The sequence below is a fragment of the Franconibacter helveticus LMG 23732 genome (assembly GCF_000463115.2).
GTDB lineage: Bacteria > Pseudomonadota > Gammaproteobacteria > Enterobacterales > Enterobacteriaceae > Franconibacter > Franconibacter helveticus.
Genome location: NZ_AWFX01000024.1, coordinates 228,524 through 286,194, shown reverse-complemented (window position 1 = coordinate 286,194; position 57,671 = coordinate 228,524). Strand labels below are relative to the sequence as shown.

Here is a 57,671-nt window from a genome sequence, read left to right as displayed (position 1 = left end):
GCTGGGGCTTATCTGGTTCGCCCGACCGCCGTTTGGCGCAGGCGGCGGCGGTGGCGGCGCCCACTAAGTAAAAAACCCGCTTACGGCCTGGCCGGGCGGGTTTTTCTTTTAGCTTTACTCACCCATTTTTTCTATTTGCCCTTTCAGATCCGCAAGCGGCATCGGGCGGCTTATCAGGTAGCCCTGCGATTCGTCGCACTGGAACATTTTAAGCTGCTCAAGTTGCTCGGGCGTCTCTACGCCTTCGGCGGTAATGCTGAGCGAAAACGCTTTGCCCAGGCCAATGATGTTCTCGACAATGTTATTGGCGTTCTCGGAATGCGGCATGCCCGCGACAAAAGATTTATCCAGCTTAATGCCATCGAACGGGAAGTTGCGCAGGTAGCTTAACGAGGAGTAGCCGGTGCCGAAGTCATCTATCAGCAGCCGCACGCCCAGCGCTTTCAGCCCGTTCATGATCTCAAGGCTGCTCTGCGGGTTCCACAGCGTGGCGTTTTCGGTTACCTCCAGCGCCAGGCGCGCCGGGTCGAGCTTCGATGTGTGTAATGCTTCACGCACCCGGGCCACCAGCCCGCTGGTCTGAAACTCCACGGCGGAAATATTGACCGATACCGCCATACCCGGCAGCTCGTTTTGCGCGTCGTGACAGGCGGTGTTCAACACCCAGTCGCTTAGCGGAATAATCAGCCCGGTCTCCTCTGCAAGGGGAATAAACTGGTCCGGCATCAGCAGGCCATGCGCGGGATGGTGCCAGCGCAGCAGCGCTTCCACCGCCACCACGCGACCTGCCTTCATGTCGTAACGCGGCTGATAAACCAGGCGGAACTGCTCCTCTTTCAGCGCTTCGCGCAGGCTCTTTTCCATTTCGCGCCGCTGGACAATTTGCTCTTCCATATCGGCGCTGTAAAACACCCAACCGTTACGCCCGGCGCTTTTCGCTTTATACAAAGCGATATCCGAGTAGCGCAGCAAGTCGGTCGCGTTCACCGCATCCTGCGGCGCGAGGGCGATGCCCATGCTGGCGCCGATAAATATCTCGTGGTCCTGGATGTAGAGCGGGCGGCGGATTTCCCGGACGATGCGCTCGCAGAGGTGGACAATATCCTGTTTCTGTTCGATATCGGGAATAATAAGGATAAATTCATCGCCGCCCTGACGCGCCACCAGATCGACATCGCGCAGGCAGGCGCGCAGCCTTTCAGAAATCTGATGCAGCACTTCATCCCCTGCTCCGTGGCCGAACAGATCGTTAACGGGTTTAAATTTATCCAGGTCGAGACTGATCATCGCCAGCGGGTGCTCACGGGTGGGCATCGACCGCAGCTTTCCTTCAAGGAACTCTTTCATGCGCACCCGGTTTGGCAGGCCGGTGAGTTCGTCATGGTGCGAAAGATATTGCACCCTTTCCTGCGCCTCTACTTCCAGCGTGACGTCGGTAGCGGTGCCGCGATAGCTCAGCGCGCCTTCCGGCGTTGTGGTGGGCTTCGCCACCAGGTTGCAATACCGCTGATGCCCCTGAGCGGAAAAATAGCGGCAGTGCGTCAGCCCGCGGTGCGCGGTCTGCCCCGGCTGCAACAGCCAGTCGCCGAGCGCGATTTGCTCGCATTCAATAAACTGCGTGATGGGTCGCCCGAGCCAGGCGTCGATGCGATGGCCGGTGATCACCGGAAAACGCTCGGAAAGCCAGGTGAAACGCAGCTGGTCGTCGGTCTCCCAGATCCAGTCGGTGGTGGCTTCCACCACGTCGCGAAAGCGCCTTTCGCTCGCCGCCAACGCCTGGCGGCTCTGTTCCAGCAAAAAATGGTTCTCGTCATTAAGCCGGGCTTTATTCAGCGCGCTGCGCATCAGCCAGGCGGCCAGTAGCGCCGTCAACAGCGAGATAAAAACCATCAGCGGCAACATTACCAGCAGCAAGCTGCGGCCCGGGTTTTCGCTGCGCCATTCCAGCACCACCGAGGCGTTATGAAGCGCAAGCGGCAAAGCAACCTGCCGGTAATCAGCCTGGCGGGACGCCGCCGTCTGCACATGGAGATCGCGGATACCGTACTCTTCGCCAAGCTCACGTAGCTCCTGCGGCCCGAGCTGGTCGATAAACATCAGCATGGAAGGCGGCCCGGGAACCGGCTGAACATCCTCATCGTCCCCCGTGGTTATCCAGGCGGCGGCCAGCAATGCAGGCTGGCCGTTGATGGAAAGCGCGAGCGAGACAGGTTCCTGAGGATTTTTCGCCAGCGCCGCATTCAGCGCCGCCAGGGGCTGATTGCCGGACCATTGCGCTAACGTCAGGTTGGCGCGCTTGCCTTCGATAACGCTATAGCGCGTGTCGCCCTGCGGGCCAATCACGAAAATGCCTTCGTAGTTGAAATCGTCAAAAAGAGAAGCGCCGAGATTCTGTTTTTGCCAGGCCCAGTCGGTATCCAGCGTTTTGTGCAGATGGGTATAAGATTCGCCCCAGGCGGCGTAATCCCGGGCGTGGCCTTTAAGAGTGGTTTGCTGGTTTTGTAGCGCTTTTTGCAGCAATGTTTTGCTCTGCTCATCAGCCCGGTTATTGATATCGCAGGCAATACGCAGCAGCGCCAGAATAGCAATCAGGAAAAAAAGTCCCAGCAGGGAAAGCATAAACAGCAGCGAGCGTTTCACGACAGATGCCGTGCTTCCCGTCGAAGGCGAAAATAAGCGTTTATTCTCTTTTATTGCCAGCCATCTCATCATTGGTCTTCCGTATTTCCGGCTTAATGCATCTGTTTATTATTGTTCCCCGCCCTGGTTTTTGCCGCCGGGAAAAGCGCTTATTGCCAGCCGCCTGGGTTATTACACCCGGCGTTTAGCGTCGCTTTTGCCCGCCTGACGGGCCGGATACGCCCGTGCGCCGGGCGGCCAGAAAGAATAATCGGTGACTCATATAAGCGAAACAGAAACTGCCGATAAAAAGAAAATAAAAATTTTTACGCCAGGGTAATAACGCCTGAGAATAACCTCACTCAACAAGGTGTTAATTATCGCTTCACAGGTCATGCATGATTTGTGTCGTTGCATGCTGATAATGCTGTTACGTTTCTTTTTTAAAAAAGCCTCTGGTGTTTTAAATAAAAAAGGAGACGCCAGGGTCTCCTTTTTTAATTTCGCAGAACGCGACTAGATATGCAGTTCCTGCAATTTTTCTTTTGGCAGCGCCAGCTCTTCATTGCTGTTTACGCGTACATCGCGCTCCAGAATATGGCGGGCGATCTCCTGCGCTTCCTGCAACGAGTGCATCTGGTAAGTTCCGCACTGGTAAACGTTCAGTTCCGGGATCTGGTTCTGCTCTTTTACCTTCAGCACATCTTCCATTGCCGCTTTCCAGGCCTGCGCGACGCGTTGCTCATCCGGCACGCCGATCAGGCTCATGTAAAAGCCGGTACGACAGCCCATCGGGGAGATATCGATGATTTCCACACCGTTGCCGTTCAGATGGTCACGCATGAAGCCTGCGAACAGGTGCTCAAGCGTGTGAATGCCTTTTTCCGGCATCACTTCTTTGTTTGGCACGCAAAAGCGCAGATCAAAAACGGTGATGGTATCTCCGTGCGGCGTATGCATGGTTTTGGCTACGCGGACTGCTGGCGCTTCCATACGGGTATGGTCGACAGTGAAGCTATCTAACAACGGCATCTGGTCACCTCCGATAGTGATTTTTTTTAAATTAAACTGAACTCTTGGTTCCGGGGCGAGTCTGAACATATGAAAGACGCGCATTTGTTATCATCATCCCTGTTCTCAGAGATGAAAATTTGGCCACAGTGATGTGGCCTTTTTCTTTTTCAGGCCTGCTTCGCCAGCCACTCATCGAACGGCTCGCGATCGCTCTCTTCTATTTCACGCTGGCGCTGCCACGAAGCGTCATGCTCTTTCTCGAAATCGGCTTCGGTAAACACCTCCAGCGGCTCTTCGCGCAGCATTGCGCGGTATTGCTCGGCCAGCGCAAGGCCGGTGCCGCCAATGCCGTTATCAATCATAGAACGAAGGATACGAGCGGAATAGGTTAATTCCGGGTCATCAAAGCAGGCAACGAGTTGATCGCAGACCTGTTGATACTCATGATTCCCCGCGATGGCATCGAGCGTGACGGCCACGCGACGCAAATCTTTAAAGAGATCTTTACCCACTTCGCTCAGCGGATGCTGGGCGGTTTCACAGCCCATGCCGAGCGTCAGGCCAGGCTTGCGTCCTTCCAGAATCACGCGATTCCAGTTTTTGCGCGTACAGAGCAGTTCATCGCTGCTCATTTCAGGCGCATCCGCCAACACGCACCAGACCATAAAGAGATCGAGGAAGCGCACCTGCTGCTCATCCACGCCAATCGGCGAGAAGGGGTTAATATCCAGCGAGCGCACTTCAATGTACTCAATGCCGCCGCGCAGCAGCGCATCAGAGGGCGATTCGCCTTCGCGGGTGACGCGTTTAGGACGAATCGGCGCATAAAGCTCATTCTCAATCTGCAAAATATTGGTGTTGATTTGCAGATGCTTGCCGTCCTTCATCAGCCCCATGCGAGCGTACTCTTCAGAAGGGGTTTTAATCGCGCGCTTTAATCCTGCCACATAAGTCTGCAAATCGTTAAACGTAATACCGAGATTGCTTTGCGATTTATTGGTATAGCCGAGATCGCTTAAGCGCAGCGAAGTGGCGTACGGCAAGTAATACATGCCGCCTTCGGTTTTCTCAAACGGCAGCGTGGTCGGTTTTCCCTGCAAAAATGAGGGGCAAATCGCGGGCGAGGCGCCAAACAGATACGGGATCACCCAGCCAAAGCGGTAATAGTTGCGGATTAAACGGAAATAGCCGGCGGAGATCGCCTCCTTGCCGCTTTGCGCATCCTGTACGCCGCATTTCGCCTGCCAGAAAGCCAGGGGCAGCGAGAAATTGTAGTGCACGCCGGAAATCGTCTGCATCAGCGCGCCGTAGCGGTTTTTCAGCCCTTCGCGATAAAGCGTCTTAAAGCGCCCAACGTTGGAGGTGCCGTACTGAGCAAGTTCAATATCCTGCCCCTCTTTCACATAGCAAGGCATGCTGAGCGGCCACATTCGTTCTTCGCCCAGCGCGCGCGCCGTTACGCGGTGAATATCGCGCATAACGGTCAGCATATGATCAATATCGCCATCAACGGGCGTGATAAATTCAAGAAGGGCTTCGGCGAAGTCCGTCGTGATCCACTTATGAGTCAGGGCTGAGCCCAGGCTTTCCGGATGACCGGTTGTCGCCAGCTGGCCTTCGGGCGTGACGCGCAGCGTCTCACGCTCCAGACCGCGGCGAATGCCCTGCAATGCCTGAGGATGTTTTTCCAGCCAGGCCAGCGCCTGTGATACGTCCGGGATCAATTTGACCTCCCGCCTGTCGAAATCATTTTTATTAAGCATAATTGTAATGGTTGACGATTAAAGGTCACTCAAACAATTCAATTGTGCCACCACGTCATCCCTTGTAACGTCGCCGCCGCCACCACCAGGTAGCGCAGCGCCTTGCCAAGGCACAAAAATAAGATAACCGGCCCCCATGAAAGCCGCAGCCACCCTGCCAGAAGGCAGAGCAGATCGCCCACGACAGGTAACCAGCTTAGCAGCAGCGCCGCCGGGCCAAAACGTTGCAGCCAGGCGAGCGCGTTTCGCTGCCAGCGCGACGATACGCGCTGCGGCAAAAGCCGCCCAAGAATAACGTTAGTCAGCCCTCCGAGGCTATTACCCATTGTTGCTATTAAAATTAACAGCCAGGGCTGACTTTTTTCGGCGAGCAGCAACCCTACCAGCAACACTTCTGAACTGCCGGGCAGAAGCGTGGCGCTGAGAAAACTACTCGCGAACAGGGAAGCGAGCGACAGTAAGTCGCTCACAATAAGCGAACGTCCACCGCATCCATCCCGGCAAGACGCGCAGCCTGAAGGCCGAAATCGGCATCTTCAAACACCACGCATTTTTCCGGCGCCACGCCCATTAATTTAGCGCAGAGCAGGAAGGTGTCGGGGGCGGGTTTGTGATTTTGTACATGATCGGCTGCGACGACCGCAGTGAAATATTTCCGCAGCCCAAGATGATTAAGCAGCGCTTCAGCAATATCGCTTTCGCTGCCGGTGCCCACGGAAAGCGGACGACGGCCGTACCAGGATTTCACTACCTCGACAAGCGGCAGGGGTTGAACGGTATCAAGCAGCATCGTTCTTACCGCCGCCGTTTTTTCCTGCGCCAGGGTGTGGGGATCCAGTTCGGCCTGATTGAGTTCGATGATAGTCTGGGCGATACGCCATGTGGGCGAGCCGTTAAGCATCACCAACGCCTTTTCATCATAATGCATGCCATAACGTCCCAGTACTTGACGCCAGGCCTTACGGTGAGTCGGCTCGGTATCCAGGATAGTGCCATCCATATCGAAAATCAGCCCGTCGTAACGATCGTACATCATGCCCTCATTCGCTAAAGGTAAGGCGGTTACTTTAGCGTAAAGCGTAAGGATTGTCGCTTTTTAGGAGGATATGCAGAGGTTACAGGCTGACAAAATGCAGCGTACAGAAAGCGAGATGAGAGATGAGAAACGACAAAAAGGAGAACCGTTTATTGTCGAGCAGAAAGGGGGCACCCGGGAGGATTATTCGCATCCTGACGGGCCGCTTTAAATAGCGGTATTCTGTCTGGTGACCGCAGCTGTTGCCGCTTACCATGCCATACTGTTTTGGGTGACAATACAGGGGAAGATGGTGCATCCGGGAGGATTCGAACCTCCGACCGCTCGGTTCGTAGCCGAGTACTCTATCCAGCTGAGCTACGGATGCATCGGGATTACTGCTTTGCTTCTGGTTTCGCCTTGTTCACTGTGGAACAACACGAAGAAGATGGTGCATGGGGGAGGATTATTCGGCTTCGCCTTACCCTAACGGGCCGCTGCTGAAGCAGCGTTATCCTTCCTGGTGCTTGCGGCTGTTGCCGCTTACCATGCCGTACTGTCTTCGCTGACAATACAGAGGAGTATGGTGCATCCGGGAGGATTCGAACCTCCGACCGCTCGGTTCGTAGCCGAGTACTCTATCCAGCTGAGCTACGGATGCATCGGGATTACTGCTTACTTCTGATTTCGCCTTGTCCCTGCGGAACAACACGAAGAAGATGGTGCATCCGGGAGGATTCGAACCTCCGACCGCTCGGTTCGTAGCCGAGTACTCTATCCAGCTGAGCTACGGATGCAAAATGGCGGTGAGGCGGGGATTCGAACCCCGGATGCAGCTTTTGACCGCATACTCCCTTAGCAGGGGAGCGCCTTCAGCCTCTCGGCCACCTCACCACACGCCTCTTGCGAGTGCTTCGAAGAACTTGTTGAAAGCTCATCGTCGCTGCGTGGCGCACATATTACTTTCTGAGACTTATAAGTCAAACAATTTTTCCCGCCCTACAATCGTTTGCACATTTCACAAACAATCCGCCTGCTTTACCAACAAAACGGGGGATTTATCAACGCAAAACAGCGTGACGAATGGGAACGAGGCAAAGGAAAGCAACAAAAGAAGTGAAGGCAGGAAAGAAAAAAGAGCGTGAAGAGGAGGCGCCTCGCCAACGCTCAGCGAGACGCGATAACTCAGTAACTGGACTGTTGCGATTTTTCAGCCTGGATACGCTGGTAGATCTCTTCACGGTGTACAGAAACTTCTTTCGGGGCGTTCACACCGATACGTACCTGGTTTCCTTTTACTCCAAGCACGGTCACGGTCACCTCATCCCCAATCATGAGTGTCTCACCAACTCGACGAGTCAGAATCAGCATTCTTTGCTCCTTGAAAGATTAAAAGAGTCGGGTCTCTCTGTATCCCGGCATTATCCATCATATAACGCCAAAAAGTAAGCAATGACAAACACATGGAGTGTAAGCAGTCATGGCATTACATTCTGTTAAACCTAAGTTTAGCCGATCCAGAAAAATTCAACCCGACTTTATCGTTATAGATAGCGTAGCGACAAAAGCGCCATAACCACAAATCCGTTATGACGCCCCGCTCACGCTTCACTATTATTACAGCTTCGCTGTTACCCAGCCTTCAACGCTTGCCAGTGCCGCAGGCAGCGCCTGCGCATCGGTGCCGCCAGCCTGCGCCATATCAGGACGTCCGCCGCCTTTACCGCCAACCTGCTGAGCAACCATACCCACCAGCTCGCCAGCTTTAACGCGATCCGTCACATCTTTCGACACGCCTGCGATAAGCGAAACCTTACCTTCAGAGACAGTCGCCAGCACAATAACCGCCGTGCCTAATTGATTTTTCAGGTCGTCGACCATAGTGCGCAGCATTTTCGGCTCTACACCGCTAAGCTCGCTGACCAACAGCTTAACGCCTTTAATATCCTGCGCTTTGCTGCTGAGCGAAGCGCTTTCCTGCGCGGCCTGCTGTGCTTTAAGCTGTTGCAGTTCCTTCTCCAGCTGACGGGTGCGATCCAGCACGGCGCGCACTTTGTCATTCAGGTTCTGGCTATCGCCTTTCAGCAGTTGGGCAATATCATGCAATTGTTCATTCTGCGCATGCACCATCGCCAGCGCGCCTTCGCCCGTAACCGCTTCGATACGGCGAACGCCTGCTGCGGTGCCGGATTCAGAAACAATACGGAACAGGCCGATATCGCCAGTACGGCTGGCATGCGTACCGCCGCACAGCTCGGTAGAGAAATCGCCCATGCTCAGCACGCGTACGCGCTCATCATATTTTTCGCCAAACAGCGCCATTGCGCCTTTCGCTTTCGCCGCTTCGAGCTCCATGATGTTGGTCTCGATTGGCAGATTGCGACGGATCTGCGCGTTGACAATATCTTCTACTGCCCGAATCTCTTCCGGCTTCATCGCTTCAAAATGCGAGAAATCGAAGCGCAACCCTTTGTCGTTGACCAGCGAGCCTTTCTGCGCCACATGCGTGCCCAGAACCTGGCGGAGCGCCGCGTGCATCAGGTGGGTAGCGGAGTGGTTAAGACGAATGCGCTCGCGACGCGCTTCATCCACTTCCGCTTTTACGCCATCGCCGACTTTCAACGCGCCTTGCGCCAGCTTGCCGATATGGCCGATCGCCTGGCCATATTTCTGCGTATCATTCACAGCGAAGACAAAGCCGTTGCCTTTCAGCTCGCCTTTGTCGCCAACCTGGCCGCCGGACTCGCCATAGAAAGGCGTTTCATCCAGTACGACAACAGCGTCCTGACCCGCATTAATTTGCTCAACAGCCTTGCCGTCAACAAACAGCGCAGTGACTTTCGCCGTAAGCTCAGTCTGGTCATAGCCTTTAAATTCAGAAGCGGAGTCAACGCGGATCATGGCGTTGTAGTCTGCGCCAAAGCCGCTGGACTCACGCGCGCGGCGACGCTGCTCTTCCATTGCCGCTTCAAAGCCCGCTTCATCCACTTTGATATTACGCTCACGGCAAACGTCTGCGGTCAGGTCAACCGGGAAGCCATACGTGTCGTACAGGCGGAAAGCCGTTTCGCCGTCCAGCGTGTCGCCTTTCAGGTTAGCCAGTTCTTCGTCGAGCAACGCCAGGCCACGCTCAAGCGTACGGGCAAACTGCTCTTCTTCCGTTTTCAGCACCTGCTCGACCTGCGCCTGCTGGCGTTTGAGATCTTCACCCGCAGGGCCCATCACCTCGATAAGCGGAGCAACCAGCTTATAGAAGAACGTCTCTTTCGCACCCAGCATGTTGCCGTGACGAACTGCGCGGCGAATAATACGGCGCAGCACGTAGCCACGGTTCTCGTTCGACGGCATCACCCCGTCGGCAATCAGGAAGGCGCAAGAGCGGATGTGGTCCGCAATGACGCGTAGCGATTTATTGGAAAGATCCGCAGCGCCGGTCACTTTCGCGACTGCTTCAATCAACTTGCTGAAGAGATCGATTTCATAGTTGGAGTTAACGTGTTGCAGTACCGCCGCGATACGCTCCAGACCCATGCCGGTGTCCACGGACGGCTTCGGCAGCGGCTCCATGGTGCCGTCAGCCTGACGGTTGAACTGCATGAATACGATATTCCAGATTTCGATATAGCGGTCGCCATCTTCTTCCGGGCTGCCCGGCGGTCCACCCCAGATGTGGTCGCCGTGATCGTAAAAAATCTCGGTGCAGGGGCCGCACGGACCGGTATCGCCCATCTGCCAGAAGTTGTCGGAGGCGTAAGGTCCGCCTTTGTTATCGCCGATGCGAATAATGCGCTCGCGCGGGATGCCAACCTCTTTTTCCCAGATTTCGTAGGCTTCGTCGTCAGTTTCGTAAACGGTAACCCACAGGCGATCTTTCGGCAGATTGAACCACTGCTCGCCGGTCAGCAATTCCCAGGCATACTGGATGGCGTCATGTTTGAAATAGTCGCCAAAGCTGAAGTTGCCCAGCATTTCAAAAAAGGTATGGTGACGCGCGGTGTAACCGACGTTTTCCAGATCGTTGTGCTTACCGCCTGCGCGCACGCAGCGCTGCGCTGTTGTAGCGCGGGAATAATTACGCTTGTCGAGCCCAAGAAAAACATCCTTGAACTGGTTCATCCCAGCGTTGGTAAACAGCAAAGTCGGGTCGTTGTTAGGTACAAGGGAGCTGCTTGCAACTACCTGATGGCCTTTACTATGGAAAAAATCGAGAAACGCCTGACGGATCTCAGCGGTGCTCTTGCTCATAATTATCCTGAAATCAAGCTAACGAAATGTCGTCGCCCGGCATCACGCATGACGTATGCGTACGTGCCGGGTTTAACGGAAAAAAGTGGGAATAAGATAAGTTTTCTTCACAGGGAAGTAAAATCCCGTATGGCTTCAGGAGGCAAAATTTCGGTATATGTCTTGAATATCTTCCATGTAATAGCCGCGATAAAGTAAAAAACGCTGAACCTTAGCTTTTTCCGGATACTGTTTCGGTAAAGGCGAGCCAAATTTCCGCTCCGCCTGTTCACGCGCAAGCGACGCCCAGTCAATATCGCATTCCGCTAATGCGGATTCGCATTGCGCCCGGGCAATGCCTTTTTGTTGTAGCTCCTGGCGAATTCGCTGAGGGCCGTAACCTTTGCGGCTACGGCTAGCAACAAACTGCGCAGCGAAGCGTTCATCATCGAGCCAGCGGTGTTCATAACACCAGGCGATAACCTGATCGATTTCTTCAGCGGTAGGTTCGGGAACTGGCTCAGCGGCCAGTCGGGTTTCGTGCTGACGGGTCTTAACCGGCGATGGCGCAGCCAGTTTGCGGCGCAGCTCCTGTTCGCTGTGGTCACGCATAGCAAGGATGCGCGTAGCGCGATCGAGAAGGCGGGCATAAGCCGTGCGGCGGGGAGTAGCGTCGGTCATAAGCAATCAGGAAAACAATAAAAGAAAAGGGCTGCATTCGCAGCCCTTATAGCATTAAAACTCTTCGTTTGTCTCTGCGGCGTCGTCGTCGCTCTCTTCGGCGGCGAAGGCCGGAATAGCGTCATGATTGTTAAGCAGCAGCTCGCGCAGCTTTTTCTCAATCTCTTCCGCCATCGGCTTATTCTCTTTGAGGAAATTGGTCGCGTTCGCTTTACCCTGGCCAATTTTCTCGCCGTTGTAGCTATACCACGCACCCGCTTTTTCAATCAGCTTGTGCTTCACGCCCAGGTCAACCAGTTCGCCGTAGAAGTTGATGCCTTCACCATAAAGGATCTGGAATTCAGCCTGTTTGAACGGCGCAGCCACTTTGTTTTTGACAACTTTAACGCGGGTTTCGCTACCTACAACGTCATCACCCTCTTTCACCGCACCGATGCGGCGAATGTCCAGACGAACAGACGCATAGAACTTCAGCGCGTTACCACCGGTAGTGGTTTCCGGGTTACCAAACATCACGCCAATCTTCATTCGGATCTGGTTAATGAAGATAAGCAGCGTGTTGGAGTTTTTCAGGTTACCTGCCAGTTTACGCATCGCCTGGCTCATCATACGCGCCGCAAGGCCCATGTGAGAGTCGCCGATCTCGCCTTCGATTTCCGCTTTCGGCGTCAGCGCCGCAACGGAGTCGACAACCAGTACGTCAACTGCGCCGGAGCGCGCCAGCGCGTCACAGATTTCCAGCGCCTGCTCGCCGGTATCCGGCTGAGAACAGAGCAGATTGTCAATATCTACGCCCAGTTTACGCGCGTAAACCGGATCGAGCGCGTGTTCCGCATCGATAAAGGCGCAAGTCTTACCGGCACGCTGGGCAGCGGCGATAACTTGCAGCGTCAGCGTAGTTTTACCAGACGATTCCGGACCGTAGATTTCCACGATACGACCCATCGGCAAACCACCGGCGCCCAGTGCGATATCCAGAGAGAGTGAACCGGTAGAGATGGTTTCCACATCCATAGTGCGGTCTTCACCCAGACGCATGATGGAGCCTTTACCGAATTGTTTTTCAATCTGGCCAAGTGCTGCCGCTAACGCCTTTTGCTTGTTTTCGTCGATAGCCATTTTTACTCCTGTCATGCAGGGTGAAGCACTATGCGCCACGCTGCCTTTGTTTCTGTTGCAGCCATTATACTGTATGGCTATACAGTATCAAGCTTTTTGTCGAATGTTTTGCCACAGTATTTCTAAGGCGAAAACCGTGGCCTGGCGCCGCACCGCTTCACGATCGCCAGAGAAATTTTGCAGGTAGGCTCGCACCTCGCCCTGACTGTTTGCAACGCCAAACCAGACGGTGCCGACAGGCTTTTGCGCGCTGCCGCCATCCGGCCCGGCGATACCGCTGACAGACACCGCCCAGGTGGCGGCGGCGGCATTCAATGCGCCCTGCGCCATTTGCCGAACAACCGGCTCGCTCACCGCGCCATGCGCTTCAAGCGTAGCGCCATCAACGCCGATCATCTGCTGTTTGGCTTCATTACTGTAGGTGACAAACCCGCGTTCAAACCAGGCGGAGCTGCCGGCGATATCGGTTATGGCCTTTGCTATCCATCCGCCCGTGCAGGATTCCGCTGTCGTCACCGTTGCGCCGAGCTGACGTAACGTTTCGCCTAGTTGCTGACTTAACTGCATCATTTCGCGGTCATTCATGTCGGCTCCGATTGTAAACATATCCTCTGTTTCACCATAGCACTTCCCCCCAGTTGCAGAGGATTACATTGCGTTTTTCGAGATAAATTCAAGGTGTGAGGATAAAAGAAGAGAATCCCGCGCCGAAGCGCGGGAGGGGTTATTACTGAACGCGAGCCAGCGAGACCGCCTGACCCAGTTGCCAGACCGCCATCGCATAATGCGTACTGTGATTGTAGCGGGTGATCGCGTAAAAATTTGGCAGCCCGTACCAGTATTGATAGCCGGTGCCGATATCCAGACGCAGCAGGCTGGCTTCCTGATGATTGCCTATCGGCTGCTGCGGCGTCAGCCCCGCTACCGCCAGCTGACTGACGCTATATTTGGTTTTAAAACCGTTCTCAAGACCCGGCGCCTGGCCGTTTGCCGGAACGGCGACCACGTCGCCTTTCACCCAGCCGTGTTCTTTAAAGTAATTCGCCACGCTGCCGATGGCGTCGACCGGATCCCAGAGGTTGATATGGCCATCGCCGTTAAAGTCCACAGCATATTCTTTATAAGAAGACGGCATAAACTGGCCATACCCCATAGCGCCGGCAAAGGAGCCTTTCAGCGCAAGCGGGTCGTCGCCCTCATCACGCGCCATCAGCAGGAACGTTTCCAGCTCGCCGGCAAAATAGTCCGCGCGACGCGGATATTCAAAGGCAAGCGTGGCAAGCGCATCCAGAATACGGGTTTTCCCCATAACCCTTCCCCAACGGGTTTCCACGCCGATAATGCCGACGATAATCTCCGGCGGCACGCCGTAAACCTGCCAGGCGCGGTTTAGCGCATCCTGATACTGGTTCCAGAACACCACGCCGTTTTGCACGTTATCTGGCGTAATGAACTTGCTGCGATAACGCAGCCAGGCGCCGTTCGGCCCGGTCGGCGGTTGCGTGGTCGGCGCCTGTTGGTTCATCAGGCGCAGGACATAGTCCAGTCTTTTCGCCTGCGAGAGAATTTCGTGCAGTTGCTGACGATCGAAACCATGCTTGCTCACCATTTTATCAATGAACTGCTGGGCGGCGGCGTTATTCGCAAAATCGCCGCCCGGCATAAGCATATCGTGCTGCGGCTGCAACAGGAATCCGCCAGAAGGCGCCGCGGCGGCAGGCGCGCCGGTTGTCGCGGCGGCGGCTTCCGTTTTTGGCTTGCTGCTGCAAGCGGAAAGCAGAACAAGTGTCGATAATAAGGCGGCGTAGCGACGCGTAAACATGAAATATCCCTATGGTATTCGAAGACAAGTGGCACTAATGGTAGATCATCTTAAGCCAGGCGAGAAAGCGCATTCCCCTTCTGTGAAGAGGCTTTACCGGGCAGTTGAATGCCGGGAAGAAAAAGTCATTTGATCTTGCAGGCTTTATCCGTGTTTTGAAGCGCAGGCAGAATGCGATTGCGCTCGCAGAAAAAGGCCAGCGGACGTTACTGTGCTCTTAATGTTTGCGAGATGTCTCGTGGCGCTCACATTTTCCTCTCCCCTTTTCTTCACAGTACCGCTAATGTCGCCCGCATTCAGGGTGGGCAAGATGGCCCTCTTCACGGATGAAAGCGGGGGATTAACAATGGTAAGATGGCGCATTCCACAAGGCATTACAGGCCGTACCTCGCTTCAAGAAATGAGCAAAATCAAATGACTGAGTCTGTTGATAAGGACCTATCCGATCACACCCCAATGATGCAGCAGTATCTGAAGCTTAAAGCGCAGCACCCGGATATTTTGCTGTTTTACCGTATGGGCGATTTCTATGAGCTCTTTTACGACGACGCGAAACGCGCCTCTCAGCTTATGGACATTTCCCTGACGAAACGCGGCGCGTCGGCCGGTGAACCCATTCCGATGGCGGGCGTACCGCATCATGCGGTGGAAAACTATCTGGCGAAGCTTGTCAGCCTTGGCGAGTCAGTCGCCATCTGTGAACAAATCGGCGACCCGGCGACCAGTAAAGGCCCCGTAGAACGCAAGGTTGTGCGTATTGTTACGCCAGGCACCATCAGCGATGAAGCGTTGTTACAGGAGCGTCAGGACAACTTGCTGGCGGCTATCTGGCAGGACAGCCGTGGCTTTGGCTACGCAACGCTTGATATCAGCTCCGGCCGTTTTCGCTTAACAGAGCCGCAAGATAAAGAAACCATGGCGGCGGAGCTGCAACGCACCAACCCCGCAGAGCTGCTTTACGCAGAAGATTTCGCAGAGATGGCGCTTATTGAGGGCCGTCGCGGCCTGCGTCGTCGTCCGTTATGGGAATTTGAAATCGATACGGCTCGCCAGCAGCTGAATTTGCAGTTCGGCACACGGGACCTGGTAGGGTTTGGCGTGGAAAACGCCGTACGGGGCCTTTGCGCCGCCGGCTGTCTTTTGCAGTACGTGAAAGATACACAGCGCACCTCCCTGCCTCATATCCGTTCTATCACGATGGAACGTCAGCAGGATGGCATCATTATGGATGCCGCCACGCGTCGTAACCTGGAGATAACCCAGAATCTGGCAGGCGGTATTGAAAACACCCTCGCCTCGGTGCTCGATTGCACCGTAACGCCCATGGGCAGCCGTATGCTTAAGCGCTGGCTGCATATGCCGGTTCGTGATGTCACCGTACTGGCGCACCGTCAGCAAGCCATCAGCGCGTTAATGGATCTGGCTGGAGACTTACAGCCGGTACTGCGCCAGGTAGGCGACCTTGAGCGCGTCCTGGCGCGCCTGGCGCTGCGCACCGCCCGTCCCCGCGACCTGGCGCGTATGCGCCATGCCTTTCAGCAATTGCCCGCGCTAAGAGAGCTCCTCACCGGAAGCGACGCCAGCTACGTACAAACCCTGCGTGACAACATGGGCGAGTTCAGCGAGCTTCGCGAGCTGCTGGAGCGGGCTATTATCGAAACGCCGCCCGTGCTGGTGCGCGATGGCGGCGTCATCGCGCCGGGCTACAATGCAGAGCTGGACGAGTGGCGCGCGCTGGCGGATGGGGCGACGGATTATCTCGACAGGCTGGAAATTCGCGAACGCGAAAAGCTGGGCCTTGATACGCTAAAAGTCGGCTTCAACGCCGTACACGGTTATTACATTCAGGTCAGCCGCGGGCAGAGCCATCTGGTGCCGATCCACTACGTTCGCCGCCAGACGCTAAAAAACGCCGAACGCTATATTATTCCTGAGCTTAAAGAGTACGAAGACAAGGTTCTTACGTCCAAAGGCAAAGCGCTCGGCCTTGAAAAACAGCTGTACGACGAGTTGTTCGATCTTCTGCTTCCACATTTGCCGGAACTGCAAAAAAGCGCCGCAGCGCTGGCGGAGCTGGATGTTTTAGCCAACCTTGCCGAGCGGGCTGCCACGCTGAACTATACCTGCCCGATATTTACAGATAAGCCAGGCATTCGTCTTGTTGAAGCACGCCACCCTGTAGTGGAACGCGTATTGAATGAACCGTTTATCGCTAATCCGCTGAATCTGTCCCCGCAGCGACGCATGCTCATTATTACCGGTCCGAACATGGGCGGTAAGAGTACCTATATGCGCCAGACAGCCCTGATAACCCTGATGGCTTATATCGGCAGCTTTGTTCCGGCGCAGCAGGCGGAAATCGGTCCAGTTGACCGCATTTTTACCCGCGTAGGCGCAGCGGACGATCTCGCCTCCGGGCGCTCTACCTTCATGGTAGAGATGACCGAAACGGCAAACATTCTGCATAACGCTACGGAACACAGCCTGGTGCTGATGGACGAGATCGGACGCGGCACCTCGACTTACGATGGGCTTTCGCTCGCCTGGGCCTGCGCGGAAAGCCTGGCGAACCGTATTAAGGCGCTGACGCTTTTCGCCACGCATTACTTCGAGCTCACCCAGCTGCCGGAAAAAATGGAAGGCGTCGCGAACGTGCATCTGGATGCGATTGAGCACGGCGACACCATCGCGTTTATGCACAGCGTGCAGGATGGCGCGGCCAGCAAAAGCTACGGCCTGGCCGTGGCGGCGCTGGCGGGTGTGCCGAAAGAGGTGATTAAACGCGCGCGACAGAAATTGCGGGAACTGGAAAGCCTTTCCGGCAATGCCGCTGCTACGCAGATTGACGGTACGCAGATGTCGCTGCTGGCGCCTGCTGAAGAGACGTCGCCTGCGGTGGAAGCGCTGGAAAATCTTGACCCGGATAGCCTGACGCCGCGCCAGGCGCTGGAGTGGATCTACCGGTTAAAAAATCTGCTGTAGTAAAAATCCGCCTTCATAGAAGGCGGCATTGATTACGCCCTGGAAGGGCGTACCAAAACCCTTAAAAAGAAGTCTCTGCCAGTTCTGTGAGATTTAAATCCAAAGACAATAAGGCAGAACCAAAACCAGTTGATGACCACGCCCACAGGACGTGGTTTTCAGTTGGCAATAAAAAGGCGGGTGGCGCTTTGCTCACCCGCTTTCCCCGCCTTCCCCGATTTCTCCACCTTTTCCGCCTTCTCCGCCTTCTCCGCTTCCCCCGCCTTCTCCGCCTTCTCCGCTTCCCCCGCCTTCTCCGCCTTCTCCGCCTTCTCCGCTCTGCAATGCGGTTTGCATGATGCGCAGCACGCTTTTGCGCTGGCTAAAAAAGAAAAGACGGGCCGCACATTGTGCCCGTCTTAGTGCCCGTCTTTTTATAACGCCTCATTTAGCGCGCTTTTAACGCTTTGATTCCGCCAGCAATGGAGGCACGCTCGGGACTTCCGGCGCCTCATCAATATCTTTCTGCGTCATGCGAAATGCCTCAGGATAATGTTCACGGCTGGTACGGCGCAGCGGCTCCGTATCTCGCCAGGTGTAGAGACAATGCTGGCACTGGTAGACCGTCCAGACCCCCTTTACGGGTGAGGTCGCCATTATTTCAATCTGTTCGTCAGCGCAACGTGGGCAAATCATTTCCCTCTCCTTATTTACGGTTAGCGAGCATAGCGGTGAGTTTTTCCACCCACTGCGCGGTTTCCGGCAAATCTTTCACCGGCTGGCTGTAATGGCCACGGTTATCCGGCGCAACCGGCGTCGTGGCGTCGATGATGAGCTTATCGGTGATCCCCGCCGGGCTTGAGCCAGGATCAAGCTCCAGCACCGACATATTCGGCAATTGCACCAGGTCACCTGCCGGGTTCACTTTAGAAGAGAGCGCCCACATCACCTGCGGCAGATCGAACGGATCGACATCTTCATCCACCATAATCACCATCTTCACATAGCCAAGCCCGTGCGGCGTGGTCATGGCGCGAAGCCCTACGGCGCGGGCAAAACCCCCGTAGCGTTTTTTGGTGGATATGATGGCAAGCAGGCCGTGGGTGTACATCGCGTTCACAGCCTGCACTTCAGGAAATTCCGCTTTGAGCTGCTGATAGAGCGGCACGCAGGTAGCCGGGCCCATCAGGTAGTCGATTTCAGTCCACGGCATGCCGAGGTAGAGCGATTCGAAAATCGGCTTCGTGCGGTACGACACCTTATCTATGCGCACAACCGTCATGTTGCGTCCGCCCGAGTAGTGGCCGGTAAACTCACCGAACGGCCCTTCAATTTCACGTTTGCGCCCTTCAATTACCCCTTCCAGGATCACTTCAGAACCCCAGGGTACATCGAAGCCCGTCAGCGGCGCAGTGGCGATGGGATAGGGGCTTTCCCGCAGCGCCCCGGCCATTTCATATTCCGACTGATCGTATTTAAGCGGCGTTGCGCCCATCAGGGTAATAACAGGATCGTTGCCAAGCGTAATGGCAACAGGTAGATCCTCGCCCCGCTCTTCGGCCTTATGCAGATGCAGCGCGATATCATGCATCGGCACCGGTTGCAGGCCGAGCTTGCGTTTGCCTTTTACCTCCATGCGGTAAATGCCCACGTTTTGCTTGCCGAAATGGTTGGGATCGAGCGGATCGCGGGACACCACGCAGGCTTTATCGAGATAAAAACCGCCGTCGCCGTCGTTCAGGCGGAACAGAGGCAGAATGTCGAACAGGTTGATGGCATCGCCGTCGACGCTGTTTTCTGCCCACGGCGGATTGTCGCGGCGCTCCGGCGTAACCGGAAATTTATCCCAGCGACGAATAAATTCAGCAATCTGCTGCTTTACCGGCGTCGTAGGCGCAAGCCCGAGTGAAATGGCGTGGTTTTGCCACGAGCCGATGGTGTTCATGACCACCCGCGCATCGGTAAAACCGCGAATGTTATCAAACCAGAGCGCGGGCGCGCCTTCGCCAATCCGGCCGGTGGCGTTGGCCGCGGCGGCCAGATCCGGCTCTGCCTGTACTTCTTCGCTTATTTTCAGCAGCTGTTTTTGCTCATCCAGCGCATTTAAGAAGCTGCGTAAATCGTCAAAAGCCATAGGTAAATCCCCTGTTATGCGTTATCTGTACTCACCGCGCCGCGTAAACCTTCCCAGCGACGCGCCTGTGGATCGTTAAGCCCAAACTGATCCAACACCCGTGCAACGATATGGCGGGTAATGTCTTCGATAGTTTTCGGGTGGTTATAAAAGGCGGGCATGGGCGGCACCATGGCGACCCCCATGCGCGAGAGCGCCAGCATATTTTCCAGATGGATCGTGCTGAGCGGCATTTCGCGCGGCACTAGTACCAGCTTGCGTCCCTCTTTCAGCACCACGTCAGCGGCGCGTCCAACCAGCCCTTCGGCGTAGCCGGCGCGAATACCCGCCAGCGTTTTCATGCTGCACGGAATAACGATCATGCCGTCGGTGCGAAACGATCCTGAGGAGATGGTCGCTGCCTGGTCCGCCGGGCTATGCGCCACATCCGCCAGCGCAGCGACTTCACGGGCGCTATAAGGCGTTTCCAGCTCTATGGTGGTTCTCGCCCACTTCGACATCACCAGATGCGTCTCTACTTCCGGCATTTCCCGAAGTGTTTTTAATAGCGCCACGCCAAGCGGCGCGCCGGTGGCGCCTGTCATGCCAATAATCAGTCTCATCTTCACCTCAAACATTGTTCGTATACGAACATTTATAATGAGGCTACCTTCTCTTTTTGCCGGTAACAAGCCCGGAGGGGAAAAAACCGCACGATTGGCACATTAAGACAAAGGTTATAACACGCAAGGTAAGGGGCTATGATAGGGAAAGCGACGATAAGAACAGGAGCCACCATGCATCTTAGTGAAGAGGCTTTTCACCTGCTGCGCCAGTTATTTCAAAAACATACTGCACGCTGGCAAAGTGAACTGCCGGAATTGACCAAGCCGCAATATGCGGTGATGCGCGCTATTCATGAACATCCTGGTATTGAACAGGTGGCGTTGACGGATGCCGCCGTCAGCACCAAGGCAACGCTTGCAGAGATGTTAAGCCGCATGGAAAGCCGCGGCCTGTTGTGGCGTGAAAGCGACCCTGCGGATAAACGGCGGCGGTTTATTTACCTGACGACAGAAGGCGAAGCGTTATTAAACGCCGCCATTCCAAAGGGGAATGCAGTGGACGCCGCCTTTCTTGGCAAGCTGAATGCCGATGAACAGGCTCTTTTTACCCGGCTTATCGACAAAATGATGCGCGAGGCATAAGCAGGCGCCTGGCGCCGTTGGTCAGGCGCTAAAAGAAAAAGGCCGGTCGTATGACCAGCCTTTTTTTGAAAACTACGTTTCGTAGCTTATTCGCGGAACAGCGCTTCGATGTTCAGCCCTTGCCCCTGCAAAATTTCACGCAGGCGACGCAGACCTTCAACCTGAATCTGACGAACACGCTCGCGAGTCAGACCGATTTCACGGCCCACATCTTCAAGCGTTGCCGCTTCATAGCCAAGCAGACCGAAACGACGAGCCAGCACTTCACGCTGTTTAGCGTTCAGTTCGAACAGCCACTTAACGATGCTCTGTTTCATGTCATCGTCTTGCGTGGTGTCTTCCGGACCGTTTTCTTTTTCATCGGCCAGAATGTCCAGCAGCGCTTTCTCTGAATCACCACCCAGCGGGGTATCAACAGAGGTAATACGCTCGTTCAGACGCAGCATGCGGCTCACGTCATCAACCGGTTTATCCAACTGCTCTGCGATCTCTTCCGCGCTCGGCTCGTGATCCAGCTTGTGGGACAGCTCGCGTGCGGTACGCAGATAAACGTTCAGCTCTTTCACAATGTGAATCGGCAGACGGATCGTACGGGTTTGGTTCATGATAGCCCGTTCGATGGTCTGGCGGATCCACCAGGTCGCGTACGTTGAAAAACGGAAACCGCGTTCTGGATCGAACTTCTCAACTGCGCGGATAAGGCCCAGGTTGCCTTCTTCAATCAGGTCCAGCAGCGCAAGACCACGATTGCTGTAACGACGGGCAATTTTCACCACCAGACGCAGGTTACTTTCGATCATGCGACGGCGTGAGGCGATATCACCACGCAGCGCGCGGCGTGCGAAGTAAACTTCTTCTTCTGCTGTTAGCAGAGGAGAGTAACCGATTTCTCCCAGGTACAGCTGAGTCGCATCCAACACACGCTGTGTGGCACCCTGCGACAACAACTCCTCTTCTGCCAGGTCGTTATCACTGGGTTCCTCTTCTATCAAGGCTTTTTCATCAAAAGCCTCTACTCCGTTCTCATCAAATTCCGCGTCTTCATTTAAATCATGAACTTTCAGCGTATTCTGACTCATAAGGTGGCTCCTACCCGTGATCCCTGAGCAAAGCACCTGACAGAAGCATGCTTTGCCGATTTATCGCTGCGGCAAATAACGCAGCGGGTTTACGGATTTCCCCTTGTAACGAATTTCAAAATGCAAGCGTGTAGAACTGGTTCCGGTGCTACCCATGGTAGCGATTTTCTGCCCCGCCTTAACTTCTTGTTGTTCCCGGACCAGCATTGTGTCGTTATGGGCGTAGGCACTCAGGTAATCATCGTTGTGTTTTATGATGATAAGATTACCGTAACCGCGCAGAGCATTACCGGCGTAAACGACGCGACCGTCAGCGGTGGCGACGATAGACTGGCCTTTACTTCCTGCGATATCGATCCCTTTGTTGCCCCCTTCGGAAGCAGAAAAGTTTTCGATAACATTGCCCTCAGTAGGCCAGCGCCATGCTGCTATCGGCGCACTGGTGGACGTACTGCTGACTGTCGGTTCGGCGGTTGTGTTAACAGTTGGCGCGGTAGCCGGTGCCGTTACAACGGTCGTGTTATTCCGGTTACCAGGCAACATTTTGTTATCACTTTGTTCACCTGAGTCCTCAGAATAAATAATTGTCGGTTTCGACGCAACCACCGTGCTGGAATTTTGTGCAGGTTTTGAGACAATTCCTTGTGCAGTTGCATCAGCCTGTGTAATTGCATTTCCACCTGTGATCGGTGTACCGGAAGCATTGCCTACCTGTAGCGTCTGGCCGACATTCAGGCTGTACGGGGCCGGAACGTTATTACGCTGCGCCAGATCGCGGAAATCGTTCCCGGTAATCCAGGCGATATAAAAGAGGGTGTCGCCGCGCTTCACGGTATAAGTGCTGCCGCCGGTATAGCTGCCTTTCGGAATGTTCCCATACTTGCGGTTATATACAATACGGCCGTTTTCGGTCTGCACCGGTTGTTCGATAACCGGTTGCGCCTGTCGGGGCTGCGAAACGGGAGGCTGTACGGGCTGAATTTGCGGCGTGGCCGCAGGAGCTGAAACCGGAGCGGCGGCAGAACCGCCCATTTTAGGCGGCGGCGTAATTAACATACCGCTGCTGGTATTGCTGCTTGCGGCCGCTCCGCTATTGCCGTCTACGGAACTTATCGGCGCCTGCGAAGCGTCGTTAGAGGAGCATCCCGCCAGCCAAAGTGAAATGAATGTTGCTGTTGCTACCCGGCGTGCTGTGAATTTTGGGCTTCCCGCGCTCATTTATCCCCCAGGATTGTTATCTGTCATTGACTACTACGACGACCGTGGCTCTGCACGTCCAGCAGGCTCAAAATGAGCCCACCATACGCGGATAACGCCTGAAAGTAACAGGAAAAACTCCTGGATTACGCCAGATCCCCTTTCACCAGAGGAACAAAACGCACGGCTTCCACGGTGTCGATAATAAACTCTTCTCCCCGCCGACGAACCCGCTTTAACAGCTGATGTTCGTCCCCTACGGGCAGTACAAGAATGCCGCCGTCAGCCAGCTGCGACATCAACGCAGGCGGAATTTCCGGCGGCGCGGCCGTCACAATAATAGCGTCAAACGGGGCGCGTGCTCGCCACCCCTGCCAGCCATCGCCATGACGGGTAGAAATATTATGTAGATCGAGCTGCTTCAGGCGGCGCCGAGCATGCCATTGCAGACTTTTAATGCGTTCAACCGAGCAGACGTGGTGCACCAGATGCGCCAGTATCGCCGTCTGGTAACCTGACCCTGTGCCTATCTCCAGCACCCTTGAGTCAGGCGTCAGTTCAAGCAACTCGGTCATCCGCGCCACCATGTAGGGCTGGGAAATGGTTTGCCCGGAGCCGATGGGCAGCGCCACGTTTTCCCAGGCTTTGTGCTCAAGCGCTTCATCGATAAATTTTTCGCGCGGCACGCGGGCAAGCGCCTCGAGCACATGCTCGTCGCGTATGCCCTGAGCACGCAATTGATTGAGAAGAGTTTGAACGCGATTGCTTACCATTGCCCGTTCACTCCGGCGCGATCTAACCAGGTTGAGACAACATCATGCGCACTGTGCGCTGTTAAATCCACATGTAGCGGCGTAACGGAGACATAACCTTCGTCTACCGCAGCAAAATCGGTGCCCGGCCCGGCGTCGTGCTTCTCGCCAGGCGGCCCTATCCAGTAAAGCGTGTTGCCGCGCGGATCTTCCTGCGGGATCACTTTATCCGCAGGATGACGGCTGCCGCAGCGCGTTACGCGAATGCCTTTAATCTCCGCGAGCGGCAGATCCGGCACGTTGACGTTCAGAATACGGCCAGTACGCAACGGCTCGCGCATCAGCGCCCGTAAAATAGTGCAGGTGACGGCAGCGGCAGTGTCGTAATGCTGATAACCGTTGAGCGAAACCGCCAGCGCCGGAAAACCTAAATGCCGCCCTTCCATGGCCGCCGCGACGGTGCCGGAATAGATAACGTCATCGCCCAGATTCGGCCCGGCGTTAATGCCGGAAACCACGACGTCGGGGCGCGGGCGCATCAACGCGTTTACGCCAAGAAAGACGCAGTCGGTCGGCGTGCCCATCTGCACGGCGATATCGCCATTTTCAAAGGTGAAAGTGCGAAGAGAGGATTCCAGCGTCAGGGAGTTGGAAGCGCCGCTGCGGTTACGATCGGGAGCAACGACCTGCACATCGGCGAATTCGCGAAGCGCTTTCGCCAGGGTCTGAATGCCCGGCGCGTGGATCCCGTCATCGTTACTCAGCAATATCCGCATAATCACCCGTTGTGTTCATCAGTTCACGTACTACGCTTGTGGCGAAACTGCCCGCCGGCAGCCAGAAACGAAGCTCGACCGTTACGTCATCCCACCATTCCCAGCTTAGCGCCTGCGGAAAGACGAGCATCGCCCGGCGCGCCGCTTCTACTTTTTCACGCACCAGCAGCGTCTGAAGCGTTGTCTCTTCAGCAATAGCCTGTTGTTCGTTAATCAGCGCTTCACGCTGCGTTCCCCATTCCCCGCTGCCCGGCAGCGCGGCGGTAATCAGCAAGCCTTTAGCGTCGACGCGAGACTGGAGTTCTGGCAGCTCATCAACCGTGGCGACGAACCAGCTGCCGCGGCCCGCTAATTGTAGCGCATCGCCATCGACAACTTGATTAAATTCTCTTTTTTTCAGACGGTTGCTGACAATCTGATTAAACAGCGCGCTGCGCGCCGCAGATAAAGCAAAACTGCGTTTGTTACGCTCGCGCGGCGGCGTAGCGGTTTCTCCCCAGCGCTGCGCCTGCAACAGATTGCTGCCGCCAATCCCGAAGCGCTGCGGGCCGAAATAGTTCGGCACGCCCTGGTCGCGCACGGCCTGCAAGCGGTTTTCCAGCTCTTCGCGATGGGTCACTTCACGCAGCACCAGCCTGAAGTGGTTGCCTTTAAGCGCGCCTAAACGCAGCTTGCGTTTATGACGGGCGTACTCCAGTACCTGGCACCCTTCCAGCGAAAAGGCGCTCAGGTCCGGCATCTCTTTGCCCGGCAAACGAACGCAGAACCACTGTTCCGTCACCGCGTGCTTATCTTTTTGCCCGGCAAAGCTGACTTCCCTGGCATGCACCTTGAGAAACTTAGCGAGCGCGTCCGCTACAAAGCGCGTATTGCAGCCGATTTTTACTATGCGCACCAGCAGATGCTCGCCTTCGCCGTCCGGCTCAAAGCCTAAATCTTCCGTAACGACAAAATCTTCCGGATTCGCCTTCAGCACGCCGCCGCCTTGCGGCTTGCCGTGCAGGTAAGTCAGTTGATGAACGTCGATCATGCGCCAGCCTTCATCAGAAGCGCCACCGCCTCACAGGCGATGCCTTCGCCGCGGCCGGTAAAGCCCAGTTTTTCCGTGGTGGTGGCTTTCACGTTTACCTGTTCCATATGGCAACCTAAATCCTCGGCGATAAATACGCGCATTTGAGGAATGTGCGGCGCCATTTTTGGCGCCTGGGCGATGATCGTAACGTCTACGTTGCCAAGCGTATAGCCTTTGGCCTGGATGCGACGCCAGGCTTCACGCAGCAGTTCACGGCTGTCGGCGCCCTTGAAAGCCGGGTCGGTATCCGGGAAGAGTTTGCCGATATCGCCAAGCGCCGCAGCGCCCAGCAGCGCATCGGTAAGCGCATGCAGCGCTACGTCGCCGTCGGAATGCGCCAGCAGCCCTTGCTCATAAGGAATACGGACGCCGCCAATAATAATCGGGCCAACGCCTCCAAAGGCGTGTACGTCGAAACCATGTCCGATACGCATTATGCATTCTCCATAGGGGTTAACCGGGTAAGATAAAACGCCGCCAGCGCCAGGTCTTCGGGGCGCGTCACTTTAATATTATCCGCACGCCCGGCAATCAACTCAGGGTGAAAGCCACAATATTCAAGCGCAGAGGCTTCATCGGTGATAGTGGCCCCTTCGTTGAGGGCGCGCGTCAGGCAGTCGAGCAAGAGCTCGCGGGGAAAAAGTTGAGGAGTAAGCGCATGCCAGAGATCGTCTCTGTCGACCGTATGAGCGATGCGCGCTTTGCCCGGTTCGCCGCGCTTCATGGTGTCGCGCACTGGCGCGGCAAGGATGCCGCCAACGCGACTGGTTTCAGTCATCGCGAACAGGCGTTCAAGATCGTCGCGATGCAGACAGGGGCGCGCGGCATCGTGCACCAGCACCCACGGGCACGCCTCTGCCTGTTTGAGTCCCGCCAGCACCGAGTCGGCGCGCTGGGCGCCGCCCTCCACCACCTGCACGCGGGGATGAGAAGCCAGCGGCAGCGCCGCGAAGCGCTCATCGCCCGGGCTGATGGCGATAATGACTTTGCGAACGCGCGGATGCGCCAGCAGCGGAGCCAGCGCATGTTCGAGGATCGTTTTTTCACCAATGGTGAGATATTGTTTCGGACATTCCGTTTGCATGCGGCTACCGATCCCGGCAGCCGGCACCACGGCTATCACGTCCGTAAGGGAAGGCGCCATGAGTTAACCCGAGTCTGGTTAGCGATTATTTTGTCCTGACCCGTTAGGACGCTTTGAAGCGTCCGGCACCAGGCGATAAAACGTTTCGCCCGGTTTGGTCATGCTTAATTCGTTGCGCGCGCGCTCTTCAATCGCTTCCTGACCGCCGTTGAGATCGTCAATTTCGGCGAAAAGCTGATCGTTGCGCGCCTTGAGTTTAGCGTTAGTAGCCTGCTGTACGGCAACGTCGTCGGCGACGCGGGAGTAATCGTGAACGCCATTTTTGCCAAACCACAGCGAATACTGTAGCCAGACCAGCAAAGCCAGCAATAGCAGCGTTAGTTTACCCATTCCGCCCCCTGAAAAAACGGCCTTATCATCCTATAATTTCCTGCCAGGCTCCACGCCCGACACAGTATCCAGGCGCAGCAGCAGCGCCAAAACAGCGGCAGAATGTACCACAGAACGCACTGAGATGCGTACTGCACATATTTGTAACATATTCACCGAAAAACGGCAGGCTCAGCCTTGCCTCAGCCCATCAGCCAGAAAAACAGTAACCCGAACATCAGGACGACGGTTAATAAGGTCGCGATGCTGCTGTAGAGGAGCTTGCCGTTGAGAAGAGAGTAAAGCGCGATGCCCACCACAACCGCTACGGGCATTAATGCCAGAAAGAAAGGCCAGGTATACAGAAAGAAAAACAGCGTGTTAGAGCCGTAAACCAGGAAGGGCGGGCCGAGCGCTATCAGCCACGAGATAAACCCCAGCACGGCGCCAGGCCACGACCAGGTTGTTTCTTCAGCAGGTGGCGTTTGAGCCTGTGAAATGATGATATTCGTGCCGTTGCGCATAACTTATCCTGTGACCTGACATGCCGGGAAGCGTCTTCCCGGCGCCGTCTCAGGATTTGATGATATCGTCCTGGCGCAACATATCTAACAATTGCGCAATCAAATTTGTTACCAATTGTTGGCCATCGAGGTGGATTTCCGGCTGTTCCGGCGCCTCGTAAACCGAATCGATACCGGTAAAATTGCGCAGCTCTCCGGCGCGGGCTTTTTTATAAAGCCCTTTCGGATCCCGCGCCTCGCACACCGCAAGCGGCGTATCGACAAAAACCTCGATAAACCGCCCTGCGCCAACGCGCTCGCGCACCATCGTCCGTTCGGCGCGATGCGGCGAGATAAACGCCGTCAGCACCACCAGGCCCGCATCGACCATCAGGTTCGCCACTTCGCCCACGCGGCGAATGTTTTCTTTGCGGTCGGCGTCGCTAAAGCCCAGATCGCTGCACAGCCCGTGGCGCACGTTGTCGCCATCCAGCAGATAAGTGCTGACGCCAAGCTTATGCAGCGCCTCTTCTAAAGCCCCGGCGACCGTCGATTTTCCTGAACCAGAAAGCCCGGTAAACCAGAGCACAACCCCACGGTGGCCGTGGAGTTGCTCGCGCTGTTCGGCGCTAACGGGATGGGCGTGCCAGACGACGTTTTCGTCATGCTGCGCCATTATTTGCCTCCCAGCAGGTCGCGTGCGCCCCAGTGCGGGAAGTGGCGGCGAACAAGCTGATTCAGTTCAAGTTCAAACGCGCTGTAGGCAGACGGCTCCTGGTAAACATTTTCCTGCGGCTCGCGCACCATGCCGGCGCCTACGGTGACGTTGCTCAAACGGTCGATAAAAATCATCCCGCCTGTCACCGGGTTTTCCTGATATTTGTCGAGATTCAGCGGCTCGTCGAATGTCAGATCCACAAGACCGATGCCGTTCAGCGGCAGGTTTTCCACCACGCGCTGGGTCAGGTTGTTGATATCCACCTGATACTGAATGTTGTCGACGCGGGCGCGCGTTTTCTTGCCGGCAATTTTAATGTCATAGCTCTGGCCGGGCGTCAGGGGCTGTTCCGCCATCCAGACAACATCCACCGACGCGCTCTGCACCGCAGGCACATTCTGCGACGCGTCAACCAGCAGGTCGCCGCGGCTGATGTCGATTTCATCTTTCAGCACCAGCGTTACCGCCTCGCCTGCGCCCGCCTCGTCTAAATCGCCGTCAAAGGTGACAATGCGCGCGATGGCGGATTCAACGCCCGACGGCAGCACTTTCACCCGCTGGCCCACTTTGACGATGCCGGACGCGATGGTGCCCGCATAGCCGCGGAAGTCGAGGTTCGGGCGGTTAACGTATTGCACCGGGAAGCGCAGCGGCTGCGCGTCAACGTCGCGGTTAATCTCTACGGTTTCCAGCACTTCCAGCAGCGTCGGGCCGGTATACCAGGCCATATTCAGACTGGAGATCGCCACGTTGTCCCCTTCCAGCGCAGAAAGCGGTACAAAGCGGATATCCAGATTGCCCGGTAGCTGAGCGGCGAAGTTAAGGTAATCCTGTTTGATCTCCTCGAACCGCGCTTCGCTGAACTCCACCAGGTCCATCTTGTTCACCGCAACCACCAGATGCTTAATGCCCAGCAAGGTTGAGATAAAACTGTGCCGACGAGTCTGGTCCAGCACGCCTTTACGGGCGTCGATAAGCAGAATAGCCAGGTCGCAGGTAGAGGCGCCGGTCGCCATATTACGGGTGTACTGCTCGTGCCCCGGCGTGTCGGCGATAATAAATTTACGCTTCTCGGTGGAGAAATAGCGGTACGCCACGTCGATGGTAATGCCCTGCTCGCGCTCGGCCTGTAAGCCGTCCACCAGCAGCGCCAGGTCGAGCTTCTCGCCCTGGGTGCCGTGGCGCTTACTGTCGTTATGCAGCGAGGAGAGCTGGTCTTCGTAGATCTGGCGCGTATCGTGCAGCAGGCGGCCAATCAGGGTGCTTTTCCCGTCATCCACGCTGCCGCAGGTCAGAAAGCGCAGCAGGCTTTTGTGCTGCTGGGCGTGCAGGTAGGCCTCCACGCCGCCCTCTTTGGCGATTTGTTGTGCGATGGTCGTGTTCATGACGGCTCCTTAAAAATAACCCTGGCGTTTTTTCAGCTCCATCGAGCCTGCCTGGTCGCGGTCGATAACGCGACCCTGACGTTCGCTGGTGGTCGATACCAGCATCTCTTCAATGATTTCCGGCAGCGTCTGCGCGCTGGATTCCACCGCGCCGGTCAGCGGCCAGCAGCCGAGAGTACGGAAACGCACCATGCGCTGCTTGATCTCTTCGCCCGGCTGCAAGTCGATACGATCGTCGTCGATCATCATCAGCATGCCGTCGCGCTCCAGCACCGGGCGCTCTGCCGCCAGATACAGCGGAACGATCTCAATATTTTCCAGATAGATGTACTGCCAGATATCCAGCTCGGTCCAGTTAGAGAGCGGGAAGACGCGGATGCTTTCGCCCTTGTTAATCTGGCCGTTGTAGTTGTGCCACAGCTCCGGGCGCTGGTTTTTCGGATCCCAGCGGTGGAAGCGGTCGCGGAAAGAGTAAATACGCTCTTTGGCGCGGGATTTCTCTTCATCGCGGCGCGCGCCGCCGAAAGCGGCGTCAAAACCGTATTTGTTAAGCGCCTGCTTCAGCCCTTCGGTTTTCATGATATCGGTATGCTTGGCGCTGCCGTGCACGAACGGGTTGATGCCCATCGCCACCCCTTCCGGGTTTTTATGCACCAGCAGCTCACAGCCGTAGGCTTTGGCGGTACGGTCGCGGAACTCGTACATCTCACGGAATTTCCAGCCGGTATCGACGTGCAGCAGCGGGAACGGCAGCGTGCCCGGGTAAAAGGCTTTACGCGCCAGATGCAGCATCACGCTGGAATCTTTGCCAATGGAATACATCATCACCGGGTTAGCGAATTCTGCCGCCACTTCACGAATGATATGGATGCTTTCCGCCTCCAGTTGCCGCAGGTGAGTGAGTCGTTTTTGGTCCATAACCTTTCCTTAAGCCAGATTCACCACGGAAGAGCGGAACTCCCCCGTCGGGTTGGAATGTTGATACCAGGCCAGTTGCGGGTGAAGCTTAACCACCTCCCCGATAACCAGCAGAGCCGGCATCGGCGCCTGTTTAGCAAGCGCCTCGAGTTGTTGTAGCGTGCCGGTAAAGACCTGCTGGTCTTCCCGCGTGCCGCGGCTGATGACCGCCACTGGCGTATCAGCGTCCCGGCCGTGTTGAATTAGCTGCTCGCTTATCTCTGCGGCTTTCATCGTGCCCATATAGATAGCGAGCGTCTGGCGGCTTTTCGCCAGCAATGCCCAGTCGAACGGCGCGCTGTCGGGCTTGTAGTGCCCGGTGACGAAGACCGCGCTCTGGGCATAATCGCGGTGCGTTAGCGGAATACCCGCGTAGGCCGTCGCGCCGGAAGCCGCCGTAACGCCTGGCACCACCTGAAAAGGCACCCCCGCCGCTTTCGCCGCCTCAAGCTCTTCGCCGCCGCGCCCAAAAATGAACGGGTCGCCGCCCTTCAGGCGCACCACGGTTTTTCCTTCCCGCGCAAGATCGACGAGCATCTGGTTGGTTTCATGCTGCGCCACTGCATGCGAACCGGCGCGTTTGCCTACGCAGATGCGTTCGGCGTCGCGGCGCACCAGGTCCAGCACCGCCTCGCTGACCAGATGGTCATAAAGCACTACGTCTGCCTGCTGCATCACCTGCAAGCCGCGAAGCGTCAGCAACCCCGCATCGCCCGGCCCTGCGCCGACAAGAATAATTTCGCCCGGGGCGCTTTCCGGCTCTGCCAGCGTTTGCGCCAGCGTTTCCTGTGCCGCCTGTTCATTGCCTGCGGCCATCTGGCTTGCGAAGCGTCCGCGGAAAGCGCGCTCCCAGAAGCGGCGGCGCGCATCGGTCGTGGTCAGCCGCACTTTGATTTTCTCACGCCAGCTGCCCGCCACTTCCGCCATGCGCCCCAGGTTCGCAGGCAGCAGCGCTTCAATTTTTTCCCGCAGCAGACGCGCCAGCACCGGCGCGTTGCCGCCGGAGGAAATAGCGACCACCAGCGGCGAGCGGTCAACAATGGAAGGAAAAATGAACGAACAGAGCGGCTGATCGTCCACAACATTCACCAGCCGCTGACGGGCGTTCGCCGCGTCATATACCCGGCGGTTCAGTTCGCTGTCATTCGTGGCGGCAATCACCAGAAAAACGTTATCCAGCTGCGCTTCATCAAACGCCTGCGCGAACCAGTCGATGGTTTTCGCCTCGTTAAGCTCCGCCAGTTCCGGGTGCAGCTTGCGCGCCACCACCCGGACCTGCGCGCCCGCGCGGGTCAGCAAAGCAATTTTACGCGCCGCCACTTCGCCGCCGCCGACAACAAGGACGGGGCGATTTTTCAGCGCGGCAAAAAGGGGGAGATAATCCACAACGGCAAGGCTCGCAAATAACAGGGACTACGGGGGACTATAGGGGGCGCTTGATAACGAATGAAATTACGAATTGGCATGAGTAGTTCCACAAAGGAATAAGTCGTTGACAAAGCAAATATCAAAAAGTGCTTAAGACGTGGTTTTTCGGGCGTTTGGGATGAAATGAAATTGTGTAAGCTTCATCACAGTTTCATACTAAGCGGGAAAATTTTTCCGCTCTTTTTTGATTAAGGATTATCTATGCTTTCCGCAGTGCGCCGCTTAACCCTGGGCCTGGCGCTGAGCGTATGCTTTACCCTTCCTGCCGCGGCGCGCGCGCCCGCGCTGGGGGAAACCGCCAATCAACAGACTCGCTATATCGCTACCTATTTTCCCGGCCGGATGACCGGCACCCCCGCAGAGATGCTTTCAGCGGATTATTTGCGTCAGCAGTTTGCGCAGTGGGGCTACCAGAGCGATATTCGCGCCTTTCACAGCCGCTACGTCTATCTTACGGATAATAAGCATGCCAACTGGCATAACGTGACTGGCAGCACGGTCATCGCCGCGCACGAAGGCAAGGAGCCGCAGCAGATAATCATCATGGCGCACCTCGACACCTACGCGCCGCAAAGCGATAACGATGTGGATAACAACCTGGGCGGGCTAACGCTACAGGGCGTGGACGATAACGCCGCCGGGCTTGGCGTGATGCTGGAGCTTGCGCAGCGCCTGAAAGATGTTCCCACTCGTTACGGCATTCGCTTCATCGCCACCAGCGGCGAAGAAGAGGGCAAGCTTGGCGCGGAAAACGTACTTAAGCGCATGAGCGATAAAGAGAAGAAAAATACGCTGCTGGTGATTAACCTGGACAACCTGATAGTGGGCGACCGGCTCTATTTCAACAGCGGGCAAAGCACGCCCGCCGCGGTGCGCAAACTCACCCGCGACCGCGCGCTGGCTATCGCTCGCCACCAGGGTATTCCCGCCGCCACCAATCCTGGCCTTAATCCGCAGTATCCGCAGGGCACCGGCTGCTGCAACGATGCCGAGGTGTTTGATAAAGCCGGCCTGCCCGTGCTTTCGGTAGAAGCGACAAACTGGACGCTGGGCAAGAAAGACGGTTATCAGCAACGCGCCAAAAGCAAAGCGTTTCCCGAAGGGAGCAGCTGGCATAGCGTCCGCCTTGATAACCAGGACTATCTGGATAAAGCGCTGCCCGGGCGCATTGAGAAACGCAGCCGCGACGTTATGCGCGTCATGCTGCCGCTGGTCAAAGAGCTGGCGAAAGCGGGGAAATAAAAAACGCGACCTGTTGTCGCGTTTTTTCTCTTAACCTTCGTGCAGGCCGCATTCGCGTTTCAGCCCGAAGAAGCGGGTTTCCTCTTCCGCCATGCCCGGCTCCCATTTGCGGGTCGTATGGGTATCGCCTACGGAGAGATACCCTTCGTCCCACAGCGGGTGATATTTCAGACCATGTTTTTGCAGGTACTGATAAACGGTGCGGTTATCCCAGTCGATAATCGGCAGGATTTTAAACACGCCGCGCTGAACGCCAACCACCGGCAAATTAGCCCGGCTGCCGGACTGCTCGCGGCGAAGCCCGGCAAACCAGGTGCCGGCGTTAAGCTCCTGCAACGCCCGGTTCATCGGTTCGACTTTATTAATGTCGTTGTACTTCTCAATGCCCTCCACGCCCTGCTCCCACAGCTTGCCGTAGCGCGCCTCCTGCCAGGCCGGGCTTTGCGCGGCGCGGTAGATTTTCAGGTTCAGGTTGAGCTTTTCCGTTAGCTCATCAATGAACCGGTAGGTTTCCGGGAACAGATAACCGGTATCGGTGAGGATGACGGGGATATCCGGACGCTCGCGGGTCACCAGATGCAGACAAACCGCTGCCTGGATGCCAAAGCTTGATGAAAGCACAAACTCGCCGGGCAGATGCTCCAGCGCCCAGCGCACGCGCTCTTCCGCGCTAAGCTTTTCCAGCTGCGCGTTGGTTTCGGCGAGCGCCGCCGCGCGTTCTTCTTTCGTCTGAGCATTCAGCGTATTCAGATCGAATTGAGACATGTTGACCTCGCTTGTTGACTATTTTCACCCTCCCCCTTCTTTCGCAGGGAGAAGCTGAAAAGCGCGCCGGGTTGCCATAACCCGGCACACGTTCGCCGCCCGGTCCCCTTATCGCGAAAGGGGGAGCGTCAGCGGCTTATTCCCAGAAATCCCGCGCTGGATCGAGCACCGGACGGATGATCCCGGCGCGCACGGTGAAATCGCCAAAGCCTTCGCCCGCTTCGCGCTCTTTCGCCCAGCGGCCTACCAGTTCATCGATAGCGGCCAGAATTTCCGGCTCGGTGATGTTTTCACGATACATACGCGGAATGCGCGTGCCGATGCGGTTGCCGCCAAGATGCAGGTTATAGCGCCCCGGCGCTTTGCCAACCAGCCCCAGTTCCGCCAGCATCGCGCGGCCGCAGCCGTTCGGGCAGCCAGTTACGCGCAGAACGATATGTTCATCCGCTACGCCGTGCTTTGCCATCAGCGCGTCGACTTTGTCGATAAACGTCGGCAGGAAACGCTCCGCTTCCGCCATCGCCAGCGGACAGGTCGGGAATGACACGCAGGCCATGGAGTTTTCGCGCTGCGGCGTGACGGCGTCCATCAGGCCGTGCGCCCGCGCCAGCTGTTCAATCTTCGCTTTATCGCTTTCAGGCACGCCCGCCACGATAAGGTTCTGGTTAGCGGTAAGCCGGAAATCCCCTTTATGGATCTTCGCAATTTCCAGCAGGCCGGTTTTCAGCGGACGGCCCGGGAAATCCAGAATACGGCCGTTTTCGATAAACAGCGTCAGGTGCCATTTATTGTCGATGCCTTTTACCCAGCCGATGCGATCGCCGCGGCCGGTAAATTCATAAGGGCGAATCGGCGCGAATTTAATGCCTGCGCGACGCTCCACTTCCGCTTTAAAGACATCCGGCCCCACGCGCTCCAGCGTATATTTGGTTTTGGCGTTTTTACGGTCGGTGCGGTTGCCCCAGTCGCGCTGGGTGGTCACTACCGCTTCCGCCACGGCAAGGGTATGCTCCAGCGGAATATAGCCAAACTCCGTCGCGGTGCGGGCGTAGGTTTTCTTGTTGCCGTGCTCAATGGAAAGCCCGCCGCCCACCAGCAGGTTGAAGCCCACCAGTTTGCCGTTTTCAGCAATCGCGATGAAGTTCATGTCGTTTGCGTGCAGATCGACATCATTCTGCGGCGGCACCACGACCGTGGTTTTGAATTTACGCGGCAGGTAGGTCGCCCCAAGAATAGGCTCTTCGTCAGTGGTCGCCACTTTCTCCTGGTCAAGCCAGATTTCCGCATAGGCGCGGGTGCGCGGCAGCAGATGCTCGGAGAGTTTTTTCGCCCACTCGTAAGCTTCAGCGTGCAGCTGCGATTCCACCGGGTTGGAGGTGCAGAGCACGTTACGGTTCATGTCGTTAGCGGTCGCCAGCGCGTCCAGGCCAACGGAGTGCAGCATCTGGTGCGCCGGCTTCACGTTTTTCTTCAGCAGGCCGTGATACTGGAAGGTCTGGCGGTTGGTCAGACGGATGCTGCCGTAAATGGTGTTTTCGCCTGCGAATTTATCAATGGCTATCCACTGCTGCGGCGTCATGATCCCACCCGGCAGACGGCAGCGCAGCATCATCGCATGACGCGGCTCAAGCTTCTGTTCGGCGCGTTCGGCGCGAATATCGCGATCGTCCTGCTGGTACATGCCGTGAAAGCGGATCAGCAGAAAATTATCGCCATTAAAGCCGCCGGTCAGGCCGTCATGTAAATCTTCGGCAATGGTGCCGCGCAGGAAATTACTTTCGCGCTTCATGCGTTCCGCGTCGGTAAGTTTTCCTTCGACCACCAGAGGCCCTGGGTATTTTTCGCTCATTAATAGACGTCTCGCTGGTAACGGCGCTCTACGCGCAGCTCACTTAAATATTCGTCTGCCGCCTCGGCATCCATCGCGCCGTGTTCGGCAATCACTTCCAGTAAAGCCTGGTCGACATCTCGCGCCATGCGAGTCGCGTCGCCGCAGACATAAATGTGCGCGCCGTCGTTGATCCAGCGCCACAGCTCCGCGCCTTGCTGGCGCAGTTTATCTTGTACGTAAATTTTTTCTTTTTGATCGCGCGACCAGGCAAGATCGATGCGGTTCAGCACGCCTTCTTTAACGTAACGCTGCCACTCCACCTGGTAGAGGAAATCTTCAGTAAAGTGCGGATTCCCGAAAAAGAGCCAGTTCTTGCCTTCGGCGCCTTCGGCGGCGCGCTGCTGCATGAAGGCGCGGAACGGCGCGATGCCGGTGCCTGGGCCAATCATGATCACAGGCGTTTGCGGGTTGGCAGGCAGACGGAAGTTGTCGTTATGCTCGATGAAAACGCGCACTTCGCCCTCTTCTTCCAGACGATCGGCCAGGAAGCTGGATGCCCCGCCCGCGCGCGCGCGGCCTTCGATGTCGTAACGCACCACGCCAACGGTGATATGCACTTCGCTTTCCACTTCCGCCTGCGAAGAGGCGATGGAATAGAGACGCGGCGTTAGCGGGCGCAGCAGGCCGAGCAGTTTATCGGCGTCCAGTTGCGCAGGGGCGAAACGGACCATGTCCACAATCGGCACCGTGGCGGCATAATGTTGCAGCTTCGCTTTATCGCCCACCAGCGCCAGCAGTTGTTCATTGCGGGTCAGCGTGGCGTAGTTTTCCACAATGTTGGCGGTGTTCACGGTCAGCTCGAAATGCCACTGTAGCGCTTCGCTGAGCGGCAGCGTTTTGCCTTCCACCACCACCTGCTCGTCGCCTTTCAGCCACAGCAACTCGACAAGTTCCTGCACCAGGGCGGGATCGTTCTGATACCAGACGCCCAGCGCATCGCCCGGCTGATAGCGCAAGCCGGAATCGCCTAAATCAATTTCCAGATGGCGAACATCTTTCTCGGAGCCGCGGCCGGTAATTTTTTGGTTAACGGAAAGCGTTGCCGTCAGCGGCGCTTCTTTGGTGTATGGCGTGGAGTCGACAAGATTCACCGCGCCCTGTGCGGCAACGCTTGCCTGAGCCGGCGCGGCAGGCGCGCGGGCTTTCAGCGCTTCCACTACGCGGGCGCGCCATTCCTGCGCCGCCGCCTGATATTCCACATCCGCATCCACGCGGTCGAGCAGACGCTCGGCGCCCAGTTCCGCCAGCTTGCTGTCGAAATCTTTTCCTGCCTGGCTGAAGAACTCATAAGAGGTGTCGCCCAGACCAAAGACGGCGAAGGCGGCGCCGTTCAGCTTCGGCGCTTTTTTCGAAAACAGGAACTTATGCAGCGCGACGGCCTCTTCCGGCGGCTCCCCTTCTCCTTGCGTGGAGGTGACGATCACCAACAGCTTCTCAGAGCCGATCTGCTTGAACTTATAGTCCCCGGCGTTAACCAGCTTCACGTTCAGCTTCGCCGCCAGCAGATCGTCTCGCAGCGCTTCCGCCACCCGGCGCGCGTTGCCCGTCTGGGAAGCGGAGATAAGCGTAATGGCTGGCGCTTCGGCGACAGGCGCGGAAGCTTGCGCCGCTGCGCCCGGCTGGTTTGAGATCCCCCAGAAATAACCTGAAAGCCAGGCGAGCTGGGTGGGCGTTAAGTCGTGGGTCGCCGTCTGAAGGCGAGCCAGCTGCTCCGGGCTCAGCGGGAGCAAAGCGCTTGGTGGGGCCTGCGTCGTCATGCGTCGTTATGTTCCAGTAGCAAAGCTGTTTTTTATTGTAAAAACAGAAGAGAAAGTAAGGTTAACGGGCGGCATAGTAACAATTAAAGAAGGGATGGAAATAATAAATAACCAAAAGCACTAACCGCTTTTATCACTAACGCTAAACGGTAAAACTGGTTAACTATAACGTTGATTAAAAAGCGTTATTTTTATCAGCAAAGCCTTAGCGCAGCGCTTATCGTTAACGGCGGTTTTAGTTAATGCTAAAAACGGTCAATTCCGGTACTATGCGGCGGTTTTTTGTCAGACTGAGACTGCGTTATGCCTACCACCCTGTTTAAAGATTTTATGTTCGAAGCCGCCCACCGCCTGCCCCATGTACCGGAAGGCCATAAATGCGGGCGTCTGCACGGGCATTCTTTTATGGTGCGCCTGGAAGTGACGGGCGAAGTGGACCCGCATACCGGATGGATAATTGATTTCGCCGAACTGAAAGCGGCGTTTAAGCCGGTTTATGACCGTCTCGACCACTATTATCTCAACGATATTCCGGGCCTTGAGAACCCGACCAGCGAAGTGCTGGCGAAATGGATTTGGGATCAGATGAAGCCCGTGATGCCGCTACTGAGCGCGGTGACTATCAAAGAGACCTGCACCGCAGGCTGCGTATACCGCGGCGAATAAGCGCGACGCCCGGTTGTTAACGAACAACGACGGCTTTGGCAGCAGATAAAAAAAGGGGCTTACGCCCCTTTTTTCATGCAATGTTCAGATACTTATGCGTTTGCATAGAGAGCCGCCAGTTGCGGGCGATACAGGTTTCAATACACAGACGCGTGGCGTCTTCTTTCTGGCTGATGGGTTGCAGGGCAATCACGCGCTGTTTGTCATCGTGAACTCTTGCCAGCAATTCATCCAGCGCTTCTATATCGCGCATCCGTCCTACCGGGTGTTTGACTTCATCAGCACGTTGCAGCGCCTGGTCGAGCACTTCATAACCGCCGCGCATATTCACTTTTGGCGAAACGGTCACCCAGGTTGTTGGCGTGCAGCGCACTTCATGGGTGCCGCTGGTTTCAATCTGGCAACTGAAGCCGTTTTTTTCCAGCAGGTGAGTGAGCGGCAGCAGATCGTGGATGCACGGCTCGCCGCCGGTAATGACAACGTGGCGCGCGGTATAGCCCTGGCGGCTAATCACAGCGAGTAAATCTTCGCTGCTGGCGGCGCCCCATTTATCGCTCTCTTTCGTCTTGGCTATTACGCTGTAAAGCGACACTTCCCGATCGGCGAGCTTATCCCACGTGTGTTTGGTGTCGCACCAGGCACAGCCAACCGGGCATCCCTGCAAACGAATGAAAATAGCGGGAACGCCGGTAAAGTAACCCTCGCCCTGTAGGGTCTGGAACATCTCATTAATCGGGTACTGCATGATACTCTCTGCAAATGATGTAAACCGTAATTATTGCAGAAGTTACGTTCGGGGTCATGTCCTGCGGCGCCTGCATGGATGGCACAGGCGCCGCGGCGGTTTTCCAGCGAGAGTTACTGCGCGGCTTTTCGTTTAAAATCAATAACCATACGGCCTTTGATTTTGCCCTCCTCCATTTCGTGGAAGATGGTATTGATATCTTCCAGCGGGCGCAGGGTGACGTTTGGCACCACTTTGCCTTCAGCGGCAAACTGGAAGGCTTCCGCCAGATCCTGTCGCGTGCCGACCAGCGAGCCGACCACTTCAATGCCGTCCAGCACCAGGCGTGGAATGTTAAGACTCATGGATTCCGGCGGCAATCCGACCGCCACCACGCGCGCGCCAGCGCGAACCGCATCCACCGCCGAGTTAAACGCCGCTTTCGCCACCGCCGTCACCACTGCCGCATGCGCGCCGCCGGTTTTTTCCTGAATAATTTTTGCCGCATCTTCGTTACGTGAGTTGATGGTCAGATCGGCGCCGCTCTCTTTGGCGAATTCAAGCTGCATGTCGTTCACGTCTACGGCGATGACTTTCGCGTTGAACACATTTTTCGCATATTGCAGCGCCAGGTTGCCAAGGCCGCCAAGGCCGTAAATGACAATCCACTGGCCGGGGCGGATATGAGAAATTTTTACCGCTTTGTAGGTGGTAACTCCGGCGCAAGTGATACTGCTGGCCGCAGCGGAATCCAGTCCGTCCGGCACTTTCACGGCGTAATCCGCCACAACGATACACTCTTCCGCCATGCCGCCATCCACGCTGTAACCGGCGTTTTTAACGTTGCGACAGAGCGTTTCATTGCCGCTTGAGCAATATTCGCAGTGCCCGCACCCCTGGAAAAACCAGGCAACGCTTGCGCGATCGCCAGGCTTGAGCGAAGCGACGCCCGGGCCGATGGCTTTAACCACGCCGATGCCTTCGTGCCCCAGCGTTCTGCCGGTAACATCACCGAAGTCGCCATTTTTCACGTGCAGGTCGGTGTGACAAACTCCGCAGCATTCCATAGCGAGCAAGGCTTCGCCATGCTCCAGCGGGCGCATGGTTTTATCGATAATTTCAACAGAATGATCTTTACTGACGACGGCGGCTTTCATGGTCTCTCCTCATAAAAAAATCGTGATTTTGTGATTTTCTACTTCTTTAGGGTGACGCATAACGATCTGCCGTTAAGTATGGAAGAAGGCGGTGTGAGCGCAAAAAAGAGGCATAAAAAAACCCGCCGGAGCGGGTTTTAATTACTTTACAGGAGAGGATTACGCCTGCCCTTTGATCTCTTTACGACCGTTGTACGGCGCTTTTTCACCCAGCGCTTCTTCGATACGAATCAGCTGGTTGTATTTAGCAACGCGGTCAGAACGGCTCATGGAACCGGTTTTGATCTGGCCTGCTGCGGTACCTACTGCCAGGTCGGCAATGGTTGCGTCTTCAGTTTCGCCAGAACGGTGAGAGATAACGGCAGTGTAGCCAGCATCTTTCGCCATCTTGATAGCCGCCAGGGTTTCGGTCAGAGAACCGATCTGGTTGAATTTGATCAGGATGGAGTTAGCGATGCCTTTCTCAATACCTTCTTTCAGGATCTTGGTGTTGGTAACGAACAGATCGTCGCCAACCAGCTGGATTTTGTCGCCCAGTACTTTGGTCTGGTAAGCAAAACCGTCCCAGTCAGACTCGTCCAGACCGTCTTCGATAGAAACGATCGGGTACTGTTTGGTCAGATCTTCCAGGAAGTGGGTGAATTCTTCAGAGGTGAACGCTTTGTTGCCTTCGCCAGCCAGAACGTATTTACCGTCTTTGTAGAATTCAGACGCCGCGCAGTCCATCGCCAGCGTGATGTCTTTGCCCAGCTCATAGCCAGCAGCTTTAACCGCTTCTGCGATAACAGCCAGCGCTTCGGCGTTGGAACCCAGGTTCGGCGCATAGCCGCCTTCGTCGCCTACAGCGGTGTTCATGCCTTTGCCTTTCAGCACTTTCGCCAGGTGATGGAAGACTTCAGAACCCATACGGATGGCTTCTTTAACCGTCTTCGCGCCAACCGGCTGAATCATGAATTCCTGGATATCAACGTTGTTGTCAGCGTGCTCGCCGCCGTTGATGATGTTCATCATCGGAACCGGCATGGAGAATTTGCCCGGGGTGCCGTTCAGCTCAGCGATGTGCTCATACAGCGGCATGCCTTTAGCGGCAGCAGCGGCTTTAGCAGCAGCCAGAGAAACCGCCAGAATGGCGTTTGCACCGAAGTTGGATTTGTTTTCAGTACCATCGAGGTCGATCATGATTTTGTCGATGGCAGCCTGGTCTTTAGCGTCTTTACCTACTACAGCCTGAGCGATCGGGCCGTTCACCGCAGCAACTGCTTTGGTTACGCCTTTACCCAGGAAACGGGATTTGTCGCCATCGCGCAGTTCCAGCGCTTCGCGGGAACCCGTAGAAGCACCTGACGGTGCAGCGGCCATACCTACGAAACCGCCTTCCAGGTGAACTTCGGCTTCAACAGTCGGGTTACCACGGGAGTCGATGATTTCACGACCGATGACTTTAACGATTTTGGACATTAGGTTTTCCTCAGTACAAGTTAAACTAAAACTCCAGACAAACAACGCGCGATAAATTCGCGCGTTGCCGTTCTAACTCTGCTTACTTCGCCTGACGTTTCTGGTAATCGCTCGCGGCTTTTACAAAGCCGGCAAACAGCGGATGCCCATCGCGCGGGGTGGAAGTAAATTCCGGGTGGAACTGACAAGCGACAAACCACGGGTGATTCGGCACTTCGATGATCTCGACCAACTGATCATCGCCGGAACGGCCCGCAACACGCAGACCTGCTGCTTCAATCTGTTTCAACAACATGTTGTTGACTTCGTAACGGTGACGGTGACGCTCGACAATGGTCGGCTCGCCATAAAGCTGGCGCACCAGGCTATCGTCGCTGAGCTGACACTGCTGCGCGCCAAGGCGCATCGTGCCACCGAGATCGCTTTTTTCCGTACGCGTCTCAACGTTGCCATTTTCGTCGCGCCACTCCGTGATCAGCGCAACGACTGGGTATTTACAGTCTGGCACAAATTCAGTGGAGTTGGCGTTGTCCATACCCGCAACGTGACGGGCATATTCAATCAGCGCAACCTGCATACCGAGGCAAATGCCGAGGTAAGGAATATTATTTTCGCGGGCATAGCGCGCGGTGGCGATTTTGCCTTCCACGCCGCGATAGCCGAAGCCGCCCGGGATAAGAATGGCATCCAGCCCTTTCAGCACTTCTTCGCCGCGCGTTTCGACATCCTGCGAATCGATAAGCTTGATGTTAACCGTCACGCGGTTTTTCAGCCCGCCATGCTTCAGCGCTTCGATAACCGATTTATACGCATCCGGCAGTTCAATGTATTTGCCGACCATGCCGATCGTGACTTCGCCTGCCGGGTTAGCTTCTTCATAAATAACCTGTTCCCATTCAGACAGGTTTGCTTCCGCACAGTTCAGGCTGAATCGTTTACAAATATAATCGTCGAGCCCCTGCGATTTCAACAGGCCCGGAATTTTATAGATGGAATCGACATCTTTCAGCGAAATCACCGCTTTTTCCGGTACGTTACAGAACAACGCAATTTTGGCGCGTTCGTTCGCCGGCACAGCGCGATCGGAGCGGCAGATCAGCACGTCCGGCTGAATACCGATAGAGAGCAGTTCTTTTACAGAGTGCTGCGTCGGCTTGGTTTTCACCTCGCCTGCGGCCGCCATGTAAGGCACCAGCGTCAGGTGCATAAACATGGTGTGTTCACGGCCCACTTCTACCGCCATCTGGCGGATAGCTTCAAGGAACGGCAGGGATTCGATATCGCCCACGGTGCCGCCGATTTCCACCAGCACCACATCATGGCCTTCGCCGCCTTCAAGAATACGCTCTTTGATGGCATTGGTGATGTGCGGGATAACCTGTACGGTCGCGCCCAGATAGTCGCCGCGACGTTCTTTGCGCAGGACTTCAGAGTAAATACGGCCGGTGGTGAAGTTGTTGCGGCGCGTCATGCGAGTACGGATGAAACGCTCGTAGTGACCCAGGTCCAGGTCAGTTTCAGCGCCATCTTCAGTAACGAACACTTCCCCGTGTTGAATAGGGCTCATGGTGCCCGGATCGACGTTAATGTACGGATCCAGTTTCATGATAGTTACGTTGAGGCCACGGGCTTCGAGAATGGCTGCGAGGGAGGCTGCGGCAATGCCTTTACCCAGAGAGGAAACGACCCCGCCGGTCACAAAAATATAGTTCGTTGTCATGCTGAACCTGAGAAGTTAGGTTTAAAGACGATGGAATAACCAGGACGGGAAAGCAGTATACCCGAACACGACAGGGCTCACAAACTTTCATTCTGTGCGTTCAGCGCCAGGTCTTGCCAATCTCAAGCCGTGAGAAAATAGCCGCTTTGCATGAAATGTTTTTGACGTAAATCAAGCGCTTGTTAATTAAGATTTTCCACAACAAGCGCTTTAGCGCAAAAAAGCCTTAGCGATCAGTTTCCTGGCGTTTTACTTCCTGCCACGCCGCTTCCATCTGTTCAAGCGTCGCCTGCTCAGGCCTTAACCCTTGCGCAGCAAGAATCGCCTCCACTTCACGGAAGCGGCGTTCAAATTTACGGTTCGCTTTTTGCAGCGCGATTTCCGCTTTGCTGCCGAGATGGCGGGAAAGGTTAACCGTCGCAAACAGTAAATCGCCAATCTCCTCTTCAAGCTTCGCCTCATCCACGACGGCCTGCTGCGCTTCATGCATCACTTCGTCAATTTCTTCATGCACCTTTTCAACCACCGGGCCAAGCGAGGTCCAGTCAAAACCCACCGCCGAGCAGCGCTTCTGAATTTTATGCGCGCGCATCAGTGCGGGCAGGCTTTCCGGAATATCGTCCAGCGCTGAATGTTGCGCTTTTTCGGCGCGCTCCGCGCTTTTGGTCTTTTCCCAGTTAGCCAGCACGGCTTCGCTGTCGCCGAAATTCGCTTCGCCGAAAATATGTGGATGGCGGCGTTCCAGCTTATCGCTAATGGCGGCGCAGATATCGTTAAAATTGAATCGCCCTTGCTCCTGCGCCATCTGGGCGTAAAACACCACCTGAAAAAGCAGATCCCCCAGCTCGCCGCGCAGGTCGTCAAAGTCTTCGCGCTGAATGGCGTCCAGCACTTCATAGGTTTCTTCCAGCGTATAAGGGGCGATGGTGGCGAAGGTCTGTTCTTTATCCCACGGGCAGCCGTTTTGCGGGTCGCGCAGGCGCTGCATAATGCCAAGCAGGCGGTCGATCTGATTCATGATAAGTCCTTGCAAATTCAGGGGTGGCGCCTCTCCTGAGGAGGAGAAAAGAGAAGTAAGGTCGGCTTTGCGGCGGTCGATGTCAAGGGATGCGACGGCTTAAAAAACGCAGGGGCGGCTTGCGGCGCCCCTGATGATTGTCGTTAACCGTGCAGGCGGCGGGCGTCAATGACATCCGGCACCTGATTGAGTTTGCCGAGCACGCGGCCCAGCACCTGTAGGTTATAAATTTCGATATCCATATCAATCGTGGCGAGCTGCTGGCGCGTATCGCTGCGGCTGGTGACCCCGAGCACATTCACCTTTTCGTTGGCGAGAATCGTGGTGATGTCGCGCAGCAAGCCGCTGCGGTCGTTAGCGGTAACGCGCACCACCAGCGAATAGCCCGCCGAGTAGCTTTCGCCCCAGACGGCGTCGACGATGCGCTCCGGCGCGTGCGACTGCAACTCTGCAAGCTGGTCGCAGTCGGCGCGGTGAATGGAGATGCCGCGCCCCTGCGTGATAAAGCCGACAATATCGTCGCCGGGAATAGGCTGGCAGCAGCGCGCAATGTGGTGCATCAGGTTGCCGACCCCTTCCACCACTACGCGGCCATTATCTTTACTGCGCCCCTGCGGCGAGTAGCTTTTCTGCGTGAGCTGACGCAGCGCCGCCGCATCCTGTTCTTCCGCGCTCGGCTTGTTGAACTGCGCCTGCAAGAAATTCACCATCTGGTTGAGGCGAATATCGCCGCCGCCAATCGCCGCCAGCAGTTCGTCGATTTCGTTGAAGTTGTAACGCGGCAGCAGATGCTTTTCCGCTTCTTTCAGGCTGATGCCGAGGTGCGCCAGCTCGTCATCGAGGATCTGCCGTCCGGCGAGAATGTTTTTATCGCGGTCCTGCTTGCGAAACCAGGCGTGAATTTTTGAGCGCCCGCGGCTGGTGGTGACGTAGCCCAGGTTTGGGTTCAGCCAGTCGCGGCTCGGGTTCGGCTGCTTCTGGGTGATAATTTCAATCTGGTCGCCCATCTGCAACTGATAGGTAAACGGCACAATGCGCCCGCCTATCTTGGCGCCGATGCAGCGGTGCCCCACATCGCTGTGAATGTGATAAGCAAAGTCGAGGGGGGTGGAACCTGCCGGCAGATCTACCACATCGCCTTTCGGCGTAAAAACGTAAACCCGATCGTCGAAGACCTGGCTGCGCAACTCGTCGAGCATTTCGCCGGAGTCGGCCATCTCTTCCTGCCAGGCGATAAGCTTACGCAGCCATGCGATGCGGTCTTCATGGCCGGTGCGCGCGCCGCTGGTGGCGCCCTCTTTATATTTCCAGTGCGCCGCCACGCCAAGCTCGGCGTCTTCGTGCATCTGTTTGGTACGGATCTGGATTTCGACCGTCTTGCCGCTCGGGCCTAACACCACCGTATGAATAGACTGATAGCCGTTCGGTTTCGGGTTAGCGACGTAATCATCGAATTCATCAGGCAAATGACGATAGTGAGTATGCACAATCCCCAGCGCGGCATAGCAATCCTGCAAACGCTCGGCGACAATGCGCACGGCGCGCACGTCAAACAGCTCGTCAAAAGCGAGATGCTTTTTCTGCATTTTGCGCCAGATACTGTAGATGTGCTTCGGACGGCCGTAAACTTCCGCCTTTACGCCCTCTTCTTTCATCGCCTTGCGCAGATGCGCGACAAACTCGTCAATATAATGTTCGCGATCGATACGCCGCTCGTGCAGCAGCTTCGCAATGCGCTTGTACTCCGCCGGATGCAAATAACGGAAGCAGTAATCTTCCAGCTCCCATTTAAGCTGACCAATGCCGAGGCGGTTGGCGAGCGGCGCATAGATATTGGTACATTCTTTCGCCGCCAGCACGCGCTCATCTTCCGGCGCGTCTTTTACCTCGCGCAGGTGAGCGATGCGCTCGGCAAGCTTAATCACCACGCAGCGGAAGTCGTCTACCATCGCCAGCAGCATGCGGCGGACGTTATCTACCTGATCGGAAGAGACGGCGTCGGTATGCGTGGCCTTAAGCTGGCGAATCGCCGCCATGTCGCGCACGCCGTGAATAAGAGTGACCACCGCGCTGCCGACGCTCTGCGTCAACACCTCTTCGCTGACCACGCCGCTGTCTACCAATGGAAAGAGCAACGCGGCGCGCAGGGTGTCGATATCCATGCTGAGCATTGAGAGGATCTCCACCATCTCAACGCCCCGCCACAGTACCGCTTCCGCCTGCGGATGACCGCTGGTCTGCTGTTCGCAATATCGCCAGGTTTCGGTTAAGCGTTCACACGACTGCTGACTGGCGATGCCAAGGCTCGCCACCCACTTTTCATGGTCAAATTCGCCAGCTTTATTGAGATGCGCACTTCTTACCGCAACCATCGTCCTCTCCTTAAGGGACTGGCCGTCTCGCCCGCAGGCGTACGGCTATGACTCTCGAACAAACAGCACCATCGATTCCAGATGACCAGTGTGCGGGAACATATCCAGCATTGCCAGCCGTCTGATTTGGTAACCCGCCGCCAACAAGGCTTCGCTGTCCCGGGCAAGTGTGGTGGGGTTACAGGAAACATAGACCACGCGTTTGGGCAGTAATTTCACAATGTGTTGCATTACGCCCGCCGCGCCTGCCCGCGCCGGGTCAAGCAGGACTTTTTCAAACCCCTGCTTCGCCCAGGGCTGGCGGGTGACATCCTCTTCCAGGTTTTCATGAAAGAAAACGACATTATTCAGGGCGTTAAGCCGGGCATTATAATTTCCTTTCTCCACCAGCGCAGCTACGCCTTCCACGCCGACCACGCTGTCTGCGCGCTTTGCCAGCGGCAGCGTAAAATTGCCCATGCCGCAGAAGAGATCGAGCACCCGCTCCCCTGGCTCTACCGCCAGCCATGCCAGCGCCCGCGCCACCATCTGCTGGTTCACCGCGTCGTTGACCTGAATAAAATCACGCGGGCTGAAGCTTAAGCGTAGTTCGTCTGAGGTGTACCAGGGCGCTTCTCCGCTCACCTGTTCAAGGGTATCGCTTTGGGCGGCGAGGTACAGCGCAACGCCTTCAGAATGCGAAAAGCGTTCCAGTTTTTGTCGGTCGCGGGCGCTAAGCGGCGCAAGATGACGCAACACCAGCAGCGGCCCGTTATCCGCCAGCACCAGCTCGACGTGGCCTGGGTTGCGGATAGTGTCCAGTTCGTTCAGGCAGGCGCGCAGCGGCGCGAGCAACGCCTCAAGGCGGGGCGCCAGAATAGGGCAATGGTGAACATCCACCAGCTCGCTGGAGTTCGCTTTGCGAAAACCCATCTGAAGTTTTTGCGTGCGCGGCGTAAAAGCAAGGCTCAGACGCGCGCGGCGGCGATAGCCCCACTCCGGCCCGGCGATCACCTCGTCGACATCGCGCTTCATCATGCGCCCCAGCGCCCGCGATTTACTCTCTTGTTGCAGGCTGACGCTGGCGTGCTGCTGCTGGCAGCCGCCGCATACGCCAAAGTGCGGACAGCGCGGCGCCACGCGCTCCGGGCTGTCGGAAAGCCGTTTTTTGACCGTGCCGCGCGCAAACTGGCGCTTCTCTTCAGTCAGCGTAACCTCGCCCGTTTCGCCCGGCAGCAAGCCCGCCACGAACAGCGCTTTGCCTTCATGACGCGCCACCCCCTGCCCGAAGGGGTCAAGATCGGTTACTTTAACGGTTATGATCTGACGCGTCGTCACGCGTCGCTTTGCAGAGTAGAATTGCGCCATCGCCGAGATATTTCTCAATCAACCATATTTATTGATGCTGATTGTCCCATAACGGAACCCCATGACCAACTACAGCCTGCGGGCACGCATGATGATCCTCATACTGGCCCCCACCGTTCTTATTGGCTTGCTGCTGAGTATTTTCTTTGTGGTTCACCGCTACCATGATCTTCAGCGCCAGTTAGAGGATGCTGGCGCAAGTATTATCGAACCGCTGGCGGTGGCGAGCGAATATGGCATGAGCCAGCAAAACCGCGAGTCAATCCGTCAGCTTATTAGCGTTCTTCACCGCCGCCATTCCGACATCGTTCGCGCTATTTCTATTTATGATGAGGAGAACCGGCTGTTTGTAACGTCGAATTTTCATCTCGTCCCCGATGGGCTAAAAATGCCGCGCAACGCCGTTTTGCCAGGCGGCGTCAGCGTCAGCCGCCAGGGCGACCAGATGATCCTGCGCACGCCCATCATCGCCGAAAGTTATTCACCAGATGAATCAGAAGTGACCGACGCTAAACCAGAAGGAAACCGGCTCGGTTACGTGGCGCTGGAACTCGATCTCAAATCTGTACGCCTGCAACAGTACAAAGAGATGTTTATTTCAGTGATGCTGATAATGATTTGTATCGCCTGCGCCCTGCTCTTCGCCTGGCGGCTGATGCGCGATGTCACCGGGCCTATTCGCAACATGGTGAATACTGTCGACCGCATCCGCCGCGGCCAGCTCGACAGCCGCGTGGAAGGTTTTATGCTCGGCGAGTTAGATATGCTGAAAAACGGCATTAACTCGATGGCGATGTCGCTTGCCGCTTACCATGAAGAGATGCAGCACAATATCGATCAGGCGACGTCAGATCTGCGGGAAACGCTGGAGCAGATGGAGATCCAGAACGTCGAGCTGGATCTGGCGAAAAAGCGCGCCCAGGAGGCGGCGCGTATTAAGTCTGAATTTTTGGCGAACATGTCGCACGAGCTGCGAACGCCGCTTAACGGCGTCATAGGCTTTACGCGCCTGACGCTGAAAACAGGCCTGACGCCCACCCAGCGCGACCATCTCAACACCATTGAACGCTCGGCGAACAACCTGCTCTCTATCATTAACGATGTGCTGGACTTCTCCAAGCTGGAAGCCGGCAAGCTGCTGCTGGAAAGCATTCCCTTCCCGCTGCGCACTACGCTTGATGAAGTGGTGACGCTGCTTGCGCATTCCGCCCACGACAAAGGGCTTGAGCTGACGCTGAATATCAAAAACGACGTGCCGGACAGCGTAATCGGCGACCCGCTGCGTTTTCAGCAGGTCATTACCAATCTGGTGGGCAACGCCATTAAGTTCACCGAAAGCGGTAACATCGATCTCTTTGTGGAAAAGCGCTCCATCAGCAGCAATAAGGTGCAGATTGAAGTGCAAATCCGCGATACCGGCATCGGTATTCCGGAACGTGACCAGTCGCGGCTTTTCCAGGCGTTTCGCCAGGCCGACGCCAGCATTTCACGCCGCCACGGCGGCACCGGGCTTGGCCTGGTGATTACCCAGAAGCTGGTGCATGAAATGGGCGGCGATATCTCCTTCCACAGCCAGCCGAACCGCGGGTCGACCTTCTGGTTCCATATCAGCCTGGATCTCAACCCGAATGCCATCGTTGATGGTCACGCCACCGACTCTCTGGCCGGCAAACGCCTCGCCTATGTGGAAGCGAACGCGGCGGCGGCGCAAAGCACCCTCGACCTGCTGGCCGCCACGCCGCTGAAAGTTATCTACAGCGCCACCTTCGCCACGCTGCCGGATGAGCATTACGACATGCTGCTGCTCGCCGTGCCGGTAAACCAGCGCGAGCCGCTCTCCATGGAGCACGATATGCTCGCGAAGGCCGCGACGCTCACCGACTGCCTGCTGCTGGCGCTGCCCTGCCACGCGCAGGTCGATGCCGAAGTGCTGAAGAAAGAGGGCGCGACGGCCTGTTTGCTTAAGCCCGTCACCTCTGCGCGGCTGCTGCCGCTGTTGATTGAGCACTGCCAGAAGCAGCAAGCGCCTCATCGCCTGGCCGACGCGCGCGGCAGGCTGCCGATAAAAGTGATGGCGGTGGACGACAACCCGGCTAACCTCAAGCTTATCGGCGCGCTGCTGGAAGATCAGGTGCAGAGCGTCGTCTTATGCGACAGCGGCCAGCAGGCGGTAGACTGCGCGAAGCAGCAGCAGCTCGATATTATCCTGATGGATATTCAGATGCCGGAAATGGACGGCATTCACGCCTGTGAGCTGATCCGACAGCTTCCTCACCACCAGCAAACGCCGGTGGTTGCGGTAACCGCCCATGCGCTGGCGGGGCAGAAAGAGAAACTGCTCGCCGCTGGCATGAATGACTATCTTGCCAAACCGATCGAAGAAGAGAAGCTGCACGCGCTGCTTTTACGTTACCAGCAGGGCATGCCGCTCATCACCTCGGCGCTCTCGACGCCCGTGACGCCCGTTTCGCCAGAAGCATCAAACGACGTGACGCTTGACTGGTCGCTGGCGCTACGTCAGGCGGCGAATAAAACCGATCTGGCGCGCGATATGCTCAGTATGCTGCTGGAATTCCTGCCGCAGGTGCGTAATACCGTAGAAGAACAGCTGGTGGGCGAAGAGCCGCCCGGTCTGCTGGAGATTATCCACAAGCTGCACGGTAGCTGCGGCTACAGTGGCGTGCCGCGCCTTAAAAACCTCTGCCTGCTGATTGAGCAGCAGATGCGCAGCGGCGTCGCGCCGCAGGCGCTGGAGCCAGAACTGCTTGAGCTGCTGGATGAAATGGATAATGTGGCGCGAGAGGCGCGGCGCATTCTCGGCTAACGCCTGTGAAAGCCCTCTTCTGAGGGCTTTTTATCGCGCGCTACTTCAGTTGCTGCCCGACACGCAGCGCGGCGGCGATATTCCGCGCCGCTTTTTGCAGGTTATCCCCCGCCTCGCTCAGCGCCTCTTCTAAGGTGCAAAGCCGATAAAGCACGCTGAATACAGCGTTGATGCCGTGCCGGTGCACCACGCCCACATCCGCCGTCAGGCTGCCTGCTATGCCAATCACGGGAATGTTATGTCGACGCGCCACGCGCGCCACACCTACCGGCACCTTGCCATGTACCGACTGGCTGTCGAGCCGTCCTTCGCCGGTTATCACCAGGCTCGCCCCGCGCACTGCCTCTTCAAAACCAAGCGCTTCGGTCACAATCTCTATGCCTGGCCGCAGTTGCGCGCCGCAAAACGCGAACAGCGCCGCGCCCATGCCGCCTGCCGCGCCGCCCCCTGGCAGCGTCAGCACCTCACGCTGCACGTCGCGTTTAATCACCTCAGCGTAATGCGCGAGATTCTCATCAAGCTGTTTAACCATGTCAGGCGTGGCGCCTTTTTGCGGCCCGAAGATGGCCGATGCGCCCAGCTCCCCCGTCAGCGGGTTGTTGACATCGCAGGCGACATCGATACGGCAGGTGGCCAGCCGCTTATCAAGCCCGCTCAGGTCAATGCGCGCCAGGCGCTGTAGCGCGCCGCCGCCCTGGCCGAGCGGTTTGCCGTCTTTATCCAGCAGCTTTGCGCCCAGCGCCTGCGCCATACCTGCGCCGCCGTCGTTGGTGGCGCTGCCGCCGATGCCGATAATAAGGTGCCGGGCGCCGGCGTCCAGCGCGTGGCGGATCAGTTCGCCGGTGCCCCACGAAGTAGTGATAAGCGGGTTGCGCTGCGCCGGAGGGACGATTTCAATACCGCTTGCGGCGGCCATTTCGATAAAAGCGCGCCGCCCTGTGCTGTCGAGCCCGAAAAAAGCGTCGATCTCCTCGCCAAGCGGACCGATAACCGGCACCGTGACTTTACGTCCGCCCGTGGCGGCCACCATCGCTTCTACGGTGCCTTCGCCGCCATCGGCAAGGGGAATAAGCTGATACTCCGCCTCTGGAAAAATTTCTCTGAACCCCTGCGCGATGTGGTTTGCCACTTCCAGCGCCGTCAGGCTCTCTTTCCATGAGTCCGGTGCGATTACAATTTTCATTAACGCTCCTTAGTTCAGGTAAAAAGCGCATGATGCCTGCGGCGTGACGAACGGACAGACTCAGCAATGCGAAAGGGCGTGTTTTCAGAATAGCCCTTTGGTTGATTTCCCAAAAAGAAACGGCGTCTGTGGACGCCGTTTACAACCTGCCGGAAATAGATTAGCGCACCATGCAGGGGCGCTTATTGTCGAACGTCCAGCCCGGGATCAGCGCCTGCATCGCCATCGCGTCATCGCGCGCGCCAAGGCCGTGCTGCTGATAGAGCTCATGGGCTTTCATGATCTGCTCCATATCCAGCTCCACGCCAAGTCCCGGCGCATCCGGCACCTGCACCATGCCGCCTTTGATTTGCAGCGGTTCTTTGGTCAGACGCTGGTTCCCCTCCTGCCAGATCCAGTGGGTATCGATAGCGGTAATGGTTCCGGGCGCTGCGGCAGCCACATGGGTAAACATGGCGAGCGAAATGTCGAAGTGGTTATTAGAGTGCGAACCCCAGGTGAGGCCGAATTCGTGGCACATTTGCGCGACGCGCACAGAGCCCTGCATGGTCCAGAAATGCGGGTCCGCCAGCGGAATATCGACAGACTGTAGCGACAGGGTATGCCCCATCTGCCGCCAGTCGGTGGCGATCATATTGGTCGCGGTCGGCAGGCCGGTGGCGCGGCGAAACTCCGCCATGACTTCACGCCCGGAGTAACCCTGCTCGGCGCCGCAGGGATCTTCCGCGTAAGCCAGCACGCCTTTCAACTGCTTACCGATGCGGATAGCCTCTTCCAGCGACCAGGCGCCGTTCGGGTCGAGCGTGACGCGCGCCTGCGGGAAGCGCTTCGCCAGCGCCGTTACGGCTTCCGCTTCTTCCTCGCCCGCCAGCACGCCGCCTTTGAGTTTGAAATCGTTAAAGCCATATTTCTCATAGGCCGCTTCGGCGAGGCGCACCACGGCGTCTGGCGTCATCGCTTCTTCATGGCGAATGCGGTACCAGTCGCAGCGCTCGTCGGGCTGGCTCTGGTAAGGCAGGTTAGTCAGGTTGCGGTTGCCAACGAAGAACAGATAACCGAGCATTTCCACTTCGCTGCGCTGCTGCCCGTCGCCGAGCAGGCTGGCGACGTTAACGCCAAGGTGCTTGCCGAGCAAATCAAGCAGCGCCGCTTCAATGCCGGTCACTACATGAATGGTGGTGCGCAGATCGAACGTTTGCAGCCCGCGCCCGCCTGCATCGCGGTCGGCAAACTGGTTGCGCACGGCGGTCAGCACGTTTTTGTATTCGCCCAGGGTTTTGCCTACCACCAGCGCCGCCGCATCTTCCAGCGTCTGGCGGATCTTCTCGCCGCCCGGGATCTCGCCCACGCCTGTCTGCCCGGCGTTATCCTTGATAATCACAATATTGCGGGTGAAGAAAGGCGCATGCGCGCCGCTCAGGTTCATCAGCATGCTGTCGTGCCCGGCTACCGGGATCACTTGCAGGGATGTCACGACGGGGGTCTGTTGTGTACTCATGATCTCAATCCTTTTCTTCGGTCAATCAATGACGGCCAAAAGCGGGTCGCTTGCGGTCGAATGTCCAGCCGGGCGCCAGATACTGCATTGCGGTCGCGTCGTTGCGCGCGCCGCCTGGCAATGATTTGTAAGCCTCGTGCGCCTGTTGCACCCGGTCCCAGTCCAGCTCCACGCCAAGCCCTGGCGCATCCGGCACGGCGATTTTCCCGCCCTCGATGCGCAGCGGTTCTCGCGTAAGCCGCGCGTCGCCTTCCTGCCAAATCCAGTGGGTGTCGATGGCGGTCGGCTTGCCGGGCGCGGCCGCGCCCACATGGGTGAACATGGCGAGCGAAATATCAAAATGGTTATTGGAGTGGCAGCCCCAGGTCAGGCCCCAGTCGTCGCACAACTGCGCTACGCGCACCGCGCCGGAAAGCGTCCAGAAGTGCGGGTCCGCCAGCGGGATATCTACCGCGTTCAGCATTACCGCATGGCCCATTTCGCGCCAGTTGGTGGCGATCATGTTGGTGGCGACCGGCAGGCCCGTAGCGCGGCGAAATTCCGCCATTACTTCACGCCCTGAATAGCCCTGCTCCGCGCCGCACGGGTCCTCGGCGTAAGTCAGCACATCCTGCATGCCTTTACAAAGCGCGATGGCTTCATCCAGCAGCCAGGCGCCGTTCGGGTCAACGGTAATGCGCGCATCGGGGAAGCGCTTTTTCAGCGCCTGCGCCGTTTCTATCTCCTGCTCGCCCGGCAAGACGCCGCCCTTGAGTTTGAAATCTTTAAAGCCATATTTGTCCTGCGCCGCTTCGGCAAGCCTGACCACCGCCTCGCTGGAGAGCGCTTCCTGATGGCGCAGGTGATACCAGGGATGCGACGCGCCTGCGCCGTCCAGATACGGCAGGTCGGTTTTGCGACGGTCGCCAATATAGAAGAGATAACCGAGCACCGTCACCGCGTCGCGCTGTTTGCCCGGCCCAAGCAGTTCGCAAACCGGCACGCCAAGCGCCTGGCCCAGCAGATCGAGCAGCGCCGCTTCCAGCGCCGCCACCGCGTTCACGCGCAGTTCAAACGTCCATGCGCCTTTGCCGAAAGTGTCGAAATCAGCCGCCTGGTTGCCTTTGTGCACGTTCTGCACCACTTTGTTCAGGCGCGCCACTTGCTGCCCCACCACCTGGGGAATCGCTTCCTGTAGCGTTTTCAGGATAGTCTCGCCGCCGGGCGCTTCGCCGACGCCGGTATGCCCGGCGTCATCGGTCAGCACCACAATATTGCGGGTAAACCAGGCGCTGTGCGCGCCGCCGATGTTCAGCAGCATGCTGTCGCGGCCAGCCACGGGAATGACTTTCATATCGGTAATAATCGGGCTTGCTTGCGTGGTCATTATTTTGTCTCCGCAACCGGTTTGAGTTCGATTCGCTTGATATCGCCCACCAGGAAGAGGTAGCTCAGCACGGCCACCAGCGCATGGACGCCTACATAAATCAGCGCGCCGTTAAAGGAGCCGGAGACGCCGACGATATAGCCGATAGCAATAGGCGTAACGATGCCGGAAATATTGCCGAACATATTAAACAGACCGCCGGAGAGACCGCTTATCTCTTTCGGCGCGGTGTCCGCCATTACCGCCCAGCCCAGCGCGCCGATGCCCTTGCCGAAGAACGCCATCGCCATAAAGCCGATAATCATCCACTCAACGTCAACGTAGTTGCAGAACACCATCGTCATGGAAAGCAGCATACCCAGCACGATAGGCGTTTTGCGGGCAATGTTGAGCGAGCCGGTGCGACGCATCAGCCAGTCGGAAATCACCCCACCCAGCACGCCGCCGATAAAACCGCAGACGGCAGGAATGGACGCCACAAACCCCGCTTTCAGGATAGACATGCCGCGCGCCTGTACCAGGTAAACCGGGAACCAGGTGATAAAGAAGTAAGTCAGCGCGTTAATGCAGTACTGGCCGATATAAACGCCGATCATCATACGGGAAGCGAGCAGCTGCTTGATCTGGCCCCACTTCTGGCGCATCGGCACTTTCGTCTGCGCTTTTTTCTGATCCATGTTGATCAGGCCGCCGCCCTGCTCAATGTATTCCAGCTCACGTTTATTGACGCCCGGATGCTGGTTCGGCTCGTGAATAACTTTCAGCCAGATAAAGCTGATAACGATGCCAAGCCCGCCCATAAAGAAGAAAACGTGCGACCAGCCTACCTCATGCGTCAGCCAGCCCATGATGGGCGCGAAGATAACGGTGGCGAAGTATTGCGCGGAGTTGAAAATCGCCACCGCCGTGCCCCTCTCCTGCGCCGGGAACCAGGCCGCGACGATGCGGCTGTTGCCAGGAAAAGATGGCGCTTCGGCAAGCCCTACCAGGAAGCGCAGCGTAAAGAGCGCCACGATAATGCCGAAACCGCTGAAGATATCGACGAAGCCCTGCAACAGCGTAAACAGGGACCAGATGAAGATAGACCAGAAATAAACGCGTTTGGAGCCGAAGCGGTCGAGCAGCCAGCCGCCTGGGATCTGCCCGATAACATACGCCCAGGAGAAGGCGGAGAAGACGTAGCCCATGCCGACCGGATCAAGCCCGATGTCCTTCGCCATTTCTGAACCGGCAATGGATAAGGTGGCGCGGTCACCGTAGTTAAACGAGGTGACGATAAACAGCATCACCACAATCCAATAGCGGGCGTTAGTGCGTTTTTCCGCCACGCTCGCCGCCTGGCTTAATGTATTCATTGTTGCACTCCTGAATCATAGCGGTTGGCTACATTCATTCTGAACAGCACAACCTGTAGGGTAATCAGAATGACGGGGTAAGGGTTGTCGCAGTTCTCGCGCCGGGAAATCCCCCCTTTGCTGCTGCTTTTTTATCTGACGGATTGAGTATATCGGCGCCTTTTCAGGCTCTCATCGTGCAGCGCCCTAACATTGACGGCGCAATCAGCTGTCTATTTTTGGCATTCGCCCAGGCGTATGGGAGTTATTTCACACAACCGTAAATGAAAAGCGGTTGCGCCCTGAGAGAAGCAAATTCTGTTAAAGGAGTGTGAACTTTGTCGCTTGACGGCGCAGCGGGAGAAGAAAAAGCGCAGATAAAATGGAATTGATGACAACGTTGCCCGGCGAACCGGGCATAAAGCGAGTTACTGCAACAGCGCGCTCCAGCGCTCTACCCAGGGATTAGAGAGCGCTTCAGGCTCTGGATAGTCGCTGGCGTCGATAGTCAGCACCTCGCCCACGCGGGTCGCGTGCTGTTCCTGGAGCAGCGCGTCAAACTTTTTGCCGCCGCCGCAGAAATTAGCGTAAGTGCTGTCGCCAAGCGCGATCAGGCCGTAACGGAGATCGGGCTGGTAGCCCAGTTTGTCTTTAATGCCTTCATATAAAGGCACAATGCTGTCCGGAAGATCGCCCTGCCCGGTCGTGGAGGTGACCACAAGCACGTAAGCTTCGCGATAGCTCTCCCAGTCCGCCAGTTCCGGATCTTCATAAACGGTCGCGTTATGGCCATGGCCTTTCAGAATAGCCTCCGCCTCTTCCGCCACCAGCAGCGAGTTTCCGTACATAGTCCCTACAAAAATCCCTACTTTCGCCATCGTTATACCTCTTACTTGTCAGGCTGATTTAGCTCATCCTGAACGTCAGGCGCAGTAAACTCAAGGTCCTCATTCATCGGCACAATTCCCCGCCAGCCGAAATGTGACAGCGCCTGCATCCAGGTGGCGTCAAAGCGCGCCCGCAGTTGTAACGGCTCGCCGGTAACCGGGTGGTTCAGCAATAGTTCGCTCGCGTGCAGCATCAGGCGGTCGCAGCCGAAATGTTCCGCCGCGGCGCGGTTCTGGCGCAAGTCGCCATGTTTTGAATCGCCGATGATGGGATGGCGCAGGTGCGCCATATGACGGCGCAGCTGATGCTTGCGCCCGGTTTTCGGCAGCATTTCCACAAGGCTGTAGCGCGCGGTAGGATAACGCCCCACCGCAACCGGCATTTCGCTTACCGCCAGCCCGCGATAATGCGTAACGGCAGGCTGCGGGCCTTTATCGGCCCTGGCGTATTTATCGCCGATTTTATCCAGCTCTTCAGTGAGGGCGTAATCCAGCTCGCCCTCCTCCTGCAACCAGCCGCGTACCACAGCGTGGTAACGCTTTTGAATCTGATGCTGTTCAAACTGCTGCGACAGCAGGCGGCCAGTTTCGCTGGATAGCCCC

General features: G+C 56.7%; 50 protein-coding genes and 4 tRNA genes (2 of these 54 running past the window's edge). 7 read left to right on the top strand and 47 right to left on the bottom strand.

The window, feature by feature from the left end; translation table 11 throughout:
* Positions 1–67: the 3' end of a multidrug efflux MFS transporter permease subunit EmrB gene (emrB, locus tag DW56_RS07625; RefSeq protein ID WP_024562312.1), read on the top strand. 1,472 nt of this gene lie to the left of the window's left edge; the window shows 67 of its 1,539 coding nt (coding positions 1,473–1,539); the start codon falls outside the window, past its left edge; it ends in the stop codon at positions 65–67.
* A gap of 47 nt (positions 68–114) precedes the next feature.
* On the opposite strand, the gene DW56_RS07620 is transcribed toward emrB, so the two are convergent.
* From DW56_RS07620 to mltB, 15 genes are all read right to left on the bottom strand, one after another.
* Positions 115–2,640: a bifunctional diguanylate cyclase/phosphodiesterase gene (locus tag DW56_RS07620; RefSeq protein WP_326930369.1), complete on the bottom strand. Its 2,526-nt coding sequence runs from the start codon at positions 2,638–2,640 to the stop codon at positions 115–117.
* A 495-nt stretch (positions 2,641–3,135) separates the two neighbouring features.
* On the bottom strand, positions 3,136–3,651 hold the full coding sequence (gene luxS, locus DW56_RS07615; protein WP_024554943.1) for an S-ribosylhomocysteine lyase: 516 nt from the start codon (positions 3,649–3,651) through the stop codon (positions 3,136–3,138).
* 149 nt (positions 3,652–3,800) lie between these two features.
* Positions 3,801–5,357 (bottom strand): glutamate--cysteine ligase, encoded by a 1,557-nt coding sequence (gene gshA, locus DW56_RS07610; protein WP_024554942.1) that lies wholly within the window; start codon positions 5,355–5,357, stop codon positions 3,801–3,803.
* Positions 5,358–5,434: 77 nt separating this feature from the next.
* Positions 5,435–5,866, bottom strand: a complete 432-nt coding sequence (locus DW56_RS07605; RefSeq protein WP_024554941.1) for a YqaA family protein — start codon at positions 5,864–5,866, stop codon at positions 5,435–5,437.
* A complete protein-coding gene (yqaB, locus tag DW56_RS07600) occupies positions 5,863–6,429 on the bottom strand; it encodes a fructose-1-phosphate/6-phosphogluconate phosphatase (protein ID WP_024554940.1) in 567 nt (188 codons plus the stop codon). The genes DW56_RS07605 and yqaB overlap by 4 nt, the downstream gene beginning before the upstream one ends.
* A 293-nt stretch (positions 6,430–6,722) precedes the next feature.
* Positions 6,723–6,799 (bottom strand) — tRNA-Arg (locus DW56_RS07595).
* 196 nt (positions 6,800–6,995) lie between these two features.
* Positions 6,996–7,072 (bottom strand) — tRNA-Arg (locus DW56_RS07590).
* Between the two features lie 59 nt (positions 7,073–7,131).
* Positions 7,132–7,208: transfer RNA gene (locus DW56_RS07585), tRNA-Arg, on the bottom strand.
* A gap of 4 nt (positions 7,209–7,212) precedes the next feature.
* Positions 7,213–7,305 (bottom strand) — tRNA-Ser (locus tag DW56_RS07580).
* Between the two features lie 291 nt (positions 7,306–7,596).
* On the bottom strand, positions 7,597–7,782 hold the full coding sequence (csrA, locus tag DW56_RS07575; RefSeq protein ID WP_000906486.1) for a carbon storage regulator CsrA: 186 nt from the start codon (positions 7,780–7,782) through the stop codon (positions 7,597–7,599).
* Positions 7,783–8,028: 246 nt separating this feature from the next.
* The gene (gene alaS / locus DW56_RS07570) at positions 8,029–10,656 is read right to left on the bottom strand and encodes an alanine--tRNA ligase (RefSeq protein ID WP_024551682.1); all 2,628 of its coding nucleotides are present in this window, start codon (positions 10,654–10,656) and stop codon (positions 8,029–8,031) included.
* Positions 10,657–10,791: 135 nt separating this feature from the next.
* Positions 10,792–11,316: a recombination regulator RecX gene (gene recX / locus DW56_RS07565; protein ID WP_024551681.1), complete on the bottom strand. Its 525-nt coding sequence runs from the start codon at positions 11,314–11,316 to the stop codon at positions 10,792–10,794.
* A gap of 54 nt (positions 11,317–11,370) precedes the next feature.
* Entirely contained in the window at positions 11,371–12,435 is a 1,065-nt protein-coding gene (gene recA, locus DW56_RS07560) for a recombinase RecA (protein WP_024551680.1), read from the bottom strand.
* 87 nt (positions 12,436–12,522) lie between these two features.
* Positions 12,523–13,020, bottom strand: coding sequence for a nicotinamide-nucleotide amidase (pncC, locus tag DW56_RS07555; protein ID WP_024551679.1), 498 nt, complete (start codon positions 13,018–13,020; stop codon positions 12,523–12,525).
* 142 nt (positions 13,021–13,162) lie between these two features.
* Positions 13,163–14,257: a lytic murein transglycosylase B gene (gene mltB / locus DW56_RS07550; RefSeq protein WP_024551678.1), complete on the bottom strand. Its 1,095-nt coding sequence runs from the start codon at positions 14,255–14,257 to the stop codon at positions 13,163–13,165.
* 414 nt (positions 14,258–14,671) lie between these two features.
* On the opposite strand from mltB, the gene mutS reads away from it, so the two are divergent.
* Both mutS and DW56_RS22360 read left to right on the top strand, forming a co-directional pair.
* Positions 14,672–17,239 carry a DNA mismatch repair protein MutS gene (gene mutS / locus DW56_RS07545; protein ID WP_024551677.1) on the top strand — a complete coding sequence of 856 codons (2,568 nt, stop codon included), beginning with the start codon at positions 14,672–14,674 and terminating at the stop codon, positions 17,237–17,239.
* A gap of 132 nt (positions 17,240–17,371) precedes the next feature.
* The gene (locus DW56_RS22360; protein WP_161808548.1) at positions 17,372–17,641 is read left to right on the top strand and encodes a hypothetical protein; all 270 of its coding nucleotides are present in this window, start codon (positions 17,372–17,374) and stop codon (positions 17,639–17,641) included.
* A gap of 36 nt (positions 17,642–17,677) precedes the next feature.
* Here the strand turns inward: DW56_RS22360 and DW56_RS07535 are convergent, their stop codons facing one another.
* Genes DW56_RS07535 through DW56_RS07525 form a run of 3 tightly spaced genes read right to left on the bottom strand, consistent with a single transcriptional unit; the run spans position 17,678 to position 19,954 of the window.
* Positions 17,678–17,914 (bottom strand): non-oxidative hydroxyarylic acid decarboxylases subunit D, encoded by a 237-nt coding sequence (locus DW56_RS07535; protein ID WP_024551675.1) that lies wholly within the window; start codon positions 17,912–17,914, stop codon positions 17,678–17,680.
* Positions 17,915–17,924: 10 nt separating this feature from the next.
* The gene (locus DW56_RS07530) at positions 17,925–19,352 is read right to left on the bottom strand and encodes a non-oxidative hydroxyarylic acid decarboxylases subunit C (protein WP_024551674.1); all 1,428 of its coding nucleotides are present in this window, start codon (positions 19,350–19,352) and stop codon (positions 17,925–17,927) included.
* Positions 19,353–19,366: 14 nt separating this feature from the next.
* A complete protein-coding gene (locus tag DW56_RS07525; protein ID WP_024551673.1) occupies positions 19,367–19,954 on the bottom strand; it encodes a non-oxidative hydroxyarylic acid decarboxylases subunit B in 588 nt (195 codons plus the stop codon).
* Positions 19,955–20,128: 174 nt separating this feature from the next.
* Here DW56_RS07525 and DW56_RS07520 point away from each other — a divergent pair, with 174 nt between their 5' ends.
* Positions 20,129–20,539 carry a MarR family winged helix-turn-helix transcriptional regulator gene (locus DW56_RS07520; RefSeq protein WP_024551672.1) on the top strand — a complete coding sequence of 137 codons (411 nt, stop codon included), beginning with the start codon at positions 20,129–20,131 and terminating at the stop codon, positions 20,537–20,539.
* An 86-nt stretch (positions 20,540–20,625) separates the two neighbouring features.
* Here DW56_RS07520 and rpoS read toward each other — a convergent pair whose 3' ends face one another.
* The 13 genes from rpoS to cysG form a co-directional block, all read right to left on the bottom strand.
* Positions 20,626–21,618 (bottom strand): RNA polymerase sigma factor RpoS, encoded by a 993-nt coding sequence (rpoS, locus tag DW56_RS07515; protein WP_024551671.1) that lies wholly within the window; start codon positions 21,616–21,618, stop codon positions 20,626–20,628.
* A 60-nt stretch (positions 21,619–21,678) separates the two neighbouring features.
* The gene (gene nlpD / locus DW56_RS07510) at positions 21,679–22,836 is read right to left on the bottom strand and encodes a murein hydrolase activator NlpD (protein WP_024551670.1); all 1,158 of its coding nucleotides are present in this window, start codon (positions 22,834–22,836) and stop codon (positions 21,679–21,681) included.
* 125 nt (positions 22,837–22,961) lie between these two features.
* The gene (locus DW56_RS07505) at positions 22,962–23,588 is read right to left on the bottom strand and encodes a protein-L-isoaspartate(D-aspartate) O-methyltransferase (RefSeq protein ID WP_024551669.1); all 627 of its coding nucleotides are present in this window, start codon (positions 23,586–23,588) and stop codon (positions 22,962–22,964) included.
* Positions 23,582–24,343: a 5'/3'-nucleotidase SurE gene (gene surE, locus DW56_RS07500; RefSeq protein WP_024551668.1), complete on the bottom strand. Its 762-nt coding sequence runs from the start codon at positions 24,341–24,343 to the stop codon at positions 23,582–23,584. The genes DW56_RS07505 and surE overlap by 7 nt, the downstream gene beginning before the upstream one ends.
* A complete protein-coding gene (gene truD, locus DW56_RS07495) occupies positions 24,324–25,373 on the bottom strand; it encodes a tRNA pseudouridine(13) synthase TruD (RefSeq protein ID WP_024551667.1) in 1,050 nt (349 codons plus the stop codon). The genes surE and truD overlap by 20 nt, the downstream gene beginning before the upstream one ends.
* The gene (gene ispF / locus DW56_RS07490) at positions 25,370–25,849 is read right to left on the bottom strand and encodes a 2-C-methyl-D-erythritol 2,4-cyclodiphosphate synthase (protein ID WP_024551666.1); all 480 of its coding nucleotides are present in this window, start codon (positions 25,847–25,849) and stop codon (positions 25,370–25,372) included. The genes truD and ispF overlap by 4 nt, the downstream gene beginning before the upstream one ends.
* Positions 25,849–26,559 (bottom strand): 2-C-methyl-D-erythritol 4-phosphate cytidylyltransferase, encoded by a 711-nt coding sequence (gene ispD, locus DW56_RS07485; RefSeq protein WP_024551665.1) that lies wholly within the window; start codon positions 26,557–26,559, stop codon positions 25,849–25,851. The genes ispF and ispD overlap by 1 nt, the downstream gene beginning before the upstream one ends.
* An 18-nt stretch (positions 26,560–26,577) precedes the next feature.
* On the bottom strand, positions 26,578–26,889 hold the full coding sequence (gene ftsB / locus DW56_RS07480) for a cell division protein FtsB (RefSeq protein ID WP_024551664.1): 312 nt from the start codon (positions 26,887–26,889) through the stop codon (positions 26,578–26,580).
* A gap of 182 nt (positions 26,890–27,071) precedes the next feature.
* Complete coding sequence (locus tag DW56_RS07475) at positions 27,072–27,392, bottom strand: DUF3561 family protein (RefSeq protein WP_024551663.1); 321 nt, start codon at positions 27,390–27,392, stop codon at positions 27,072–27,074.
* 49 nt (positions 27,393–27,441) lie between these two features.
* Positions 27,442–28,047 carry an adenylyl-sulfate kinase gene (gene cysC, locus DW56_RS07470; RefSeq protein ID WP_024551662.1) on the bottom strand — a complete coding sequence of 202 codons (606 nt, stop codon included), beginning with the start codon at positions 28,045–28,047 and terminating at the stop codon, positions 27,442–27,444.
* A complete protein-coding gene (gene cysN, locus DW56_RS07465) occupies positions 28,047–29,474 on the bottom strand; it encodes a sulfate adenylyltransferase subunit CysN (RefSeq protein ID WP_024562048.1) in 1,428 nt (475 codons plus the stop codon). The genes cysC and cysN overlap by 1 nt, the downstream gene beginning before the upstream one ends.
* A gap of 9 nt (positions 29,475–29,483) precedes the next feature.
* Complete coding sequence (cysD, locus tag DW56_RS07460; RefSeq protein ID WP_024551268.1) at positions 29,484–30,392, bottom strand: sulfate adenylyltransferase subunit CysD; 909 nt, start codon at positions 30,390–30,392, stop codon at positions 29,484–29,486.
* 9 nt (positions 30,393–30,401) lie between these two features.
* Complete coding sequence (gene cysG, locus DW56_RS07455) at positions 30,402–31,817, bottom strand: siroheme synthase CysG (RefSeq protein ID WP_024551269.1); 1,416 nt, start codon at positions 31,815–31,817, stop codon at positions 30,402–30,404.
* Positions 31,818–32,060: 243 nt separating this feature from the next.
* Here cysG and DW56_RS07450 point away from each other — a divergent pair, with 243 nt between their 5' ends.
* A complete protein-coding gene (locus DW56_RS07450; protein ID WP_024551270.1) occupies positions 32,061–33,101 on the top strand; it encodes an aminopeptidase in 1,041 nt (346 codons plus the stop codon).
* 30 nt (positions 33,102–33,131) lie between these two features.
* Here DW56_RS07450 and cysH read toward each other — a convergent pair whose 3' ends face one another.
* The 3 genes from cysH to cysJ all read right to left on the bottom strand — a co-directional run bounded on the left by cysH (position 33,132) and on the right by cysJ (position 37,514).
* A complete protein-coding gene (gene cysH / locus DW56_RS07445) occupies positions 33,132–33,866 on the bottom strand; it encodes a phosphoadenosine phosphosulfate reductase (RefSeq protein WP_024551271.1) in 735 nt (244 codons plus the stop codon).
* A 136-nt stretch (positions 33,867–34,002) separates the two neighbouring features.
* The gene (gene cysI, locus DW56_RS07440; protein WP_024551272.1) at positions 34,003–35,715 is read right to left on the bottom strand and encodes an assimilatory sulfite reductase (NADPH) hemoprotein subunit; all 1,713 of its coding nucleotides are present in this window, start codon (positions 35,713–35,715) and stop codon (positions 34,003–34,005) included.
* Positions 35,715–37,514: an NADPH-dependent assimilatory sulfite reductase flavoprotein subunit gene (cysJ, locus tag DW56_RS07435; RefSeq protein ID WP_024551273.1), complete on the bottom strand. Its 1,800-nt coding sequence runs from the start codon at positions 37,512–37,514 to the stop codon at positions 35,715–35,717. Before cysJ ends, cysI begins: the two co-directional genes overlap by 1 nt.
* Before the next feature lie 303 nt (positions 37,515–37,817).
* On the opposite strand from cysJ, the gene queD reads away from it, so the two are divergent.
* Positions 37,818–38,180, top strand: a complete 363-nt coding sequence (gene queD / locus DW56_RS07430; protein WP_024551274.1) for a 6-carboxytetrahydropterin synthase QueD — start codon at positions 37,818–37,820, stop codon at positions 38,178–38,180.
* Between the two features lie 73 nt (positions 38,181–38,253).
* Here the strand turns inward: queD and queE are convergent, their stop codons facing one another.
* The 7 genes from queE to rlmD all read right to left on the bottom strand — a co-directional run bounded on the left by queE (position 38,254) and on the right by rlmD (position 47,976).
* Entirely contained in the window at positions 38,254–38,925 is a 672-nt protein-coding gene (gene queE, locus DW56_RS07425; RefSeq protein ID WP_024551275.1) for a 7-carboxy-7-deazaguanine synthase QueE, read from the bottom strand.
* Positions 38,926–39,038: 113 nt separating this feature from the next.
* A complete protein-coding gene (gene adhP / locus DW56_RS07420; protein ID WP_024551276.1) occupies positions 39,039–40,061 on the bottom strand; it encodes an alcohol dehydrogenase AdhP in 1,023 nt (340 codons plus the stop codon).
* Between the two features lie 159 nt (positions 40,062–40,220).
* A complete protein-coding gene (gene eno, locus DW56_RS07415) occupies positions 40,221–41,519 on the bottom strand; it encodes a phosphopyruvate hydratase (protein WP_024551277.1) in 1,299 nt (432 codons plus the stop codon).
* An 82-nt stretch (positions 41,520–41,601) separates the two neighbouring features.
* Complete coding sequence (gene pyrG, locus DW56_RS07410; RefSeq protein WP_024551278.1) at positions 41,602–43,239, bottom strand: glutamine hydrolyzing CTP synthase; 1,638 nt, start codon at positions 43,237–43,239, stop codon at positions 41,602–41,604.
* Positions 43,240–43,465: 226 nt separating this feature from the next.
* Complete coding sequence (gene mazG / locus DW56_RS07405; RefSeq protein ID WP_024551279.1) at positions 43,466–44,257, bottom strand: nucleoside triphosphate pyrophosphohydrolase; 792 nt, start codon at positions 44,255–44,257, stop codon at positions 43,466–43,468.
* Between the two features lie 143 nt (positions 44,258–44,400).
* On the bottom strand, positions 44,401–46,629 hold the full coding sequence (gene relA, locus DW56_RS07400; protein WP_024551280.1) for a GTP diphosphokinase: 2,229 nt from the start codon (positions 46,627–46,629) through the stop codon (positions 44,401–44,403).
* 45 nt (positions 46,630–46,674) lie between these two features.
* Positions 46,675–47,976, bottom strand: a complete 1,302-nt coding sequence (rlmD, locus tag DW56_RS07395) for a 23S rRNA (uracil(1939)-C(5))-methyltransferase RlmD (protein ID WP_024551281.1) — start codon at positions 47,974–47,976, stop codon at positions 46,675–46,677.
* 61 nt (positions 47,977–48,037) lie between these two features.
* Between rlmD and barA the strand changes: the two genes are divergently transcribed.
* Positions 48,038–50,800, top strand: coding sequence for a two-component sensor histidine kinase BarA (gene barA / locus DW56_RS07390; protein ID WP_024562047.1), 2,763 nt, complete (start codon positions 48,038–48,040; stop codon positions 50,798–50,800).
* 40 nt (positions 50,801–50,840) lie between these two features.
* Here the strand turns inward: barA and DW56_RS07385 are convergent, their stop codons facing one another.
* From DW56_RS07385 to truC, 6 genes are all read right to left on the bottom strand, one after another.
* Positions 50,841–51,983: a glycerate kinase gene (locus tag DW56_RS07385; RefSeq protein ID WP_024553435.1), complete on the bottom strand. Its 1,143-nt coding sequence runs from the start codon at positions 51,981–51,983 to the stop codon at positions 50,841–50,843.
* Between the two features lie 160 nt (positions 51,984–52,143).
* Positions 52,144–53,481 (bottom strand): glucarate dehydratase, encoded by a 1,338-nt coding sequence (gene gudD / locus DW56_RS07380; RefSeq protein ID WP_024553436.1) that lies wholly within the window; start codon positions 53,479–53,481, stop codon positions 52,144–52,146.
* 25 nt (positions 53,482–53,506) lie between these two features.
* Entirely contained in the window at positions 53,507–54,847 is a 1,341-nt protein-coding gene (locus DW56_RS07375) for an enolase C-terminal domain-like protein (RefSeq protein WP_029589752.1), read from the bottom strand.
* Entirely contained in the window at positions 54,847–56,202 is a 1,356-nt protein-coding gene (locus DW56_RS07370; RefSeq protein ID WP_024554178.1) for an MFS transporter, read from the bottom strand. The genes DW56_RS07375 and DW56_RS07370 overlap by 1 nt, the downstream gene beginning before the upstream one ends.
* A gap of 407 nt (positions 56,203–56,609) precedes the next feature.
* The gene (locus DW56_RS07365) at positions 56,610–57,059 is read right to left on the bottom strand and encodes a flavodoxin (protein WP_024554179.1); all 450 of its coding nucleotides are present in this window, start codon (positions 57,057–57,059) and stop codon (positions 56,610–56,612) included.
* Positions 57,060–57,070: 11 nt separating this feature from the next.
* Positions 57,071–57,671, bottom strand: partial view of a tRNA pseudouridine(65) synthase TruC gene (truC, locus tag DW56_RS07360; RefSeq protein ID WP_161808550.1) — the 3' portion only. The gene runs 185 nt beyond the window's last position; 601 of the gene's 786 nt are visible here — the last part of the coding sequence; the start codon falls outside the window, past its right edge; the stop codon is at positions 57,071–57,073.

Coding starts and splice junctions, on each gene's coding strand:
- luxS (WP_024554943.1), bottom strand. CDS start 3,651: ATGCCGTTGTTAGATAGCTTCACTGTCGACCATACCCGTATGGAAGCG.
- yqaB (WP_024554940.1), bottom strand. CDS start 6,429: ATGTACGATCGTTACGACGGGCTGATTTTCGATATGGATGGCACTATC.
- csrA (WP_000906486.1), bottom strand. CDS start 7,782: ATGCTGATTCTGACTCGTCGAGTTGGTGAGACACTCATGATTGGGGAT.
- alaS (WP_024551682.1), bottom strand. CDS start 10,656: ATGAGCAAGAGCACCGCTGAGATCCGTCAGGCGTTTCTCGATTTTTTC.
- recX (WP_024551681.1), bottom strand. CDS start 11,316: ATGACCGACGCTACTCCCCGCCGCACGGCTTATGCCCGCCTTCTCGAT.
- recA (WP_024551680.1), bottom strand. CDS start 12,435: ATGGCTATCGACGAAAACAAGCAAAAGGCGTTAGCGGCAGCACTTGGC.
- pncC (WP_024551679.1), bottom strand. CDS start 13,020: ATGAATGACCGCGAAATGATGCAGTTAAGTCAGCAACTAGGCGAAACG.
- mltB (WP_024551678.1), bottom strand. CDS start 14,257: ATGTTTACGCGTCGCTACGCCGCCTTATTATCGACACTTGTTCTGCTT.
- mutS (WP_024551677.1), top strand. CDS start 14,672: ATGACTGAGTCTGTTGATAAGGACCTATCCGATCACACCCCAATGATG.
- DW56_RS22360 (WP_161808548.1), top strand. CDS start 17,372: ATGACCACGCCCACAGGACGTGGTTTTCAGTTGGCAATAAAAAGGCGG.
- DW56_RS07535 (WP_024551675.1), bottom strand. CDS start 17,914: ATGATTTGCCCACGTTGCGCTGACGAACAGATTGAAATAATGGCGACC.
- DW56_RS07530 (WP_024551674.1), bottom strand. CDS start 19,352: ATGGCTTTTGACGATTTACGCAGCTTCTTAAATGCGCTGGATGAGCAA.
- DW56_RS07525 (WP_024551673.1), bottom strand. CDS start 19,954: ATGAGACTGATTATTGGCATGACAGGCGCCACCGGCGCGCCGCTTGGC.
- DW56_RS07520 (WP_024551672.1), top strand. CDS start 20,129: ATGCATCTTAGTGAAGAGGCTTTTCACCTGCTGCGCCAGTTATTTCAA.
- rpoS (WP_024551671.1), bottom strand. CDS start 21,618: ATGAGTCAGAATACGCTGAAAGTTCATGATTTAAATGAAGACGCGGAA.
- nlpD (WP_024551670.1), bottom strand. CDS start 22,836: ATGAGCGCGGGAAGCCCAAAATTCACAGCACGCCGGGTAGCAACAGCA.
- DW56_RS07505 (WP_024551669.1), bottom strand. CDS start 23,588: ATGGTAAGCAATCGCGTTCAAACTCTTCTCAATCAATTGCGTGCTCAG.
- surE (WP_024551668.1), bottom strand. CDS start 24,343: ATGCGGATATTGCTGAGTAACGATGACGGGATCCACGCGCCGGGCATT.
- truD (WP_024551667.1), bottom strand. CDS start 25,373: ATGATCGACGTTCATCAACTGACTTACCTGCACGGCAAGCCGCAAGGC.
- ispF (WP_024551666.1), bottom strand. CDS start 25,849: ATGCGTATCGGACATGGTTTCGACGTACACGCCTTTGGAGGCGTTGGC.
- ispD (WP_024551665.1), bottom strand. CDS start 26,559: ATGGCGCCTTCCCTTACGGACGTGATAGCCGTGGTGCCGGCTGCCGGG.
- ftsB (WP_024551664.1), bottom strand. CDS start 26,889: ATGGGTAAACTAACGCTGCTATTGCTGGCTTTGCTGGTCTGGCTACAG.
- DW56_RS07475 (WP_024551663.1), bottom strand. CDS start 27,392: ATGCGCAACGGCACGAATATCATCATTTCACAGGCTCAAACGCCACCT.
- cysC (WP_024551662.1), bottom strand. CDS start 28,047: ATGGCGCAGCATGACGAAAACGTCGTCTGGCACGCCCATCCCGTTAGC.
- cysN (WP_024562048.1), bottom strand. CDS start 29,474: ATGAACACGACCATCGCACAACAAATCGCCAAAGAGGGCGGCGTGGAG.
- cysD (WP_024551268.1), bottom strand. CDS start 30,392: ATGGACCAAAAACGACTCACTCACCTGCGGCAACTGGAGGCGGAAAGC.
- DW56_RS07450 (WP_024551270.1), top strand. CDS start 32,061: ATGCTTTCCGCAGTGCGCCGCTTAACCCTGGGCCTGGCGCTGAGCGTA.
- cysH (WP_024551271.1), bottom strand. CDS start 33,866: ATGTCTCAATTCGATCTGAATACGCTGAATGCTCAGACGAAAGAAGAA.
- cysI (WP_024551272.1), bottom strand. CDS start 35,715: ATGAGCGAAAAATACCCAGGGCCTCTGGTGGTCGAAGGAAAACTTACC.
- cysJ (WP_024551273.1), bottom strand. CDS start 37,514: ATGACGACGCAGGCCCCACCAAGCGCTTTGCTCCCGCTGAGCCCGGAG.
- queD (WP_024551274.1), top strand. CDS start 37,818: ATGCCTACCACCCTGTTTAAAGATTTTATGTTCGAAGCCGCCCACCGC.
- queE (WP_024551275.1), bottom strand. CDS start 38,925: ATGCAGTACCCGATTAATGAGATGTTCCAGACCCTACAGGGCGAGGGT.
- adhP (WP_024551276.1), bottom strand. CDS start 40,061: ATGAAAGCCGCCGTCGTCAGTAAAGATCATTCTGTTGAAATTATCGAT.
- eno (WP_024551277.1), bottom strand. CDS start 41,519: ATGTCCAAAATCGTTAAAGTCATCGGTCGTGAAATCATCGACTCCCGT.
- pyrG (WP_024551278.1), bottom strand. CDS start 43,239: ATGACAACGAACTATATTTTTGTGACCGGCGGGGTCGTTTCCTCTCTG.
- mazG (WP_024551279.1), bottom strand. CDS start 44,257: ATGAATCAGATCGACCGCCTGCTTGGCATTATGCAGCGCCTGCGCGAC.
- relA (WP_024551280.1), bottom strand. CDS start 46,629: ATGGTTGCGGTAAGAAGTGCGCATCTCAATAAAGCTGGCGAATTTGAC.
- rlmD (WP_024551281.1), bottom strand. CDS start 47,976: ATGGCGCAATTCTACTCTGCAAAGCGACGCGTGACGACGCGTCAGATC.
- barA (WP_024562047.1), top strand. CDS start 48,038: ATGACCAACTACAGCCTGCGGGCACGCATGATGATCCTCATACTGGCC.
- DW56_RS07385 (WP_024553435.1), bottom strand. CDS start 51,983: ATGAAAATTGTAATCGCACCGGACTCATGGAAAGAGAGCCTGACGGCG.
- gudD (WP_024553436.1), bottom strand. CDS start 53,481: ATGAGTACACAACAGACCCCCGTCGTGACATCCCTGCAAGTGATCCCG.
- DW56_RS07375 (WP_029589752.1), bottom strand. CDS start 54,847: ATGACCACGCAAGCAAGCCCGATTATTACCGATATGAAAGTCATTCCC.
- DW56_RS07370 (WP_024554178.1), bottom strand. CDS start 56,202: ATGAATACATTAAGCCAGGCGGCGAGCGTGGCGGAAAAACGCACTAAC.
- DW56_RS07365 (WP_024554179.1), bottom strand. CDS start 57,059: ATGGCGAAAGTAGGGATTTTTGTAGGGACTATGTACGGAAACTCGCTG.